This window comes from Escherichia sp. MOD1-EC6021 (assembly GCF_002965245.1).
In the GTDB taxonomy this organism is placed as follows: Bacteria; Pseudomonadota; Gammaproteobacteria; order Enterobacterales; family Enterobacteriaceae; genus Escherichia; species Escherichia coli_F.
Genome location: NZ_PTRU01000023.1, coordinates 1 through 56,077 on the forward strand (window position 1 = coordinate 1; position 56,077 = coordinate 56,077).

Consider the following 56,077-nt stretch of genomic DNA (forward strand, 5'->3'; position numbering starts at 1 on the left):
AAACCAGCACAAATCAGCCTGGAATGTAAACATTATTCGCTGACCAGCGATGCGCCGTCAGGGAAGGAAGGTGCCGCGTTCATGGCGATGATGGCAGAAAAAGCCCGTCTTGCGGCCCTGTTACCGGAGGGATGGTCACGGGACATGACGACGTTCCTGTCACTCAGTCAGGAGGTGCTGTTATCCCTGCTCAGTTTCTGCACCGCGTGCAGCATCCACGGCGTTCAGACCCGCGAGTGTGGTCACACGTCACGCAGCCCGCTGGACACGCTGGAGAGCGCCATCGGTTTTCACATGCGCGACTGGTGGCAGCCGACAAAAGCAAACTTCTTCGGACACCTGAAAAAGCCGCAGATTATCGCAGCCCTGAATGAGGCAGGACTGTCCGGTGCTGCACGGGATGCAGAGAAGATGAAGAAAGGTGATGCGGCTGAACATGCAGAGCACCATATGAAAGACAACCGCTGGGTGCCTGGCTGGATGTGTGCACCACATCCACAGACGGATACCACTGAACGCACCGATAACCTGGCTGATGCCGCCTGATAAACAACCACACCGCCCCGCCGGAGACGGGGCGGCAGCAAGGGAGATACCGTGATGAAAACTGAACTGACCCTGAATGCCCTGCAGTCCATGAACGCACAGGAATATGAAGATATCCGTGCTGCGGGAAGCGATATGCGCCGTAATCTCACTCACGAGGTGATGCGTGAAGTGGACGCACCGGCTAACTGGATGATGAATGGCGAGTATGGCAGTGAGTTCGGGGGCTTTTTCCCCGTCCAGGTCCGTTTCACGCCAGCCCACGAACGTTTCCACCTGGCATTATGTTCGCCGGGAGACGTCTCTCAGCTCTGGATGCTGGTTCTGGTGAATTGTGGTGGACAGCCTTTCGCCGTCGTTCAGGTGCAACATATCTTCACGCCTGTCGCTATCAGTCACACGCTGGCGCTTGCCGCGACACTTGATGCGCAGGGGTACAGTGTTAACGATATCATCCATATCCTGATGGCAGAAGGAGGTCAGGCATGAGCGCACGTTCACGGGCACTGATCCCCCTCAGCGCAGAGCAACAGGCCGCCATGCAGGCTGTGGCTGTCACCGAACAACGTCGTCGTCAGGGACGCACACTTTCAGCATGGCCTTATGCCAGCGCTTTCTTTCGCTGCCTGAATGGCAGTCGCCGGATTTCGCTGACCGATCTCCGCTTTTTTGCTCCTGCGCTGACGAAGGAGGAATTTCATGGCAACCGTCTCCTGTGGCTGGCTGCCGTGGATAAACTGATTGAAAGTTTTGGTGAAGTCTGTGTTCTTCCCCTGCCATCCGATGCGGGGCATCGTCTGTTCCCGTCCGTTCCTTTTCGTGAAGGTGAGCGGCGTCGTCAGAAAACCACGCTGACAGAGCAGAAATACAGCCGCCAGCGGGAACGTGAGGCAGAACGACGGGAACTGGAATACCAGACATGTTTTGCTCAGGCGCAGATTGACCTTGCGTTTCATACTCCCTCCACGGTCGGAAGCTGGTTGTCCCGCTGGTCTGGTGTTGTTGAGGAGCATGATCTGGAAACGATTTTCTGGGGGTGGTGCGGGCGTTTTCCATCACTGTCATCATTTGACCGGTTTTTCTGGCAGGAGGAACCACTCTGGCGGCTGATTTTTGAAGCTGGTGAGGCCGGTCGTGGTGCACCGGTACAGGTACGTGCACTTGAGCAGTGGATGATCCCGAACAAGCTGGAGAACGCAATATGATGAAATCAGACGAACAATATCAGGTTCCCGTGTGGATGCGACCTCTGTTGCCGTTGCTCTGCAATACCGGTGGTAATGATCCGGAGGAACTGCTGAATGATACAGAAACCACCGCCAGTGCGAATATTGTCCGTTATGTACTGATAGTTGCAGTGCGGTCGCAGATTGATCTGCTGCAGCTACTGTACAGGAAAGGACTGTTGCGCACAGAGATACCAGGTGGCTTTTCACCGGAAGAAGCGCAGGAACTCCTGGATAATCTGGTGCGCAGCCATATCAGCAAGGCGCTGTCGGGTGAGCGAATGGCAGCCCGTGACAGAAATGCCGATCTGACCTGGATTCGCCAGCAACTGGTCGATGCCGCCTGGTTTGTCCGTGCCACACTGGAAGCGCATGGGATGGGCGTCGGAAATGAGAGTCCCTCTGCTCCGCCGGAGACAATGCCGGACATACAGACACGGGAACTGGTTATGTTGATCAAGCGACTGGCATCATCGCTGAAAGCGGTGAAACCCGACAGTAGCGTGGTGCGTGAAGCGCAGGACTGGCTGTGCGACAGAAAACTTGTGGATATCACAGATATTCTCCGGTGAACCAGACATGTATATTTTACGCAGGGACACGCCGATCATGATCGTTTCATATCAGGGGTGGTCTGGAGGTCATGCGGCGTGTCCTCTGCACTCGCCGGAATAAGGAAGTCGCCGGCGGCTCCGCTTTTACCCGGCCATGCGGGGCATGGCCTTGTGGGTTTTCAGCTCTGTGGCCTCAGCGTCGTGTGCGGGCTGTGCCGTGCCTCCATCTTAGCCGGGCTGGCAGGGATGCAAGGGTACGCTTCGCCGCTGCGGTCACCCGGTCCCTCCTTCCCGTCTGCCGTGATTTTCCGGTCGTTCACCCGCTCAGATTTCGCTGTCTCACCCTCCAACTCCCGTCAGCCGTGTGCGTCAGGCTGCGGCTTCCCTTGCGCCCTGTGCATCCCCGCCTTATCGCCCGGCTTTTATGGAGGCACGGCACCGCCCGGTGCCGCAGAACATGTGACTATGGAGGATTCGGGAATGTCTGTTGTTGCACCTGCTGTATACGTTGGAACCTGGCACAAATACAACTGTGGAAGCATCGCCGGACGCTGGTTTGACCTGACCACGTTTGATGATGAGCGCGACTTTTTCGCCGCCTGCCGTGCTCTTCACCAGGATGAAGCCGATCCTGAACTGATGTTTCAGGATTATGAGGGATTCCCGGGGAATATGGCCTCTGAATGCCATATCAACTGGGCCTGGGTTGAAGGCTTCCGCCAGGCACGGGATGAAGGCTGCGAAGAGGCTTATCGTCTATGGGTGGAGGATACCGGTGAGACGGATTTTGACACCTTCCGCGATGCCTGGTGGGGCGAGGCTGACAGTGAGGAGGCTTTTGCGGTTGAGTTCGCCAGTGATACCGGCCTGCTGGCTGACGTGCCGGAGACGGTGGCGCTCTATTTTGACTATGAGGCGTATGCGCGGGATTTATTCCTGGACTCCTTCACCTTTATTGACGGTCATGTGTTCCGTCGGTGATTTACTCCCCCGCTCCGGCGGGGGTATGGCCTGCCAGGCCGCCGGAAAACCCTGGCAGGCTTACGCCTGCCTGAAATGCAGGAGGGCCGCGCCTGCGGCGCTGCCCTTCCTGCCCGTCATGGTGTGAGGCATTTTTCTGTTATGTCGTTTCTGTTGTTCTGATTTCCGGAGGCGGGGACACCTTCGGCTCCCGGCTGCCTGGCGGCATCCGGTCGTCAGGCCCGACTCCGACAGGCAGCTGCTGGCGCACCCGCCAGTCTCCGCCGAACCCGCTGGCGCGGTTTCGGGCTGCCGCTACGGTCCGATGTCTGAAAAACCAGGCCTGCAGCGACCGTTCCGGTCGCGCCGCCCCTGTCGCGCCGGAAACGGCGCTCCCTGCACACCTGACGGTGTGTAAGGCCACTGCGCCTGATGGCGCAGTCAACCCTTCCGCCGCCACCCCTGCGGCCTGTTTCCCGCTGTGGACTTTCCGGGGGCTGGAGTAACCACATCCCGTTTCAGCAGTCCAGGGGAAGATATACCGTCCACAAAATTTTTAGCCATAAACCCGGCAAAAAATTTTGCGTCCGCCCCCGGACAGCTGCCCCGTGACGTGGTGACGGACGCCCCATCGGAAAGGTCCACTGCGGGGAGAAACCCCGAAGAAGTGGACGGCAGAAGGGGCTTTCGCCCCTCCGGGGAGCAACCGGTCGGCCCGGCGACCTGATTCAGCAGAAGGAGACGTTTTCATGACTGTCAGCAGCACGATTTCCGTTTTTTGCCGCGACGGGGTGTTCCGTACCGTTTACTGCCACCTGCACGGTGAGCCGACCTGGAACGGTCGCATCCTGCATACCCACTATGCCACCGGTCAGCAGGCCGAAGCCCTGGTTGAACACGGTGATATCCGTTGCCTCGGTCCCCGTTGCGACAAACCCGCCGGGCATACGCTTCAGAACCCGGTGGACGGTGTGACGGCTTATTACGGACGTGACAGTGGTTTCCGGATGGACAGTGAGGCGCGTGAGTACCGTTCTTTCAGGGAGGCTATTGCCACTGAAAGCACTGAAGAGGTGCGCTTCCATTATGTGTTCATCGACGGCTACTGGAAGGTGATGTACCGCACGCCGGAAGGCTGGAAGATGAAAGCGCTCGCGCTGGCACTGCGTCGCTGTCCGAAATGAAAAAAAGGCAGGGCGATAAACCCTGCCTCTCTCCGCCGGCGCTTCCCCGCCAGGAAGTCCGACATCTCAATCACTATCTATGGAGATTATGCCATGAGACCATCAATTATCTTCGCAACCGCCGAGTATGTAAAGCGTCTGCGTGAAGAGTGCCTGCGGGAGAATAAACCCCTGCACCGCCATACCCGCTTCAGACGTCAGGAGCTGGCACAGGATGAGATTAACCCGGACGTCCTGGCGATGAGCGGCCATATCGCCAGACGCTGCAGTGAGCAGAAGCGGGTGCGTATCCCCGCTATGAAAGTCAGCGAATGGGGCCACCTGCTCCGCGCGCTTGAAATTGAGCGGGTCTGCCACTGATTAACCCTTGCCGTCTGCCTGTGCAGGCGGCAGGATACGTTCAGACATCTCACCAGGAGGAACCGTGAGTAAGAAGAAAACCACCACGACGCCCACGCCGCATGATGCCGCGTTCCGGTCGTTCCTGGCGAATCCCGACGTCGCCAGAGATTTTCTGGAACTGCATCTTCCGGCGGAGTACCGGCAGTTGTGCGACCTGTCCACGCTGAAGCTGGAACCCGCCACCTTTGTTGAGCCGGACCTGCATCAGTACGCCAGCGATATCCTCTGGAGTGTGAAAACCACCGGGGGTGAAGATGGCTATGTTTATACGCTCATCGAGCACCAGAGCACCGAAAATCTGTACATGCCTTTCCGCATGTTACGTTACAGTGTGGCGGCGATGCAGAGACATCTGGAGCAGCACAAAACGTTGCCACTGGTCATTCCGGTGCTGTTCTATCACGGTGAGCGCAGCCCGTACCCGTACAGCATGAACTGGCTGGACTGTTTTGAGAATCCGGCGCTTGCGGCTAAAATATACACAAAGCCGTTTCCGCTGGTTGATATCACTGTCGTTGATGACAATGAAATCATGAACCATCGCCGGATGGCCGCACTGACGCTGCTGATGAAGCATATCCGCCATCGTGACATGATGGAGCTGCTGGACAAACTCCCGCAGGTCATGGTGGAAATTTCAGACGAGCAGGTGCGTGTTCTGATTCATTACATCGTTAACGCAGGGGACTCTGTATCACCGGAATTTATGCGGGCGCTGGCTGAGCGTCTGCCGCAGCATGAGGATAAACTGATGACTATCGCAGAACGTCTTGAGCAAAAAGGTCGCCAGGAAGGCAGGATGGAAGGACGCATGGAAGGACGCATGGAAGGAGCGCTTGAAAAAGCCCTGGCTATTGCGTGCCAGCTTCAGAAAATGGGGATGACGCCGGAGCAGATTAAGCAGGCTACCGGACTTTCCGATGACGAACTGAAGAAAATCTCTCACTGAGTAAACATCACAGCCCGGCAAAATGCCGGGCTTTTTTGTCAGCAGGAGCAGAGCAAACAGCATGACGATTGCAGAACGTCTTATTCAAAAAGGCGCACTTGAAGTGGCGCGGGAAATAGCCTGCCGGCTGCGGGATATGGGCTGGACGCCGGAACGGATTCAGGAGGCAACCGGACTTTCCGGTGAAGAACTGAAAAAGCTGTTTCCTGATGAGCAGTAGCCTGGCATTCAGCCAGGCTGTGAATCACGCTCACACATCCTCTGCCGTTTCCCCCAGTTCATTTTCCAGTCGCCTGATGATATCTGCCTTACGCATCCCCTGCATGTGAGGCAGCAGGTCACGGACTGAAAGTGCCTGGGTGGTCCTCCAGACGGTGACGTCCACCTGTTCCGCATTTTCCCAGGCGTGCCATGTTCTCTGCGTCACGCCAAATTCTCTGGCCGCTTTTTCGCGTGACCAGAGCATGCTTTTTCGCCAGATTCGCAGTTCCCAGCCGGTCATAAAACACCTTTGAAAAAGTGAAAAAACTTCACTTTATTTTATCATCACAATTGCCAAATCAGCGCGATAAATAAGTGTAAAAAAGTGAAGAAATTTCACTTTTTTTGCTTGTAAATGTCGTGCGGTTTTCTCTGTTTTCACCTGTGCGGGAGTGGTGTGCCAGTGACCACCACATGCCATTGTTGTGCCGTCGTTTTTCTTCAGTCGCGCCGTATGCGGCGCTCCCTGCACACCTTACGGTGTGTAAGGCCACTGCGCCTGATGGCGCAGCTGTCTCTGCCTGTCTGCCGCCGCACTGCGGCCTGTTCTCCGCAGACGGACTTTCCGGGGGTACATACATGACCACATCCCGTTTCAGTCGTCCAGGGGAGAGATGTACCAGCCACAAAACTTTTTGCCGCAGGCGTCAAAAACTTTTGCGTCTGCCCCCGGACAACTGCCCCGTGACGTGGTGAGCGTCCCCCGTCGGAAAGGTCCACTGCGGGGAAATTCCCGAAGACCCGGACGGCAGAAGGAGCTTCGCTCCTCCGGGAAATGACCTGGCTGACCCGGCAGTCGTGACGATGAGGAGACAATGTGATGAATCAGACTTTACCCACTGCTGACCTGAATACTGCCGGTACGACAGATGTTATTCCGTCTGTGGCTATCGACCGCATCATCGCGCAGCGTAACGAAGGTATTGCACTGTTCATGCAGGCGATGGAATGCCTGGCGACAGCGCGCAAGATTCTGCTCGATGCGTCAGGTGATATTTTTCTTTACGGGTTTGAAGACTGCGTGACTGATTCCGTTCGTCGCATAGATAAACCGGAAGAAGCGAAAAGGAATATCACCCGTCTTGCCGACCGGAAAATCTGGGACCGCCTGATGACAGATACGGGCATGTACACCTTCATGAGTTCATGCCAGCGTGATGAGTGGAACAGCCAGCTGATGAGCGACACCTGTCCTGAAATCACCCTGGACAATGTACTGGCAACATTCCGCCATCTGAATGCCTGCAAGATGCAGACATTTGAACAGGGACTGATTGATGTCTACCGGAAATTGTCATGGGATTACAGAACCAATAATCCCTGCCGTCTGGGTAAGAAAATCATTATTGAAAACCTGCTGTACCGCTGGAGTAACGGGCGTGTGACGCTGGACTGCAGCGGACGGGAGGCACTGGATGACCTGGTACGTCCGTTTTATCTGCTGGAGGGGCGCAACGTTCCTGACTTCAGGAACAGTATCGGGGCGCAGTATGGTGAATTTCTCGGGAACGGCGACAATGTCGGTAAGCTGTTAGAAGGGGAATATTTTACGGTGCGTGGCTACCAGAAAGGGACCGTACACATTGTCTTTAAGCGTTCTGACCTTGTTGAAAAACTGAATGATATTATTGCACGGCATTATCCAGGTGCATTGCCGCCACGAGTCTGATTAAACAGAAAAGCCCTGGTATTTATGCCGGGGCTTTTTTTTCTGTAATCATCATAATCTCAGAACACGATGTGACATTGTCACATCAATTATTGTTCATATCGATGCCATCTTTCCTGCCTGAATCTGTCTTTTTAGGTGCTGTTTTAGAGGAAGAACGGCGGGATGGTTTTTTCGATTCTGCTTCCCGAATAATGTCACGAAGTGCCTTCTCTCCTACTTCATACCCTGCATTTTTGAGCGTGTCACGAACATCTGCCAGTGTATAACCCTTTGTCCTTACCAGGACAATAATGTCATCACGAATGGCATCAAGAAAATCACGCAATGTTTTCCGTTGAGCGGTGAGATCTGGCAATTCCGATAAAGCAGCTTTTGCCAGCTGGATGTCATCATCTGAGTAAAATTTTTTAGAAGCCATTGGCACTTTCTCTCCGTTTCATGTTGAAGTCTGATTTTATCATCAAAAACTGACTCCTGGCAGGGCTGCGCCCTGCCTCTGCCGTCTGCATAAGACTATGATGCACAAAAATAACAGGCTATAATGGCCTGAAAAACGGGACAGGATGTGCAATTGTAATACCGTCACACGCGACGCTATTACAATTGCCATCTGGTCAGGGCTTCGCCCCGACACCCCGTAAGGAGCCTGAAGTGAGTGATAGTGCGGTAAGAAAGAAAAGTGAGGTACGGCAAAAGACAGTTGTCAGGACACTCAGATTCTCTCCTGTTGAGGATGAAACCATCAGGAAAAAAGCTGAAGATTCCGGACTTACTGTATCTGCTTACATCCGAAATGCAGCACTGAATAAGCGAATTAACTCCCGTACAGATGATGCTTTTCTGAAGGAGTTAATGAGACTGGGAAGGATGCAGAAGCATCTGTTTGTTCAGGGAAAAAGAACCGGTGACAAGGAATACGCAGAAGTGCTTGTTGCCATAACCGAACTTACAAATACATTGCGTAAACAGTTAATGGAAGGTTGAGGATTCTCCGGTGAATGCAGTCATTCCGAAAAAGAGAAGGGACGGCAAGTCTTCGTTCGAAGACCTGGTATCCTACGTCTCTGTCCGGGATGACATGACCGATGAGGAACTGGATTTATCTTCTTCTTCGCAGGCTGAACAACCGCACCGAAGCCGTTTCAGTCGCCTTGTTGATTATGCGACACGTCTTCGAAATGAGTCATTCGTGGCGCTGGTTGATGTCATGAAGGACGGCTGCGAATGGGTCAACTTTTATGGTGTCACCTGCTTTCATAACTGTACTTCTCTTGAAACTGCCGCTGCAGATATGGAGTACATTGCCCGGCAGGCACACTATGCAAAAGATGACACTGATCCTGTTTTTCACTACATCCTTTCCTGGCAGTCACATGAAAGCCCGCGTCCGGAACAGATTTATGACAGTGTACGTCATACGCTGAAATCACTCGGCCTTGCCGACCATCAGTATGTCTCTGCCGTGCATACTGATACAGATAATCTGCACGTCCATGTGGCTGTTAACCGGGTACACCCTGAAACGGGTTATCTGAACCGGTTATCCTGGAGTCAGGAAAAACTCAGTCGTGCCTGCCGTGAGCTTGAACTGAAGCATGGTTTTGCTCCGGATAACGGTTGCTGGGTCCATGCACCGGGAAATCGTATCGTTCGCAAAACCGCCGTTGAACGTGATCGCCAGAACGCGTGGACACGCGGGAAAAAACAAACTTTTCGCGAGTATGTCGCGCAGACAGCGGTCGCTGGTTTACGCAGTGAACCTGTAAATGATTGGTTATCCCTGCATCGTCGTCTTGCGGAAGATGGTCTGTACCTGTCTCAGATGGACGGAAAATTTCTGGTGATGGATGGCTGGGATCGCAACAGGGAAGGTGTACAGCTTGACTCGTTTGGTCCCTCCTGGTGTGCAGAAAAACTCATGAAAAAAATGGGTGACTACACGCCAGTACCAAAAGACATTTTCAGCCAGGTGGAAGCACCAGGACGCTATAATCCGGACTTCATTGCCGCTGATGTTCGCCCGGAAAAAATCGCTGAAACAGAAAGTCTGCAGCAGTATGCCTGTCGTCATCTTGGAGAACGTCTGCCGGAAATGGCACGGGAAGGACGGCTGGAAAACTGCCAGGCTATTCACCGCACACTGGCTGAAGCGGGATTATGGATGCGTGTTCAGCATGGTCACCTGGTTATCTGTGACGGTTATGATCATAACCAGACTCCCGTTCGTGCTGACAGCGTATGGTCGCTGCTGACGCTCGACAATGTGAATCAACTCGATGGTGGCTGGCAGCCTGTACCAACAGATATTTTCCGCCAGGTTACGCCAACAGAACGCTTCCGTGGTCGTCGTATGGAGAGCTGTCCTGCGACCGATAAAGAATGGCACCGTATGCGTACAGGCACGGGGCCGCAGGGGGCTATCAAACGCGAACTGTTTTCTGACAAAGAAAGTCTGTGGGGATACAGCATCAGCCATTGTAGCCCTCAAATTGAAGAAATGATCACACAGGGTGAGTTTACCTGGCAGCGTTGTCATGAGCTGTTTGCACAACAGGGACTGATGCTACAGAAACAACATCACGGGCTTGTTGTCGTTGATGCCTTTAATCATGAGCAAACGCCGGTGAAGGCCAGCAGCATTCATCCTGATCTGACACTGGGGCGTGCAGAGCCACAGGCCGGACCTTTTGTGAGTGCCCCAGCAGATTTGTTTGACAGGGTGCAACCTGAAAGTCGCTATAACCCGGAGCTGGCTGTCAGTGACAGGTACGGGGTCAGCAGTAAACGTGCCCCAATGCTGCGCCGGCAGCGACGTGAAGCCAGAGCTGAGGCCCGTGCTGACCTGCGTGCCCGCTATCTGGCATGGCGTGAACAATGGCGTAAACCAGATCTGCGTTATGGGGAACGTTGTCGGGAAATTCATCAGGCATGCCGTCTGCGGAAGTCACACATTCGTGCGCAGTACGATGATCCGGCATTACGTAAGCTGCATTATCACATTGCAGAAGTTCAGCGAATGCAGGCATTGATCAGGCTGAAAGAAGACATCAGGGATGAGCGACAGAAACTTATTGCTGACGGGAAATGGTATCCACCCTCTTACCGTCAGTGGGTCGAAATTCAGGCTGCTCAGGGAGACAGGGCTGCTGTATCGCAGTTGAGAGGCTGGGATTATCGCGATCGCCGTAAAGACAGGTCACGCACAACGACGACAGACCGCTGTGTCGTGCTTTGTGAACCGGGCGGAACGCCGGTATACGGTAATACCGGTGATCTCGAGGCCCGTCTGCAGAAGAACGGGAGTGTTCGTTTCCGTGACCGTCGGACGGGAGAGTTTGTCTGTACGGATTATGGTGACAGGGTTGTTTTCCGTAATCACCATGACCGCAATGCGCTGGCAGATAAACTGGATTTGATTGCACCGGTATTATTCGGGCGTGATCCACGCATGGGTTTTGAACCAGAAGGAAACGACAAACAATTTAACCAGGTCTTTGCTGAAATGGTTGCCTGGCATAATGTGACAGGCCGTACCGGTCACGAAGACTACAGGATTACGCGACCGGACGTGGATCATCACCGTGAAGGAAGTGAACGCTACTACCGCGATTATATCGCGGCGAACAGCAACGATGACGCATCACTGCCTCCGCCGGAGCAGGATAAACGCTGGGAACCGCCTTCTCCAGGTTAAAAAAAAGGCCGCGCCAGAATCCGGCGCGGCCACTGTTCAGTACATTCCGTCCCAGTCCGGACGGTTGTTTTTTTTATGATGAAACCCGTTTACAGGACGCCCTGTCGGGTGGTTATTGTCCTGTGGAAGCGTTAACAGGTTTATACCTGCTCTTTCTGCTCTCACTGATATCTGATTTTCCTCTTTTGTTTCAGGTAGTTCTGGTCTGTTCAGCGTGATATAGCGAATTCGTCGCTCTTCCCGTGTGGTCGTTTTAAGCGTATTCACCGCTGTTTCCCATAAGGCGTTTTCACGTGCGTTGATATCCGTGTCGTACTCTTCCAGCATTGCCATAGCCGCCTGACGTCCTGCAATGCGTTGCTGGAATGTATCCACGATCGTGTGTGGCTCTGTGCGAATTTTTCGTCTTTTTCTGGAGGGTTTTGCAGTCAGGACGCCAATGATGGCACTGACATTTTCCGGTGACGGTATTCGACGTTGAGTAGTACGGGGAACAAGACGGCGGAGACGGTCCAGGCGTGGCGCATCCACGCTGATATACCTGTTTATAACAACGGGATCGCTGCTGCAGCTTTTCTCATCGTCAGGGATGAAGAATGATGCTGATGGTACGGTTTCTCCCCGGAAAATAGAAAAGAACTCGCCAGGATGAAGTTCAATCAACTCCTGAACATTTATCTTGCTTTCCATCAGGATGCTGATTTGTGGGCTGTCAATCCATGATTCACCAAATATGCCGTCCTGACGCTGCAGGTTGTTCATTCTCGCCCTGGCTTCTTCACCGGCGGCGCTTTTCAGCGTTCTGGCCGTACTACCCTCGCTGACAATCCTGCCGGCAAATTTTGTCCCCGTGTTCTGCATCAGTGTTGCAGTATTCGTGGCTGTTGTCTGTCCTTCTATACGCTCCTGGTCCTGTGCCATCAAAACCAGAGCAAAATCCAGTGAACGCACCTGAGTGGCTTCCACAGCAATACGGTCCGTATAGTATGCCCCCACTTCATCAAGGAAACACAGATAAGGGAAACGCCCCTTATATTTTTTGACTTCCAGTGCATCGGAATCAGTTCCTTCGAGGCGGTAGCCCAAATCACGGGCGAGAATCATACTTTTCTGGGTGATAAACATTCGTCCAAGAGCAGACGTTGTATGCGCTGATGTATCCAGAGCGGGGATCATTACCATCAGAATCCTGTCGCTGTGAATGCTGTCACGAATATCGATATCACCGGAATCTTCAGCAAAAATATCCCCGAATGCTTCCGTGAATGTGCTGAAAGTTTCAGAAAACTGCCCGGAGAGATAAGCATGTTGTTTTCTGGGTTCTTCCGTCCAGGCTGATGGTGTCCTGACCAGCGACAGGTCGAAACCGGGAACGTCCTGAAGGTAGTTACGTAACGGTGCGATAGCTTCTTCCGGCCACTGATCATCGAGGCCACGACAGTAAAGTTTGGCCATCCCTTCGAGAGTCATATGTTCACGGAGCATCTGCAGCGACATTGTTTTGCCTTCGCGCACACACCAGAATTTAGTACCAAATACCAGTGCCTTATTCATGGCAATGGCCCGGGACTGCCACTCGCCCCCCTGGACGTTCTGGGGCAGCATTGACTGCATTGTCTCCGCTGTGAATGCCTCGGTGCTGTAACAGAAGGGATTCCAGGTATTTGACTGAGGACGCGTTTTTTCACCACTCAGAATGATTTCACTGCGGGATTTTCCTCCGTTCATGAAGTTAATGACTTCCACATCGTCTTCACGTCCAAAGCGTCTGGCCAGATACCAGATCGTTCTTGCCGTATCATTCTGTGCCTTGCCATCGACAAGGGTGAATCCTCTTGCCCAGCAAAGTGGGTTAATCGCCCAGGCAAAGATGGTTTCCGTTTTACCGCCACCGGTGGTGGCGAAAAACATTATATGGCGGGTCAGATCGTCCATACTCAGCCATAACTCCCTGCCAATATCCCTGACGCGTTGATAACCAACATAGAATATGCCGCTGGCCGGTGATTCCAGAATGACCTCATACTGGAACAGGGTTGGCCAGAAGCTGAAAAGACTTCTTTTAATCATTCTGTCCTGTGACGGGTCAGCACATTCCAGCGTCATGGGCATACGAAGAGGGCAGCGCCATCGCTGCAGACTAAATACCAGCATTGTTATCAGTGTGAACAACAGACATGCCGGTAATGCAAGTGGCCAGATAAAACTGGCCACAAGACTTGCCACCAGGCAAAAGCCATAGATATTGAGACTCTGGAGTGCATTCCAGACAGGATTTCCCCAGGCTGTACGGTGTAAAAGCTCGGGGTTAACGCGATGTTCACTCATGGCCAGACTCGCTGTCGGTGGTTTTCAGGAATAAATTAAGCGTGCCAGTTTCCTGCAGAATTCCTGTAGGCAGATGCCAGCCGGTGTCGGACAGCACCCATGGGGTACCGGCAAATCCGAACTTACGGAAGGCGACATTGTTTACATCAATTGCAGCTCTGGCCGCTTTCAGGCATGTTTCATCTGCAGGCGTTGTTTCTTCTGATGGCGTCATCATTCCGTTATCTGCGGAATACAGTCGGTGCCAGCCGGCAGCACGTTTCTGAGCATCTTTTTCACACAGCAGTGGTGCCACACGGTCGGTGGATTCCTCTCCACCAATAACTGAAACCGGGTAGATAACGACATTGAAGTCGCTGGCCAGGCGTTTTAAGGCTGGCTCCAGAAGTCTGCAGTTAGGACAGGCAGGATCGAGAAATGCGTAAAGGGTTCGTTCATGACCGGATGACAGGTTGACGGTAAACATTCCCCGATCGGCGTTCCGCTTCAGAACAGCAGCCAGATTATGTCGGGCAGCTGCGGCTTCCGGATTTTTGCTTGTGAGTGTTTTCTCCGGTACCTGGACGTCTTTTTTCGGGGGAACCGCGAGTTGAATGCCTTCATTTAATGGCACGGTGTGATTCAGGTGAGGGGGGAGCAGTCGTGGCTCACCTGCCGTCTGTACTGCTTCAGGCGTTGTATCATCCCAGAATACACGATCAACATAGCGGAACAGAAAGACGGCAATCGTTGCCATTACGAACAGTACAACGCTGGCGATTATTGCACGGAACAAAGGTGTTCTGCTGAAGCGGCGTTCCATCAGGTATTCAAGGCGCAGGCAGGAATCAATAGCTGTAAGTATCTGGTCAGCGTTATGCTCCTGTTTATCAATCAGGACGGTTTCTCTGTTACGGGTGCCCATGGCGTCAAAGGCTATATGAATCAGTTGATTATTTCGTGTTACCAGCCCTGACAGGGCATCCTGTGGAAGGACGGCAATAATTTCTGTCTTACCATCCGGCCAGATTGCCTGCACGGAAATATGTTTTGCAATGCGTGTTGCAAAGTACTCGATTGTCATTTTCAGTTCTCCGGATAATCAGAATTCGTTGTCTGTAGCAGGTGTGCGGGGCAGGATGTCGTCGGTGAGGGACCAGTTGGTCAGGATGCGGCGTTTCCGGTCGCGATCTGGTTGTGGTTCATCCCAGATAAGACCGAGACTGAGCATATCCCGCCGTAAGCCTTCCACCGCTTCATCAACACAGGGTTCAGGGCAGGGAAGACCAAAACGCATGGCTTCGGCCTCTGCACGTGCAACGGCCACCACGCCAGCGCCTTCAATAAATCCTTTCGTGGTATTGGCGCGGTGTAATGCATAAAACAGCGTCCTGTCCACGCCTTTCAGCCAAATCCAGTTGGGTGGCGTAAGCCGCAGGTCATGTGCATACAGCCAGACCAGCCCACTGCGGACGTAGCGATGTTGTTTCAGCCATTGCTGTGCTCCGTTGCTTTTAATCACTCTCTGGAAAGCTGATTTGGCCAGTGAATAAACAGGGGTACAGAATTTCCCGCTGTCCCGTTTGCTTTTAATTCTGCATGAGAGGTTCAGTGTATCCATGAGCTTTAATGCTGCCTTACGATCATCCAGGAAATACTGAAGGCCAAATATGGCAAAGAGCGCTTTTTCATGTGGTGCCATGTCTTTCCAGGACGTTAAAGGTTTACCCAACTGGGCCATGAAACATCGTCTTGCAGCTGCAACATCGAGCTGCATATTGGTGATGAGAGTATGCTGTTCGACAAATGCTTCCGGGGTGAGAGCAACCCGCCGTTCAGGTCGTTTGCCACCATGAAAGAGTTTTTCCGGATCACCATCTGCCAGCACAGGGGCGATAGCAGGGGACAACGAAGCAAAGATGTGTGGCAGTCGGGTAATATCTACTGGTCTGCGGGTGAAACGGCTTTGTCCCGGATGTTGATACCACTCCCACAAACACCAGAGTGTCACAGGTAAGAGGTACATCCACAGAATACCTATGGTCTGCTCCATGACGTTAACCCACTGGCTATAGCTTATGTTGGCGGCGTTGTTACCGGTCATGGCAAGCAGGTTGTATCGTGGTGCTGCATAGTTATGAAATGGTCCCCAGTCTACCAGTCCCCATAAGGTATGAAGAATCAGGCAGCTGGCGTAAACCACTTCCGGCAAGAATAACCATATGACGAATAGCAGCAGGATAAGAAGGACACCAACAGCGCCCCATATCTGCATAGGATCTTCTGCGACAGGCTGTCGATTGTAAGACATGACAAAGTCTCCATTTCTGGAATTTAAATCAAACGGAAAGATTAAAAATTTATTTGCAGGCGATAAGAGCTAACCAGAGGAGTTAGCCGTGCGATAAAAGGATTGTTGCAGATACGAAAGTCGTTAGAATAGCTGCGGGCGCTTGAGGCTGTATGCCGAAAGCGTTTTGTGGACGGTATACAGCAGAAAGCCCCTGGAGATTTTTTTATCAATCAACCAAGGGCTCTACTGTAATGCCTCAACAACATTATAGTAGCCCGATAACCGCCGGAAGGCAATGGAGGGGCTATGATGCCACAGCGAACGTTTTTAATGATGTTAATCGTCGTCTGTGTGACGATTCTGTGTTTTGTCTGGATTGTGAGGGATTCGCTTTGCGGACTCCGGCTCCAGCAGGGAAACACAGTGCTTGTGGCAACGTTAGCCTACGAAGTTAAACGTTAACGGGCAACACGGCGGCAGGTTTTCTGCCGCCGCTTTGTTGCGAAGGCTGACCTCATTGCGCCCTTTCTTCTTCAATGAAGCGTATCCGGTATTGTTTCATTTTCCCTGAAGCCGATTAGCTCCAGCCGAATGCCTTTGCCATCGGGGGCCACGTTCTGCATTTCGCAGATACCACGTCGGGTCATGAGTGTGAAGGCTGTCATTGCCAGCATGGCTAACGCATTTTCCTCGCTTCCGCAGCGTTTCTCGAGAGCAGCGGCAATTTCTTCTATGCTCCCCACCTGAAAGCAAGAGTCGAATTCTTTACTCCACTTTTCTGACATCGGATTTTCTCCCTGTATTTATGGGTAGTTATCGAACTGAATGTGCCAGTTTTTTCAGGAGACGGCAAAGTTGAGATGGCTGATTCAGGTTCAGAGCATGAGTTTCCCCGGTGTGACGGGCATGGCGGGGCGGATTTTGCAGATACAAAAGACGTAAAAAAACCGACTGGTGAGGCCGGCTTTTTTACTGTTACGCTACAAAGTTGATGACTCTGACCAGAAAAGAGCTGTCTATAACTGACGCTAAAAATGATAATTTGTTCTACCTGATTAATGCAACATGCCATAAGTTTACGGGAAAGGCTGACCAGCTGATATTGTTGCAAAATACGAAAGTCGTCAAAATCGCGGTGGGGAGCTTGAGGCTGTAAGCTGAAAGCGTTTGTGAAAGCCCCGGGAGATTGTTCTATCAATCAACCAAGGGCTCTACTGTAATGCCTAGACAACATTATAGTAGCCCGCTGACGTCCTCCACGCCAGAGGGAGCTTGCTACGTACAGCTTGTCGTTACTCAGAAGTAATAAATGTAAAAAAACCGACTGATGAGGTCGGTTTTCTTACTGTTCCGTTACAGAGTTGGTGGCCCTGACTGGAGGAAATCTCTTTTCAGCTAACGTTCTTATAATAGTGTTCTGTTCATTTGATAACAACCACCCTTGTAATCCGCAGGTTAGCACTGTCTGGCGACACATCTGTCGTGATGACGGTAACCAGAACATGAGTCTTCCCGGTATAACAGGCATGGTGGGGCGGATTTGCAGAAACAACAGATGTAAAAAAACCGACTGGTGAGGTCGGCTTTTTTACTGTTCCGCTACAGAGTTGGTTGCTCTGGGCGGGAAAAGACAGTCTGTATCTAACATAATCAATTCTATGCTTTGTCCCAAAGCTATGTCAAAAATCCTGCTAATCAAAAAAGAGATCTCACGTTAAAAATTTGTACCCTTCTTTAACTTCCAGTGCCTGCTCATTTGACTCAAACATCAGTCTTGTTTTCCCGGGAACACCCCATGAAATGTATTCGACATCTATCCACCATTTTCCATATTCTTCATATGGCCCGGATATTACTTTTTTGACAAAGGCGTCTACCAGATTCATTGCTTTTTCCTTTTTGTGTTGAAAATAATTAATGCGCTGGCTGTGATAATTGCTATTTTCTCCCATATGATATTTTTCTCATGGGGGGATTCTACGGAGATTATTTCTTCGCATTGGAATATATTGGATATGTTTATTCATGAATAAGAGCAGGTGTGGGATTTCCTGCTCTTTTTGTTGGCGTTATTTTACGTACTTCCAGACAGAAGCCGGTACTTTGTCGTACAATTTGTTCATTGTCAGTTCCGCAAGGCGATGATCAACTGCAGAGTTGAATGCTTCTATTTTATCTGAGGCCAAAGTGCCCTGGTTTTTAGCAATAATTTTCTCAAGTGTCTTTAAGCTGGAACAGCGACGTAACTGATATAACCATTCCTGTTTTGTTTTTGCCATAAATAGGTCCTTGGGTTTATTTAATACGGCATAAGCTATGTGTTGTTGCAAACAAAAGCCGGCTCATTTGAACCGACTTTTATGGGGGGGTTATCTTAAAATACTTCGGCTACAGGCATGCCTGCAATCTGCTCCCACTCCTTACGCTTTTCCTGAATCAGGCGAGGAAAGTCGACAGGGTAATCATATCCTCGACTTGCCATAGCGTGCATGGTGTTTGATGCGGTTTCTGGATGAGTACACCATGATGGAACAGGAACCATTGGCAGGTTGATGTATTTCGTATGAATTTCCAGTGTTTTGTCGTCTGTTACAGTACGAGTGAAATTATGAATGTCAAAACCGATAACATCCATAATGTTGCCTGGATAGATACGGACATACAACATTGTGCCCTTTTTAAGGTCAATTCCGAAATAAGCTCCCTGAGTTAAAGATAATCCTTCATATCCCTTCTCTGGAGAGTAGAAGCCTGACTCTTTTATTGTTTGTACAACTTTTCTTATCTTTTCTCTCCTTGTTTTTGCACGTGAATACATCCATATACCTGGTGCAAGTAATAAGAACCAACTACCAAAAGTGACAACATAATCTTCGACCTTATTTCCGAAATAACGATCAGAACATAGCATTTCGGTAAAGCCTAATGCGCAGAATAGAAAAAAAGGTATTCCAAGATAGAAATAAGCTTTCCTTAATACATAATAAAATAGCCACCAGGTTGGAAATCTGTCTGTTGTCTCTTTTTTAGCTTTCATATAATGCCTCCCCTCGTACTATCTATTATTTTAATGCCGATGGGGAGGTAGTGCAATATTTATATTGTATTATCCTTTTATTCCATCTTTCTCGTCTTTCCCTTTTGTCAAATCTTTAAGGCGTTCATTTTTCATTCCGGGAGCATGCCGGATATTGCGACTTCCTCCAATAAATATTTCTTTAACAGAATTTGCCATGCTGCCAAGCGTGTTGGCTCCATCACGTCCCCCCAGGAAGTTAATAACATGATCCGGTAGGTAAGCCTGAAGGGCAAAAATGGCGGCTACAGTGGTTGTACAAATTCTGGCGTATATCAGCAGGAAACCAGCAAGACTGAAAATACCGGTCAGCGAATTGAACTGTACGTTAACCAGGGCTGCGCCAAATAATGCATTCAGTATTGTGCCTACGGCGATGATGGCTACAGAAGCAAAGAAAAAACCGAAGACCATGATGGGCGGCCTTATCATACTATCAATTAAGTATATATAACCGTAGGCTGCCCGACTTCCTCTGTCTTCAGATGTCCCGAGATGTGTTGCAGCCCACAGAGGCCCGGCGGTACATCCTATTAATACGCTGACTATCCAGTTTCCGATGCCTGTCATCCAGAAAATAAACGGAATAAATGGCAGGTAAATTGATAAGGAAAATCCAGCGCAGAACATCAGGAACAAAAGAAAATAAACAGGTGGTGCAAGTGCTTCAAACAGCGCGGTAAGCATCGAAGCGGCACCTGTTAGTGAGTTAAAGAATTTTACAAGAATTGAATCTTTGCCACCGGCAACGACAACTCTGGCCGTTGTATATATAGTCCAGATTCCTTCTGCACTGACCATTGTTATATCTCCGATATTTTTCATTTTTATCAGAGGATTAATTTGAGTACTGGTTGTGCCTGTGCCACTTGTTTCCGTTGCAATCCTGTTAGTGAGGCTAACAAGGGGACCCATAATTTCAGACAAGGCTGATTTCGGATCTTGTGCATTTGCCATGCGTTGTTCACTGGATGATACTACTGTGCCCAGCGGTGGCGTATATGAGGAATTCTGCAATTGCGTCCTATAGGCACTCATGACTGCACTGAATAAGTCAGTATCACCAACTTCTCCCAGTGATGACATTGAAGTTACAGCTGGAGCTCTGTCAGCCAGCTCTGCCAGACGCTGGTTAGCAGTGGCAAAGGTCTGATACCACGCGCCAAGCGTCACCCATCCATAGGTTGTGAGATAAGACTTGAGAGCTTCTTTCCTGGATTGTTCTCCGTTATCAATAGGTAGCGATTTTTGTACAGCACGTTCATACTCGTCGGCTGCTCTCTGAATCCGTGTCTCGATATCCGGCAATGTTCCGTTGCCAGAATTTCTTTTTTCCAGAAATGTTGTCACAAACTCACTGGCAGCGTTGTCCATGTCGCTAATCATATTATCCATGGCTGCACGTTGTGCTGAGATAACACCGCTGTACTCGTTTTTACTGAAGGGATTAAAGAATTTTCCAATCGTCGATTGATCTGTTGTTCCGTTTCCTTCTACTGACAGGCTGGCTGTACCACAGATACCGCTGCCATTGGATACCGTGACAGTGTAATTACCACTGGCGGTTTTAGCTGATTCTGTCATCAGTGAAGTCGAGGATTTGGCCGTCTGATTAAAATCATTTAGTCCTGCGTTAACCGCATACTTACACAGTTCCATTTCAAAAATGCCACGCGCTGCTGTTCGTGTGGATGCCTGAACTGGCTGTACAGTCATTGAATAACCATTTGCGATATTATCAGCGGCAAGTTGAACCATCACATTGGCGGACCCAACCCCCATTATCGATGCGCCCCATAACATAATGAGCTGAGCGAGACTCCAGCCATTTCCGGTTGGAACGATCATCAGAAAACCTGCAACGACACTCAGTGTGCCGACGACATCGCGTCCGGTGCTGAATACCTGTCCCTGATGCCCCGAACGCACAACATGACGGATACCAATGAACATAAACCAGACAACGGCAAGTACGGCGATGATACTGTTGAACGCCCCGAACATGCTTCCGATTAGGGTGGGGGCGCTGGTTGACAGTGGATTGGTGACCACATCACCGAATATCGTGACCAGCGCCTGACGGGACAGATCGTCAGGATTGGTTGCGGCAGACACAATATCCTGATAGGTCACTGAAGCCATTGCCGGCAGTGAGGATATAGCAAGGCCTGCACAGAGTGCGCGAAGTAAAATTTTCACAGTAACTCCGGAATAGAATTGCGTATGGGCAAAGGCCACACAGGATTTAATTAAGGGGGATGGCGACATGCCAGTGGTACTGGCATCTGGACGTGATCAGTATTGTTTACTGGTTACGGCAATTAACGTGGCATTGCGCCAGCCATTGCGGGTGTTCAGAAAATCACGAAAAGTCCCCTGCTCGGGTTCGCTGACTTTTCGTTCATGCAACTGCCAGAGGCGGTATGTAACAATCAGTGCTCTGGAAGCACAAAGAGCGACGCCTGACAGTATCAGCACAAGAGTGCTGATGGCGCGTACCAGAGTCGTAAGAGGTAATGAAGAGGCGGCAAAGAGCATACCACTGAGAAACAAAGCGATGGCCAGCAGACTCCAGCAACAGAATCGCCATACTGTTCTGCGCCGGCGGAAACGACGATCCAGATCGTCTACTGACATATGGCTGGCCTGCAGAGCTTCTTCCCACGTGAGGTGGAGTTGCGCCTTTTTATTATTTACCTGACGAAATCTGTCCAGCCTGCGTTTTTGTTGTTCCAGCATATGCTGTACAGAATTCGTTATCAGGCGAGTCTCCATCAGAGGAACAAAAATGTTAATAATTCCCCGGGTGGCTATGCGGGTTATGGATAGTGATTTTTTGACGTTTTTCGTCTGGTCTGAATTTTCCGGTAACTTATTCATTTTTTCAGTCCTGTTCTGACGTCAGCTTTCAACGTGCGTTTGCCTGATTGATTGTTTTCTCAAGGCTACCGAGTTGTTTTTCATAATACTGGCGGGCAGTCAGAGCCAGTTGCTGGCCAGAGATAACATTACCTTGGCGGATCTGTTCTTTCAGATCGTTCAGTTGCCAGTTCATTTGCGCAGTGATTCTTACCAGTTCACGGAGCAGGTTATCCCCCTGCATTTCCTGTAAATCCACCAGGTATGCTGTGTTGGCGTAGCGCCGGCCAGCCTCAAAAGCTTCAAACTCACGGGTACTCATATATCCCCGTGCTTTTGCTTCTGGTGAAGCCACCTGGTCGAAGTAAGCGGCCGCTGAGTCTGACTGCAGTGTTTCAGCCAGTGCTTTACGTGTGCTTTCATTAGGCGTGCTGTCAGCAATCAGCGTCAGTTGGGGATTCGACGCAGAATCAATGATGCCGTTGTATTCGTTCTGGAGTCCGACGTAGGTTCGCCCACTCTGGGTATTCACTTCTCCTTTACCCAGAGCACGACCGGCAGAGGGGCGGGAAGTGTTTTTCATGTAAGCAGTCGCTGCATCTATTTGCTTCTGATCCCATGTCAGTGCCGCAGGTGTGTCCGCTGTACCTGCGCCGTGGTAAATCGAGCGTACCTGACTGTCTCCACCTGGTATTTCGCCCACAGAAGGACAAACGGCGGTTCCTCCAAAACGTGCATATTCTGCTTCTGTACAGTAACTGGCGTGTATGGCCGCGCCATCATAAGCTTCCCGCACGGGAGAGTTTGCTGCGCTGGCCAGACGGTCGCGGATGCTACGGTTGCTCACACCGCCACCTTTACTGAGTTTTGAGGCTGCGGATGCTGAGGCACTTTTGCTTTCTGTTGCAATCCCTGATGCGGATTCACTGCAGATGGAGTCTGGCACGGTGAAGCTTTTCCGTGCCTCCTCGAGGCGCTGAGTTTCATTACTGAAAATCATCTGCTGACGTGTCGCCTGTCCGTTCTGGGCAATGACACTTGCCAGCTTTTCAGAGTTCTGATTGATAGCGGTACCCGTGGCTGTCTGGGTACTCAGTATGTTGCCAAGGACATCTTTGATGGCTTCCATTCTGGGGATGACCTGCTCTTCAACAGGCCGGCTGGCGACGACGGTGACTGAATAAGCATGAGCCTGGCATGCCGTTCCACTCAGGGTGGCTATAAGGGCTGCGAGTAATGTTTTTCTTTGCATTTTATTGTCTCCTGCTCGGGATGGAGCACAAGGTCAGGAAGGCTGTCGTATTTTCTGTCTTCAGGTAGTGGGGCCAGTGGGAAACACTGATATCGCCTGGTGATATAACCTTTCCTGTTCCGGTTATCGATGATGCTGAAAGAACGACGTCTGACGCGCCGTAAGGTGGAAGGGTCAGTATCCATAACAGGCCAGTCACCGGCACTCAGTGCCGGCGTTCCGGGAACGGATGGCCATAACCAGGTATCATCGGACATCAGCGAAGCCAGCGGTGAAGGGAGTATCCACTGGATGACATGCTGAACGTCGAATGGTGCTTCATCCGGGACAGAAACCTGCCATATTGCCGTTGTTATCAGCTCATCTGTGCTGGACGGCAACAACAACCGCATGCCTGTAACCTTTCCCTGTGTTCTGGCATCCGAGGCGTATATCACTCTGGGATTGGGGGCCGGATGTAACCTGAAGACACGTGACGGCAGAGTGAATGAGAAACTGTCACCTTTTACCTCAAGTTTTTTAAGAAATACCTGCCCTCTGGCAGGTCTCCGGCAGCGTGGGGTGATATGAATTGTACACATCAGAGATTGTATCCCTGTTTTCGGATGAGCTCCGAGGCCAGTTCTTCAATAACATTGTCACTGTTATGTTGGCCCGCCCGGTGCTCAATTAATGACGTTGCAGAACCTCTGGGGAAGTTTTCGGCCAGAATCTTACGTGCTCGAACTGAACCTAACTTATTTGTCAGTGTTTTACGCAGGGCACTGTCTTTTGGCGATGAGTTCAGCGCCCATAGCTCCAGTGGACCGACGGTAAATTTGAGTATTCTCGCAAGCGTGCCACTTTTTACCCTGAATACTCCCAGAACAGGAACACCACTACCATCTGGTGCCGGGCCTTCCGGCATTTTCAGGAAGCGTTTCAGCATAAATTCAGGAACGTTGAAGTTATCCCTCAGTACGGGGATATCTTCGGGTTTGTAGCGCAGTAACCAGAGAGTATTTGCTGACTTAAGAACGCTTTCCGGGTAGTCCCTCAGATACTGCGTACTCAGAACCGTGCGGATAGCAAACTTGCGTTGCTCACGCTCTTGGGTATCCAGATTTTCCCAGATGAAGTCAATGCCCCGGGCGTTATGCAGTTCATCATAAACTTTTGTCTTAACCTCCTGATCAAGTTGGTTAATACGTTTAAGAGCGATTTCATGGTATTCCCGTGGAAGCTGCTTTAACACTTCATCCCTGTATTGTGGCAGGGTGAAGTCACCACCGGCGATCTGACCTGCAAGCAGGTACATGATGCCGGTTTTAAGCCTGCCTGCAGGCGTTTTGTCACCGGCAACATTATTCAGATCGACAGCGATGACCCGGGTTTCCGGGTTGATCATAAACCGGGTATACCCGGATATCATGGGGTAGTCGTTATGTCCCTGCTCCAGGGCGCGGCGGATGTAGTCCAGCAGAAGCTCGTTTGAACCATCACGCTGAACAGTACCGAAAACATCCCTGAGACTGGTATGGCCCAGCATCGAGGACACTTCGGGAAGCTGGGGCATTGCCTGATAATGTGCCCGCTGAGCCGCCATGATATACCCGGCATTGTGGAGCATATCCCGGACTTCAAACCAGGTTGATCTGGCCCACCAGGCTGCATCATGTTTTTCATACAGTCCCGAGTCCTGCAGTGCTGAATCCACCAGTTCTTCCGTTGAGGCGCGATAAAGTCGCGGATTATTTTCACCGTACTCTTTAAAAGCCAGCTCGATAAGCTGGTTGATAATTTGTCGGGTGTCTCCGGGGTTACAGGGTTGACCGGTACCGGTATCGACACAGAGAGCACACAGCACCGATGACATGAAATTCTTTTCCGGCGTAATAGGCTTTTTAGCGCCGTACATCACGTCAAAAAGGTTACGGGTGTAGTCCGGATCATTGCTCAGAATAATACCGACAGCTTCGTCTTTTCTTTCCTGAGGAAGACTGTCGCGAATAAGCTGAACCAGTCCCTGAGCACTGTATCCCTTATCGATATAGGCAATGAAGGGCAGGTTTTTCTGAGCAGATGATATCTGTATTTCCGACAACGTATTAATCAGAACTGATTTACCCAGTCCCGGATCGCCTGGTGCCAGTTCTGTATGTTTATTTTGTTGGGATGACGCCAGACCAACCTCAAATGCGGAACCGTCTTCTGTATGTAACATCAGATTCCCTTTGCCTCGCCAGACAGAGCCTGCCCTGTTAAGCGGGAAAAGCGAGATGGCATGTGACAACGGGGGATACAGGGGAACCGGGCCGGAGCCTCCGGATGCCGCGAGAATGGTATTCACCCAGGCGCGTCGGGGATCGCCAAATGTTGTCGTGGTGCCACATACGCCCCAGCCTTCAATGGCTGATTTCAGAATGGCCTGGTTTCGTGCGCATATTTCACGTGTTTTTCCCCACGTGGAGGCCATGATGGTCATTATGCAGACAGGTTCTTTTTCATCCGTTGCCGCCAGGGTCATAACGGATTCATACATTGGACGAACGGCAGAAATGAAGCTGCTGTAAGTCAGAAGCGTTTTCTTCAGATTAAGAGCCTTCATCCCGCCGGGCATCAGATCCATTCTGATGCGCCAGGGGACTGCGCGGGGGACGGCACGGACCAGTTCGTTAAACGTCTGCAGATTTTGCGGAGGTAAAGTAATCGATACCATTCCGTGCCAGAGTCCGCCCGCCTGAACCAGGTTGCCCTGTGTGGTCACCTGCGTGTTGAATAACTGCAAATGCAATGAAGGAGCATGTAGTACGGATTCATCGTCAGTCCAGCGATATCCTGCTGGCTGGGCATCTTCAGGCAGGTGGGGTTGCCAGTTACGCGGTGTGCTGTACCGTTCTGTCTGACGACGTATTTCACGCCCGACTTCGTGTATATCCAGAAGCCGGAGAATCAGGCCATCAGATGAATGTCTCAGTGCCTGTTCCACATTATCAAGAAAAGCTTCGTGGCGGATTTTCAGTGCAGATAAGGTCCACTGCCAGGGGGACTGGGCAAAGCGTGCTTTCGGTACCCGTTCAGCCAGTCTTCTGACAAGCTCATCATGGGCAGTGCGATCGCTGTTGCTGATAAGGTCGGGTCCACTCCAGATCGCCAGCCAGCAACGCTCCCGGACCAGCCATGGGGACAGTGTTGTGACTTTCTCATCGACCACATCCTGTAACTGGATACCTGTATTAGCCAGTGAGCGTTTTTGTGGGGCGACCATGTCTTCGATTTCCTCTTTCCCCATTTCAGGGTCACGCTCGAAAACGCAGCTGATTTTATGACCGCTGTTTTTATATGCCGTATTCAGGCTGTCACTCATGCTGGTGATCAGCGATTCCAGTGAACCTGAGCCAGTCTGGTCGGATGCTTCATCCATTTCCCTGAAAGCACCGCTGACTTCAAAGACAGAGAGATATTCTCCACGCTTTGTGGCTGCAATATAGGGCGAATTCAGCCATGGGCGACGTTCACGATCCTGTCTGTCCAGACCAATTACAGTACGTAAATCGCAATACTCAACAAAACTGCTTGCGACAGAGAAACGGGATAGCGTGTTCAGACAGTCTTCGATAGTGAAGATTAAACGGTTTATGTTCATAGGTGAGGGAACTCCGGACTTACAGGAGGGAGGTTTGTGCAGTTTGATTTTTTTAATGCCACCCCGCGCTGGAGTGGCATGAAGAAAAATCAATCAACGTATTCTTTTTTGATGAATGAATCTGGTGTCAGAATCAGGGCAATCCCGTTCATTTTTTCACGCAGGGGCGAACGACCGGAAGGTGGATAGCGACGAAAAACGTCAGCGAAATCGGCTGGGCGGAAACTGCGGAATTTATCCTCAACCGCCAGTCTGTTTTGCATCAGTGCAGAGAGCGCTTCTCGTCCCCGCCGGACCCGGAACTTATCATTACTGAAAACTTCCTGTAATGAACGACGGTTAAGGGCCACGACCGTGGATGGATGAAGGTCGGGTAGCCACACCATAACGCCCTGTGCTGCGGCATAACCATTCAGTGAATGCCAGGCGTGGCAGAAAGCACATAAGCTGTAAGGCGGGCCGTCTTCATGAAACAGTTCCTGCTCTTTCTCTGACAACGGCTCTGTACTGGTGATTTCAGCTTTCTGTACATGGCGGAGTGAAAGACGTCTGGCAGACAGACGGGCCTGCTCAAGCGCCCGTTCAGCGGCTTTTACTGCCGTGTTGTACTTTTCCTTTTCGCCGGTTGCGACTGGTTCACCACGCTTTTTTAACTTATCCAGATGTTCTGTGGCCTTATTAAGACGAACTCGTGTGTCACTGATTGTGTCGGTAAGCTGTCTGAGTGGCCATGAGTCATCCAGTCTGAAACGGTGCCTGACGTTTTGCCGGCAGCAGATACATCGACCGGGCGTTGTTAATTCCGGTTCCGGTAACAGTGGCTCCTGTGTATGAACCACATCAATTTCTGGAAAGGGATACAACCACAAGTCTTTAATGCTGTGTTGCATGAGCAGGCTCCGTACTGGTGTAACGTTTCACGGCTTCCAGAATGATGTTTGCGATTTCATCGGAACAGCATTCTGCAAAAATGAATTCCTGATCGTCCCGACTGTCGTGGGCAATCACATTGCCGTTTTCTGTTCGTCGTAACGTTATGTGCTCCGGGCTCCAGGCAGACATATGTGCCTCCTTGTATTGCCGAACAGGAAGGGCACCGGATAAATGCCAGTGCCCTGGACAAGATTAGCCAATGGAAATTGTGGAAATCCCCAGCTGTTTCTGGCTGCGACTCATCATTTCAGGTCCGGCGACAAGTAGCGCCCCAATGACGATAGATAGAATGCAACCAGCCAGTCCCATCCCCCCTTGTTTCCCAACTTTTTTCAGCCCAATCAGGCCCCCGAGAAACAGAATTACGCCGATGAACTGCGCAATAGTCAGTGATGATGACTGTGCTGTTTTGGCACCTTGTTCGACATTGCGAACCATATCGGCAAGATCTCCATCGGCAAGAACGGCTTTGGGCAGCAACATCATGGGAATGAGCAGCAGGAACTTAGTCAGTTTGCTCCGGCATGACATTACAAACAGTTGTGCGTGGATAAATGCGGCGTACAGACGGGCCGCTACGACACGAATACGTGACATAGTTTCTCCTTAAATGGATATATCAGTGGTTTATATGAAGGTGAAAAAAATCAGAAGACGATTCCAATGCTTGCCAGCAGGGCATTGAGGACACGATCGATAAAGACCAGCAGGACGCCGGCAATAAATTTGACGTTTCCCTTACTGACGGATTCACTGGCACTCAGTGCGGTATGTCCATCGAGTCCGGCCTTGCGCCAGATGGATATCCCGTTCATTACAAATCCAACACCGGCCAGCTTGGCCAGCGACAGAACTGCATTTGCTGCGCCAGCAGCAGCGCCAAACGTCTGAGGTTGTACATATGCAATCGGGCCAAATGAGTCAGCCCTGAATCCCATTTGTACGCCTCCGGCGTTAATCATTGCCGGGAGTGATACGAGCATGCAGCTGGTTAACATCCCCGCAATAAATTTTCCGGGAGACATTTTTACCGGACCGGCTGAACGGGCGCGGGCAAACAGGGTAATCATGCTGATCACCCCGATGAATTCTCCCCAGGTAAACAGGAAATCCATTCCGGCACTGAAAATACTGCTGGCAAAGTTCTCAATGGCGGTCAGGGCATCCATGTTCATCAGCGTAACGTCCCTGCACTGGTGATGATGGTCCGGGTAGTCGGATCAATCCGCTGGATCACCACATTGCCCAGCGTCTGACCTTCTCTGACAGCCCAGGTACTACCCTGCCAGCGAATCCAGGCCATACCAGTTTCCATCGACATGATTTTCATTCCGTTAAGTACAGACGACGTTTTTTTCTTTGCTGGATGCGGTGTGGAAGAGGATTCAGTGACGCTTTTCTGTGTCATTATTCCGTTCAGGCGGCTCCGGATATCATCCAGCTGACGGCGTGTTTCCTGTGCGTATTCTTCATCCTTTTTTATAGCTTCGCCCAGCTTGTTAATGCTGTCGTGAAGCATATTCAGTGTTGCCTGAATTTTTTCATCGCGGTTATCCAGCTCTGTTTTTACATCCCGGGCAAGCTGGCTCATATCTTCTCCTGTCCGGACAGTCATAGTCTCAGTGGACTGAACGGAAGGTGATGATTCTTGTGTGGTTTGCCAGGTCTGTACGCCAGCATCCGCATCATTAAACGGAGGCATGCCTGTTTCCGATGGCGCTCTCAGGAACAGATACCATATGGCTGCGAGCAACACGACTGCACATAGCCCCCATGTTGCTACAGATATCCCCCAGACGGAACGTTTCCAGAAGGGGGCGGGTTTCTCTTCGGGTTCACCGAAGCTGCCGGTTTCATCTATTTCTGTTTCAGGTTTCATTATGGTGTCTCCGGTTGTTCATCATACCGACGTTGCATCACAGCTTTTCTTTGCTCCATGGCTGTCTGCATTCGTGCCTGCGAGCGTTGTTCCGCCTGTGATGTACGATTAACTGAAGGGGAAATGCCACTGGAAAGGGAAGATGACCTGGCGTCGTTTGTCATTACCGGGTCAACAAACAGAATTGATACGACTTCATGCTGATACACTTCTACCTGTTTATAGGGCTCACTTTCTGCCTGGCGGGTTAATATCTGACTTCCTCTTTCCGCCATACCACCGGCAATAACGCCCGCAACAGCTTCACCACTGGGCATTCCCACGCGTCCGGTAACCGTGCCATAGTTACCCTGAATAACCTGCGTGTTGGCATCTTTATAAAGTGTGCCAATACTGCCCACACCTCCTAACACTGACGGCAGAATGATATGTTTAAACCAGCGTGTATTCACATTGCTGGCCACGGATGACATCAGGTTGTCTTCCCGTTGAGCATATGCATTGACCTTAAGGTCCATGCCGTTCCAGCTCATCCGGTCGAAATGGATCTCCACGCCGTTACCCACCAGTTTGACTCCCGGACTGAACAGCGTTGCCCCTGCCCAGGGGCCAGCGGGAATGGTTGCGATAACCTTGGATGACGGGTTATCAGAATCCACTGCAGTATCAATATATGCCGGTATACGGGTCAGGGCAGGTATCAGTTGTATCCCTTTTTCTGCTACAGGCGTGGACAGGCTGGCATTCTGTAATGCGAATTGCTGCGTACCATTCAGCCCTGTTGTTTCTGCCGGAGATTTATTCCACATAGTCGTTGCTATGGTTGGTGTACTACCGGCAGGATGCTGATCTTTTATTCTTACAATCAGCTTTTGCAGCCGTTCCATACGCTTTTCACTGGCTGCTAGCTCCTCCTGTGGTGTGCCGGAAGCCTGGCGATAAGCATAGTTTTCCGGTTTTGCTGCAGGCTGTTGTTGCTTTTCCGGAGTGTCCGGAATATCAAGCCCCTGCGGAAGACTGGCAATGAACGTCTGATTATTGCGGGCTGCCGCCGCAGCCCCTCGTTCATTATCCGCTCTTAACAGTTCACGATAGTGAGGCGTTTCGGTAACGCTGCGCGTACCGCCACTTGCAGCACTGTTTATGTTCACGGCTGACTGCATATCGCTGTTACTCCCTGATAGTTTGGAAAACGCGATATAGCTGCCGCCAAATAAGATGATGCTGCTCAGCCCAAGCAGGGCAGCCAGTTTCTTTCCGGATTTACCGGCATCCTGTTCAGCACTCATGATTACTCCAGTTCTGGTGTCACGTGAACGGACTGGCCATTCACAGAGAAAGTCAGTAGTGGGGTGACGGGAAGCTTCCAGAGATGAGTTCCGTCGGCAGAGGACAAGGTCTGTTCAAATTCATCGCGCAATATCGCCCGGGAACGAACCAGAAGGTCATCGCCGTGTTGCCAGATCGTTGTATCCGGGACATTACCTGTGAATTTCAGCCTCTTAACTGAAGGGTCCCGGGGAGGAATACCATCCAGAAATGCCTGTAATGTTGCGTCATGCAGGGCGATTTTATCCGTCGGGATGGAGACAACCGGGCTGGTTGGTCCCTGCCGTGGTATTCGCAGATCCAGACGACTGTCCATTTCCTGACTGGATGACGGCGTATCTGTTTCGCCACTGGTTACGTTCAGGATGACCGGTACCGACAGACCTTTCAGGTAGACAGAAATGTTTCCGGATGCCCATGGCCGCAATGGTGTGATTGTCACCATGTTCTCGTTGTACTGCACATCAAAGAGTTTTGGTGCCGCGTTATAAGGAGGATCGGATTGTGGCCATGGTGAACCGTTGATATCGGTAAATGTCACTACGCTCAGGTTGTTCATGGCTGTGCGAACAAGAGGAAGGCTGGCACCGGGGGACAGATTAACTGTCAGAGAGCTGATACGGGGTACAACACTGGTGATGGGCGCATTGATGGCCCGCTCGTTATCCGCCATGAGACTGCGTAGTGAGCGAATCTCATCGGCGGAGAGCTCAGAATCAAGTCTTGCCGCATCCTGTACCAGCGGGCTGGCCTGCCCGGGGGCAGGCAGCTCACCTTTTACCAGTGTTGCCGGAACACCTCCGGTGTTTTGGGAGGCGTTCTGAACGTGATCGCTGGCAGAATTTGTCGTTTGTGGTGTGCGTGCGTTCTGCCATCCTGCGTTATCTGCAGACGTGGCGGCGCTGCACACCAGGAGCAGTGTGCTCAGTAAATAACGTGATTGCATATTACTTATCTCAGGAGTTCGGTCCGGCGTTACGGGAGATCATCTGCCGGATTTCCATACCGGATGGTTTCAGTCTGGGGTCAACACGCTGGATGGTGATTTCGAAAACAAAAGACTGTTCTGGCTTGCTGGTTGTCTGGCCGACCAGACGCATACGGACAGGATACTGAAATGTCCAGAACCATACGCCGTCGGACATTTGTCCCTGTCGTACCAGAACGCCAGCGCCTGTCGTGGCGGTCAGATTCATCTTCTCTTTCTTGATCGTCTCCAGAATGTTAGATGCCTGTAATGCATTCACATATCCGGCAAAACCTTCGTCAGAAAAACGCGGAGACAGAGAGGAAATCTGTGAACGATAGTGCACAAAATCCAGGTTGAATGCGGTCGCCAGTGCTTGGCTGCCAAAGGCCATTGCGTCATTCTGACTCCATGCTGGCTGATTTGTTGGTGCCAGCCTGACCAGACGACCATTGTCTGTAGCGAAATATTCGCGCTCCACATTCGTTGAGTGCCAGTACTGAATGGCGTTACCAGTAATACTGATAAGAAGACATGTGCCCGTACATAAAAGCGCTTTTATCAGCGCAGGGACATTATTTGCCCGCTGTTCTGACTGCTTCATAGCCCTGATTGTGCTCTTCAGTATTTCCGGGTCAGGTGCCGGATGTGATGGCGAGGATGGCTCGGTATTTTCGGTCATAGGTTGTAGTCCTTCCAGGGATCAATATTCCCCGGCAGCTTTTCATTCACCTTGTCCACGACCGCGTCGCAGACCTGGTTTTCCAGCTGCGACAGAATGTCGTCAAGGCTGGGGAACTGGGGGAGGTTTATGCTGATTTTTTTGATTCGTGACAGACAGGACTGCAGGGATGAGGAAACATCGTTTTCACGTTGTGACCATGCATCCGCAGCTGCACGTGCTCGCTCATATCCTGTATTACTACCGGCCTGTGCCGCGCTACCCGCACGACAGGTTGCAGCACTTGCCGTGGATGAAATCAGGATAAGGCCGAGCACGGCAACCAGAGACTTATGCATGTTCATATGGCTTCCTTACCGGCTCATCGGCCGGGGCTGTGGGAGAGATCCTGATGCAGAGTTTTTTCCTGCCTGTCCTCCGGCTTTTGGCTGTTGGACCACTGCTGCCATGACTGCTCGAAGCCCAGGTTCCGGTACAACGCATCAGGTTGTTTTTCCGGCGTGTAGACAGCAGCAAAAAGCGGTTCTTCCCGGGTTTTCAGATGAAACTGCATAAGCTCCGGTGCGGGGCGATTCGTGCTGTCAGCATCGTGGTTTACCGCTTCACCATAACCTGCAAAGCGTAAACCTTTGTCGGTCAGCGCATTGATAACCAGCTGACTGTTGTCGGCTGATGGGGTGGCCAGTGCCGGATACAATGTGCCGTTCAGCCGGACCACACCCTGCAGATGTTCATCGGCACTCTGGACAAGTAGCAGGTTGAGTTCACGCGTATCCTTATCCACTGATCCCAGAACAGGTGTCAGCTTGTCAGGGGCTGCGCTGGTTATTTCTGTTACCTGATTTGCGTTCTGTGGCGCGGAGACCGGATGTCGGTCTTCACCGATAAACAGATGTGAGCCGACGTTTTCTGGCATACGTAACGCTTTCATCTCTTCGGGCCACCCCTGGCTGATTTGCGCAGCCACTTTCATAAAGGTTTCGACCGGAATCGCCTGAATACGCTGACCTTTATCCGGATTATCATGTGATACCGAGATCCCGTTGGTAACTGACTCCATGGACCACTTATTCCGGAAACGTGCTTTTTGCTCTCCCGGGAGGATGAATTGTTCGCGGTTCTGAAGTGTCAGTGTCACCACGTCACCTTTCTGATGGTTTTTGACCAGACTTTCCAGTTGCTCCCCCCAGTAGAGTTTGCTGCCACTGCGGTTTTTAAGCTCAACAAAGAAACTCTCTCCTTTGCCGGGTGCATATTCCGCACGACCAAAATTGTGCAGTACGGCAGTCACGCTCTCTCCCGGGCGAAGTTTTCCTGGTGGTTCTTCACCTTGTGCCGCATCTGCCGTTTTGCCAGGTTCAGCCGGTGATGATGCAGGGACGGTGCTGACGGTTGATGCTTCAGGGGCTACTGGGGACGCCGGGGATTGTGTGGCTTCTTTTTCCTGAACAGGGTCTGGGACTGCTGGTTGTTCAGGGGTATTCCGGTTAAGTTCCGGTGTTGGCTTATGGGTGACAACAGTATCCTTACCGACAGCCATTTCCTTGCGTAATTTTTCGAGCGCCGCTCGCTGATCCGGGAATTTCATGCGCACTTTGATGTTGTGCTCGATGATCAACTGCATCGCTTTTTGCTTAAAGGCATCACTGCCCGTCAGCTCAATGACACCACCATAGAAATCAGTGGCCACAGCAAGTGCAGCCAGAACACTGCGATCGTCATTGCTGGCACCGTTGACCATTTCCAGCCGGTTTACCCGGTCAATGAAGGCAGGTTTGCCATCCAGTTTGTACAGGACGGTTCTGTCTGCTCGTTCTTCACCTTCCAGCGATTTAATGATTTCGTCCAGATTGAGCGATATCGGTGCATCAGGGCGTTCCGGGGCGTAGACAATACTGTCAGGTGCCGGTGTGGTCGTTGTGGTTTCCGGTGAGGGCGTGGGATCACTGTTCTCATGTGCCTGTGAATCCGTTTTTTTACGCGTAAAAAAGCCACGCGCTTTGTCGAGAAACGATGAAGTATTATCAGAAGGTGATGTGCTCTGAACAGGTTGCTGTGGAGTGGGTTCATCCCGGACAGCCGGTTCTGCAGTATCTGTTGTGGCCTGAAGTTCTGACTCATCTGCCTGAACGTGGTCTGTGTCCGGTTGCGACGGCATATCACTGTTTTCCTGCAGATGCTCAGGATTTTCATTGTTCATCAGCTCCTGATATGCGCTGTAGTTTTCGTATTCTTCGGGGCCATCTGACTCAGGAAGGAACGGCTCTGGCTGAAGGGGAATGTCTTCAGTTACATGGTTGACCGCCTCTTCCCGGGGAGTATCCGGGGATATTCCGGTGCTTTGTTTGTCATCAGGCTCCGTCATCACGGTCATTTCCTCTTTGACTGCATCAGGGGAAGGTGATGGCTCGGCTGATTCATTCATGGTTTCAGATGAGGGACTGTCTTCAGGGGATGCGGGGGCGGCAGCAGGGGCCGGTATTTCAGGTGAAGTGCCGGATTCCTGTTGTGACTCGTTTTTTTCCGGTTGTGACAGTTCGGCTTCAAATTCACGCCAGTCTTTATCTGTGGCCACCGAGACAACTTTTTCCGGAGGTTCCGCCGGATGAGCGGGTTCATCAGGGGCAGATGCCGTTGTACTTTCCGGGGACGCCGGTGATTCTGCAGGGGAGTCCTGAACTACAGAGCTTTCCGTTTGCGCCTGAACGTTATCAGCGTGCCGCTCATCTTTGCCGTTATTTTCAGTGGCGTGACTGGTAAATGACTGTGTTTCATCAGCAATGTTACTGCTGGAAGCAGCTGGTTGTTCCTGCTGCGTGGCGGACGGCAGAGAAGGTCCCTGGTCATGGCTGTGCCCTGTATCGGGTGATGTTTCAGGATATTCTGTCGGAGTCATGGTTTTTTCCTCAGTGTGGACCGGTGTAAAAACGAGGTTGCCGATCACCAGTGCCTCGCGGATTTCCGGGGTGTTACTGTTGGGGGTGGAAACCCCGATGTGTTCTAACTGGGCGTTGATGACATGCTGAAAAGCGGCCCGTCCCCGGCTTGCGTCCAGGTCATTGAAATCGGTCAGCCCCTGCGCTTTTTCGGCATCGGTGAACGCAGGAAAGATGACCGATCCTCCTGTCAGTTCTGCGGCTTTTGTTGCACTGACGATACCTTTGTTAACCCGGATTGCATGATCGTTGTCGGCACAGAAGATAAAGGGGCTTTGCGTCCACTTTTGCCGGGCATTTTCGGCAACGGCAATCATGTTGCCTCCATCCACCGTCATCAGTACCGGAAGGCCCGTGGCTTCGTGCAGGGAGGCCGCAGTGGCATAGCCCTCGGCAAACAGTACCGGCTGACCGTTGCGCGGTGTGCCCAGCGCAAACCAGTTACCGGTTTTCTCTGAATCTTTCAGGATGCGGGCATCCTTCCCCCCGGTGACCGGAATACGCTGGTAAGAGCGTATCGCGCCGTTACGGTTACTGAAGGGAATAACCAGTTCATTTTTGTTGTTTACCCGCACCCCCGGTGCAGCCTGAATGCCTTTCCGGGTCAGGTATTCATGTGCTGTGGCCTGCGGCCATTTGTTGACATAGCGGCGGGCATACGCGGCCTGTCGGTTGTACTGTGCTTTCAGTTCCCGCTCCGCGTCCTCCCTGCGTTGCATTGAATGCGCTTTCAGGTGGAGTCTTGCGCGGGGATCTGTCTGTTCTCCGCCGGAGAAGGTCCAGGTGATCGGCGAATCATCCGCGCTGCGATAATCCCTGTACCAGCCGGCAGGTCTGCCGTCCAGGAATCCGCGATATGCGCCACTTTTTTGTCCTTTTTTGTCATCGGCGGTCGGGACACGGTGGATTTTCCCGTCCATGACCGGCAGTTCTTTCAGAACCAGTCCGGCATTCTCCAGAACCTGGGCAAACTCGGTGACCGGATCACTGCCGTTCATGGAGACGTCCTGTGGCCGGGGCAGCCAGCGGTCCAGCCTGGACAGGTCCGCCCCCGGGCGGGCGAACCAGAGTTTGTGCTCCTTGTCCCAGATGACGGGCGTGTGCCCGTTCATCGGGGGATGTGCTTTTTTGAGATCTTCTATTTCATCTGCAGGCACGGCAAGCCAGGTGCGGTAGCGGGATACAGACGGCATGAGTGCTTCTCCTGAAAAAAGACGGAAAAAAACCACCGCCGGAAGCCGGGGGTGGCTGGGGGGATAGAAAATCGGGGGAGAAATGTTTGTCAGGGTTTCCAGTCTGTACCCTTATTCCAGCGATCCTGCCAGTGTTCAAGATATTGTGCGGCTACATCCGGCATATTCTTGAGCACAACGACATTCTCTGAATTCTTGCGTGCAGCAGCACGAGAGAAGTTATAGGAGCCAGTTTCAACCGTGTTTCCGTCAACAATGATGACTTTGTCGTGATGGATGGGGAAGGCATCTACAGTCCGGAGAGGAATGTCCAGCAGGTTGATATATTTCATCGCTTCCTGACTTGCCCGGTTCGTATTCCCCTTGTCATCAACAACAATACGGACGTCCACTCCGCGTTTTTTCGCTTTTGCCAGCGCATGCATTACATCCGGGTCGGTGAAGGAATATGCCATCATCCTGATGGAGCTTTCCGCACTGTTGATTGTGTCAAGCACCAGAGCGGATGCGCTTCCTTCAGGAGAAAAGCCGACCTTCACGGATGGCGTGTCGATCATTGCAAACGATGGTGTCGTGAACAGTAACGGGCATGCCAGTAGCGATACCCGGAGCAGAGTAACGATAGTTTTTTTACCTGACATAAAGACTCCAGAATTTAATCGAGGCCAGTCCAGTCTCGTGGTGATTCCGTATGGTGGCGATACCACCATGGACGACCGGAGGCGATGGCCCCTCTCAGAATGCTGAAAATGCGTGTACAGATAGTCCTGACAGTCCAGCCTGAACGGTCGAGAATAACGAAAAATAAAATGATGCCGGTGCAAATCCAGAAGGTTGTTTTGGAGGGAAAGGGGCATATAAACAGATAAATCATGGTGAACGGCAGAGGTACGCCCTGGATGTTGACTGGCGGTGTTGCATATCGCCAGAAACCTTCTCTTTTCATGACCGTAACTCCCCTGGCGGGATAAAAAGAATCGCTTCTCTTCGGTCAACTTCATTCCGGATATACATTTCCAGAATCTGGTCCCGGATACGGCGCTTCTCCTGCCGGATTATGGCATCAATGTGATGCCCCCACTCTGCATGCGGCATTCCGGAAAGATTGTCGCGAAGCTCATCGTTAATGACGATATATTCCCGGACGGCTTTACGACCACCGTCATTTGTTCTGACCAGAACCTGAACCAGAATGAACTGCAACAGTGACAGGACAGCCCAGGCCATCGAATCCCTGATGACAGGGGGAAACAGCCCAAGAAGACGTGCCAGCGTTTCACCAGGAGATTTCGTATGCATGGTGCTCAGGCAGTAATGCCCGGTGTTGCCTGCCTGTACCGCTGCGTCGGCGGTTTCGTTATCCCTGATCTCACCAACACCGATAATTTCGGGATTACGTCGTACAGCAGAACGCAGTCCGGCAGCAAAACTGACCACATCACGCCCGATTTCTGCCTGATGCGGTGGGAGCAGATCGTTTTCATTTCCCAGGATATATTCCACCGGGTCTTCATATGTCACGATTTTGGCGTCGGGGAAATTGTCCATAATGTAACGGTACAGTGCTGAACACAGCGTTGATTTTCCTGACCCGGTTTCACCACATACAAATCCCAGACCGCTTTTGCAGACCATTGCTTCAAGCAGGTCTGGTTCAATGTTCATGGAGAGAATGTCCGGTATTTCTGTCGGGATGACACGCATGGTTATTGAGATTGCTTTCTCCTCCGCACCAGATGTGCCCTGAATGAGGTGAGAGCGTAACCGGATGCGTTCTCCGCGTTTAAGACCATAGCGCCCGGATGCATCCCCGTTAATCTGTATCGTCCTGTCAACCGGATTGCCTGCCAGAACGCGGGGAATGACTTCCCGACCGAACAGTTCATCAATCAGGGAGGACATGAGTGTGGTTGGTAACGTTGCACTGGAACAACGCACCCGTCGGCCAAAGCGACTGACAGATACAGGTGACCCGCCGGTCAGATCCACATCACTGACTTTATGTGCGGCACACCAGACAAAGAAATGCCGTAGTTCATCTGCAGTGAAACGCTGAAACGGAAAAAGACCAAACTCATCAGGAATATTCATCGGGAGCCTCCTTCAGTGCCTATAAGCGGACGCCAGTGAGATTTCTGAAGATTGAATTCCGCATGATTTTTAAGGCGACGAACACGATCTCCAGTGACCAGTTTTTTCCCGTCACCTGTAACGGTTTGCATTTGATCAGAAACATCCGGACGGGTGATCATGCCCTGACGCCAGAGAAGTGAGTACAGCATCATGCCCCGGTAATCACGGGTGAGGGTTTTCTGGTTGGCTTCAAGCGTCAGGTCGGCGTTTTGTCTTCCTTCCTGCCATCCCTGCCGTAATGCGGTTTCCCACACTTTTCGTTGCACGCTGTCTTCTGGAACGACGCTGCCTTCTGTACCCGGAGTGGCTGTTGTTGAAAGCCCCCGGAGAAGCCAGTCACGCCAGCCCGGTGGATTGCTGACAAAGCGTTCAGGGCGAATGATGGTCCAGACCCGGGAAGAGGTCCGGATTTGATCTGGCGTGATATGAGCTACGTCCTGTGCTTCATCAATAACCGGTGGTAGCCAGCCTTCCGGGCTAATCAGTGGCCGGAAATCGTATAAGGCATTAAGTGTGCTTTCCCGGGCGTTGAGCGCCTGAATCAGCTCCCATGAACGCTGAGCCTTGCCACCACGAAATCCAAGCGTTTTACCTGCGTCGGTCAGCATTTTCCAGCGTGTTTCTGACAGACTATCCGGCTTTTCACTTCGTGGTTTAAGCCATGCATTAATGTCAGGTGGTGGCGTATTGACACCACCTGGCGAGATGGTAGGGGAAGAAGAACAACCAGTAAGCAGTATTACTGGCAAAAGGAGAGAGGTGAGTGCTTTCATTTTTTCCGGTTCTCCGGCTGCATGAAGCTGACCTGTAACAAGCCCGGATATTGATGGATTGTTGCTCTCCAGGCTGTCTGGGCTTCAATAAGTCTCAACGTATTGGAAAACGTCATATCCCGGACGTGAAGGTTGACTGGTAACGGCAGGCGGACACCATTGTAGTTAAACTGCATCCCCCTGACTCTGGCCAGTTCGTTCAGTAATTCAATTGCATCACCTTCCCAGTCAAAGGAAAGGCGATCGCTGTTAGCTGTCAGAAGATGAGACCCCGTTGAAACCGGAAGTTGGCCGGAAAATACACCTTTGTCCCATAATGTGTACTGAGTGTGCCGGGTAACCGCCACATCAGAGGCAGCACCGTAGTTACGCGGAACAGGAGTATGCTGAGAAGGGGAGTTGCAGCCAGCCAGAAAAAGGGCGGCAAGACACCCCGCAGGTATAATACGGTTCATAATAATTCCTGAGCAGTTAAATCAGAATGGGATATACCGGTGCTCCGGTACAGACAGGATGATGTTTGTTTCCGGCTATACTTGCGTTACCGGAAATAAATGCCAGTGTGGCCAGGTAAATAGCCTCATAGTTTACTGAAGGTGATTATTCCTGATACTGGCTGGTTGATGTGTCGTCAGACATAAAACGAATATGAGCGTAATCTTTAACGCTCCGCGCCGAATCGATCCATGATGGATGACTCGACGATTTATGAATCGAACGTACCGGCGCTTGTCCCTGAAACAGTTCCCGGCCCTCGTCCGGATAACCTGCAATTCAGACAGGCACATGTGCCCGTACACTCTTGTATCTTACTGAGTATATCAGAATTTATGTAAATTCAAATATCCTCTATGCCTCTTTGTTGTATTTTCCGTCAAGTATGAGCCGGGTACCATCGTAATGCATGATCAGGGCATCAAGGTACGCCGGTTTGAATTTCTTGCCGAGCCTATCTCTGGCCAGAAATGATAAACAATGATTATGTGTCATTATTACTATGTTCCTTTTATGAGATTCTCTTGCGATTGATTCAAGCGTCTTATAAAGATCATTATTGCAGTCTGATAAACTGTCCATAACGACGGGTTCTTTACCGGAGAAGAATTTTGCAGTTTGTATGGTTCTTACCGCATTGCTGGAGTAAATATCATATTCACTGAAGATTGTTGCGAACTTAATACCTTCCTGCTGTGCTTTCTCTGTACCGGTAATAGTGATTCCGCTCTTATCCGAATAACAGGGCATATCTGAACGGTCGCAACGTTCTCCATGGCGGAAAAGGAAAATAACGGTGTTATCAGCATTCATTTCTTTTGCCTGTTCCAGGGTGATATCGGGAAGCGAGCTTTTTGCTTTTGTCACTGCAGCTACCAGGAAAACAGAAAATAAAAGAATGAATGCTGTTTTTGAATAAGAAGAACGTGGTTTCATCATGTTATTTAAACTGAATATAAAAATACCCCCGGGTTTAGTGCCGGGGGCGGGGACAGTAATCAGAAAGTGAACTGAAGTTGTGCCATTGCACCGTAATCGTGGTCAGTTCCTACCAGGCCGGAAACATCGATATGTACGACGTCAAATGGAGAGATACCAACGCCAGCGGTGAAGGCGCTTCCGGAGTTTGATGCCATGTTCTGACGATAACCGGCACGCAATTGCGCCCATTTCCATGCGTTAAATTCAGCACCAACACTTGCAAACTGACGTTTGCTGTCAGAAGTGAAGCCACTGGCAGGAGTCAGATCAATGTCAAGAGCAGTGGTAAACAGGTCATTATGCCAGGATACACCGGCGGTTGCCTGCGGACGAACTTTGAAGGTTTCTTTAAAGCCATTGACGACTTTAGTATCAATACTGCGTGGAATGATGTTCTGGGCAACAAGACCGACAGTCCAGTTGTCATTCAGGTCTGTATAAGCACCAATATCGGCGTTGAATCCGTTTTTCGTGTTGTGGTACTTGTCACCGTCAAAATCGTCTTTGTCGTAATCACGAACCGTTACGTTGTAGTTAAACAGGTCCACACGCTGATATTTTGGTGTGACGCCAAGAGACCATTTTTGTCCGGCCGTTTCCAGTTCTTTGGCAAATGAAATTCCGACGTCGGTAATTACAGCTGCACGCCCGAATGCGCGTGAGGTCAGGGCATTCTTATCGACGTCGGTAATTGTTCCATTGGCAACTTTGTCCAGATAATCCAGGTCTGCATCGTTTACTTTTCCGTTTACGCTGACAGTTCCGTAAGACTTGACCATAAGGGCAAACGGCAGAGTGTCATTTGCCATGGCTGCTACAGCTGATACACCTACCTGAGCATCTGCATTGATATTGCGGAATTCCTGCAGACGATGTTTAAGATTTGCCGCTGCCTGTTGTACGCCATGCTGGTTATCTACAGCACTGTCAAACAAATCCCAGTCATCTTTAACATCATCAGCTTTATTTGATACATCATCAGGATCAGCAACTTGTGCCCCAACAGACGGCAGAAGAAGGCTGAAATCATCATTGCTGTTGTGCTTTGTCAGTAAAGCCGGGTTTGCCAGAGGTGCCACACCATAATGGGAAGATGCTACCCCGGTGCCACCCATTGCATCGTTACGCGCTTCAAAATATGACGTCGCTGCTGCAGCGTTAAAGGAAAATAATACAGCAGATGCAATGATGGTGCGGGTAATATGATTTTTCTTCATCATTTAATTTCCTGTTTATCAGAATTTAGACAAAACAACGCTATGACACGGATGTGCCGTAATTTTTTACTTTGGTACTATCTGGTATTTACCAGGGTAATAAAGACGTATTAAATAAGCTAACAGGTAGTATTTGCCCTGTAATAAGGTTCCCGGCAAGGCCAGGTCTCAACGTGACGCGTCGCAAAGACATTGTTGTATTCTGCCTGGTTGTATATTCAGTTAACCATTTTCTTTTTTCATCGTTCAGAAGTGTTGGTGATAATGATAGTGCCGGATATATTACAGAGCCATTTATTTCTTTTTTCTGTCTCAATATTACCCCGCAATATTCTCTTTTCGTGTTTCCTGCGAAGGGGAAACTATGCCAGAAAATAACTTCAGTGTTGCTGCTATCACTAATAAGCATTCTGAAATTATCAGCAGTATCTGGCCATTCACCGGACAACGCTATCGGATAGTTTTCATGGCCATTCAGCCAGTCCGGATTGAGATTAAAACATTCAGCAAGATGTTCGAGAGCGTCAGCTGAAAGATAGTCTGCAAGTCTGGCCGGGTCCTGTATAACCGTGGAGCGGATATTCCATGGCGACAGCAATGTTGCCAGTAATGGCGCATTTATATCATGCGACAGCATGATGTATTCAATTCTGCTTATTATGTTTCCTGTGGTGTTATCCGCAGGCATAAACATATTATGAAGAGCATCCTCAAGCAGGATTCGGGTTAAATCAGCGGTGGATATGGCTAATTGTTCGCTCATTATCCCCAGAACTTCTCTTACCCCTTGGGGGTAACGGACCTGCAGAGGTGTCGGGTTTATCTGACGACCGTTGATGAGTTTTTCGCCGATTGCTTTTTTGTCCAGCGAGAGCATCATTCGGGCCGCAATACCGGTCGTATTCAGTCTCATTGTTCCTCCGACTGAAAAAGTCTTTTCAGCTCATGTGGTTATTGTATCTTCGGTGTTTTTTCTGGTGAAACGAATAATTTCGATCATGCAGATCGAATGTGTTTGGCGAGTTGTTGCAACTCGCCTTTCTGTATGTGTTTTGAATGATGTTTACAGCGGGGTGCTGCCCGGGTTCAGAGGGCAAATCATAATGTAGTCAGGGTCGTTAACAGGTAACGCTCCGGGAGATGGGACACGTTCGCCTTTCTGTGCTGCAATGGCCAGTGTACGCAACAAAACCTCACTGGCGCGGTGAACTGCTTCCTCTTTCGTTGTGGCAGTGACGTGAAGGTTATCAAAATCACCGATCTCAATACGATGCGCTTTCTGCCCATTTTCTTCATCGATGGTCGTGATATGGGCAGGATACGGCACAAACCATGCTGCCACTTTTTGTGTCTGCCGCCGGCGGGCATCAAGTTTACTGACCAGTTGCCATGCACGAAGATGAGTATACCGTTTCAGCATATTCATGGAACGATGTCCTGATATTGCAGCAATCTCCATTACATTCAGGCTACCCAGTTCGAAGAAGCGGCTTATTGCTTCATGCCGTAGATCGTGAAAATGCAGGTCCTCGATGCGAAGTCGTTGTGTGGCTATTCTCCAGGCATTTTTAAAGCCGGATGCGGTGTAATCAAAAACATTGCCGTGGAGATTAACGGGCATCATCTGAAGAAAGTTACGGGCACGTCTGGACAGAGGAACATCCCGTGAGTGACCGTTTTTGGTTTCAGGTAAATGAGCCACACCGTGGCGCAAATCAATGTGCTCCCAACGTAAGGCCAGTATTTCGCCCTGCCGCATGGCTGTCTCAAGGGCAAGATGGAAAATGACATACAACATCAGATTTTTTTCGCGGAAATAGCGAGAAAGGCGACGTTCTTCTGAAGACGTTAGCCGGCGATCTCGTCCCGAGGATACTTTCGGCTTGCGAACCAGTTCAACCGGGTTAGTACGACAGGTTCCCCATTCAACACGAGCAATATTGAACAGAGATGACAGAAGGGCGAGTTCAAGACGTACAGTATTACCTGTAATGGGTTTACCCGTTCGGGGGTTGATTTCTGCTAAACGAACGTCTCTGTATGTAGCAATATCAACGGTTGTTATTTCGTCCATATTCCGAAGGGCAATGGGATATCGCTTGATAACATTGCTCCGGTAAAACTCCTGTTGATGCCCTTTCTTGTGAACAGAAACTGTTTTCAGGTACTTATCCAGTGCGCGTGACAGGGACATTTTACGGATGCGTGGAGACGGCATGCTAACCTCAAAAGAGGCAAAAAATAATGCCAACAATCATTCTCTGCAAGCGTGCCAATCCGGTACTTGGCGTAAAAGCAATTCTGGTAGTACGGTGATAACTGGTCGTATAGCAAATGGTCAGCAAATACCGCTGCCAACAGGATTTTCTGCCAGTCAGTGCTCATGGAGTGTGAGCAATGCAGAAAACCCTCAAGGTTGGAAGCCGAATTACTTTGCAGGATCAGTTGCAACTTATGATGCAAATCGAATTGTTAAATGTGGTTTTTATGATGAATACAATTTCCATAAAGGGACATTTAGAGCTGATTTAACCGGAAAATGTAGTTATGTCGTCGCGTGTCAGAACTGAGATTAAATTGCTGGCGCTGCTGGCCTACGTGCCAATCCGGTACGTGGAAGACTTCTGGTTCGCTCAATGGTTCTTACACAAACTTAGGTTCACATAGAGGTTCATTCTCAGGGCGGAATTCAGGGGGCAGTACATTGTTTATTTATGCATCTGGAGGTAATGGAGGATCTGCCGGAGGTGCATGTGCAAATACATCCCGACTGCAGGGATATGTTGGTGGGACGCTAATTAGCGTGAATGCCAGCAATAACCCTGCATATGGAAAAACAGCCTTTATCAGCTTTGCTGTACCTGCAGGTACTTCCTATCAGATAACATCCTATCCAACAGAAAATACATCATGTGGTGCCGGGGTATTTTCAGTATTTGGATATCAAACTTAATTGAGCGTTACACACGACGCAATACAACCTGTCTTATGCTCGTATTTGTACCATTTGCGTGAGCCTGCTGGGCTCTCAACTACCTGGCAGTAGTGGGCATCCTCTGCGTTGCCCATTCTGGCAATGGCACAGAAGTCGAATTGCCCCAGATAACCTATGGTGGAAAGCTGAGTAACTTTGAGTTTTCCACCTATTGTCCCCCACGTACCGGATTGGCACGAAAGTATTGCCCCTGTATTATCGCGGCCTACAAGGCCGTTAGGCGAACATGATGCGCCAGCAACGGCAGTTCTTTCCAGTTGTAAGTATTCACCAGTATAAAGGCGACCATCAGCCCGAACAGTACCGCCTTTCACCTGACCGCCGGTATAGATGCCCTTGTTGTTTACACTTCGAACCCATGATCCATCGGACATATAAAATCCGCCACCGTGAGTTTCATTGAGCCAGCCTTTACTATTACGAGTAATTAACCAACCATTATTACTTCTGATATCACCGCCAGCGGTGACATTTACGTCAAAGTTTCCGCTATTGCCTTTTACCTGACCGCTGAAAGTGCCATTTACACCATTCACATTGCCGCTGAAATTACCTGTCTGGGCATTTACTGCCCCAACGTTATTCAGGTTATTTGATCCCATATCAATGGCCGTGTGCATTTTGTTTAAGTCAGGGCGACCATTGACCTGGAATCTGTAAAGACGATCAGTGTCTTCAGCTGCACCACTAAGTTCATCTGTCGATAACAATACGGCAATATGCCCGTTACCGCTTTTGGCACCATAATTACTTAAAGCTACTGACCAGGAACGTAATGCACCTGTGGCTGTTTTGCCGTCCTGGATATATCCACCAAGACCAGTGGTAATATCCTTAGCCATCTGGATAAGTGCTTTCACTGGATAAGGTGTGCCACCACTGGATACAACCATTGCCTGTAGTAATTCCGGGTTTTGGGCGTTTCGAACCACATATGCCTGTAACCGCTGCCCCTCGCTGTTTGTCTCAGTAAACCCGCTGGACAAAAAGCCGGTATTTTTCAGCATGGTTGTCGTGATAACGGCAGGAGTTGTTGTGGTACTACTGCCCTGGAGAGTCGTGTAGTTTTTCCCTATATAAGAGCGGGCCGCACTGGTCCAGTTGCTGACAAGACGTGCTTCAGTTTGCCATCCTTTTGTTTGAATATAGTCCTGCCATATGCCCGCTCCCCAGGCAATCAGGAGCATAACAATCAGTAAAGCCGCGCCAGTTTCCAGCGATGCCCAGCCTCGGTCATATTTTTTCATCAGATTACCCATAGTGGTTGATAAAGATTATCCAGCAGCAAAAGGACATGGCCAAAACATAGCCATGGACCCAGAGGGCCTTCTTTATGCCCTTTTATGCACCATGTTGAATGCCATAAGACAAATCCTCCTGTGCCCAGCAACACACACCATATGGCGTTATATAACCCTGACCATGCGGTAATACCCGCAATAAGCCACAGGTCTCCAGTGCCAATATTAAGACGATGGCGGTTAACTAATTTATGAAGACAGAATAAGACAATTGCAGCAGTGGCAAATTCTGTTGTACGGAACCACCATATATCAGTCGTGATTTGCGATAGCATTCCTGCAATTAAAAAACGCTGTGTGAATGTTCCTGGTAATAAACCTGTCAGTGCATCCGTTACCGCCATTTGCAGTATGAACGAAAGAATAAGGACAGCATGAATACGGTAGAGCAGTGGTGATGATGATAAAATAATTAACGCCACAGCTATACTGTATAGCCATATTCCTGACAGAACAGCAGGGTGTGTCTTATACCAGAGATGTCCCGTATCAGATAAAAAATGACGAACTCTGAATAGCAGAGTTCGTCCAATAATGGAAAATGTGAACATCAATGGCAGTATATAAACAGGGGATAGACTTATGCCTACGATTGTCTGCATTGCCTGCCTCCCTGTCCGGGAAGACATATCCCTTTCATGTCACGATAAATTCTCCATATTTTATTGGCATATTGCTCTCTTGTTTCATGTCTGTCCTTACGGAATCCGGCATTGTATGACCCAAGGCAATTCCAGCTGACGCCACATATCTGAAAATGTCTTGCCAGTATCCAGCTTCCTATATGGATATTAAGGCATGGTTTGGTAATTAAATCCTCAGACTTTTTTATTACGCCCATATTTACCAGCTTTGGAATATGGGTTGAGTTTATTTGCATCAACCCATAATCCGTGCTACTGGCTTTACCTGTTTTTTTGTCCTTATTTATATTAATTGCGCCCGGCCTCAACGAAGATTCCCCGGCAGAAATAGCCTTCAATAATAATGGTTCAATTTGATAGCGCGCGCCGGCAGCGGCAAAGCAATTGTCCCACTTGTTGGTCCAGATCTGTTTGGGAGCTACGTATGAAGCTCGGGCGGGTGGAATAAGAGAAAAAAGCAGGATTAATGAAATAAGTCTGAGGGGTACTGTACCCCCTGACATTAAAACTCCTTAACCATTGATGGTGAAGATAAGTTTGTTTGTACCAGTGCTGCCATTATCTGCCTTGCATTGCGTACTGGCTTCTTCAGTAGTGACTTTTCCATCACTGTGAGCAGTACTGTTCAGGGTAATGCCGTTAGTTAAACCAGTTTTACTGATTCGTGTGGCAATCTGGATACAGGCATCCTGTGGGACTTTATCATAGGTAACGGTAAAACCGTTGTTGAACCCTGATGTTGAAGCCGGGGCAACAGTTACAGCACCGCCCCATGCGTTATAGAGCGTTGCTGTACCAGATGTTTTGTCGCCCTGTACGGTCATCCCAGAGGGAATGACACCCATCTGAATGAGGGCACCTGTCATTTTGGCACTGCTGGTAAATGTATATCCATCGCTACCTTTTAGCAGGCTCTGGGCACTTGTGATAATTGTTTGTATATTTGCGGTTTCAGTTGCCACATTGGCTCTTGTACGCAACGCATACAAACTACCCAGAACAACGACTATAACAAAAAGAACAACGAGCGCTATTGTTCCCTGCTCCAAAATTGCCCATCCTTTATCATGAGGCTCATTCTTCTTATTATTTCCAGTTAAAGTGGTATTAATATTTTCTACTAACATAAATATCCTCGTTTTGTTTAAAAGTTACCCATGCTGTTGTCACTAATAGACTGAATATCCATAATGGCAAAAACCAGTAACATGAGAGACATGACAAGAAATATCAGCATAATTAAACGAATCACGTTTGCCCGTTTCTTTACACGTTGAAGTGTTTGACTAAGCCATCGTTGACCATAATTGCTGATTAGCTCTGTTGCGCCATCTCCCTGTAATAAAGACAGGAAGTTGGCTGCTTCCCTGGATGGGAACTGATAACCGCACTGACGCAAAGCCAGTCCAAGATGATCCCCCTGGCGGACGCGGTAAATAATGCTGTCAAGACGTGTGCTTAACCATGGTGATGCAAACTCCTGAAGAATGTTTAGCGAGTTGAGCGTCGTCATTTTGGCTTTCAGAAGTGCAGCCATATTCAGGAGAAATGTTGCTCCCTGTATATCCTGATAAATACTCCATGGCATTATCTTGTCGGCAAAAGTACGAACACTGTCAGGGCTTTTCCAGTTTGGCAGAGACCATGATATTAAACCTGTGATCACTGCAAAAAGAACTGCACATATAGCGCCGTAATTATCGACAAAAACAGATAATCCATAAAGAAAACCAAGAGCACCACTCCATGAATCGGGGGAGCTTATTTTGCTCAGTTCAGGTATTAGCTCTGTATTCAGAACATATAATGTCCCCGTCATCATGATTAACAATCCCACCGGATAAATAGCCATTTGCCATATAGCCTGATGGATTTGTTCTTTTGCATCTGTAAGAGTGGTGGCGAATTGCAGTGCATCCACAATTGAACCACTTCTTATCCCGGCGCTGATTACTGCGGCCTCTTCCTGAGGAACCCATAAACTAAGAGTATATTCCAGAGAGTTTTCGCCACTGTTTTCACGAAGAGACTCAATGCAGTCTGTGGCCAGTTCAGCAAAGGGATGCCATTTTCGTCCAAAGTCTGTCCAGGCATCCCGCATCTGTTCCAGTGCGGTCTTTAATGGCTGTTTATTTTCCAGCAGAAAACGCAGGGCTTCGTAAAACTGCACCCTGTAGGGGGCGCTGAACGTTTTTCTGACAATGAAACGCCTCAGCCGTTGACTGAAATTCATTTCACGCATGTTGTTCTCCTGTTAGACATCATCGATGCTGAGGCGCTCGTCTTCGTCCAGAGGGATGATTCTGTCGGCTTCAAGAGGGTCTACCAGACCTTCATTGATACGGCGAAGAAGATGCTCTACACGACTGATGCCTTTCATGTTTTCCAGCCAGTATTTACGTGCTGCAACTTTGCCGCGTGTTTTCAGAATCTGAAATAAGCGGTTATCAGGTTCTATCACCTCAGCAATTACAGTCCTGCCGGTGAGGCCTTTACCTATTTCACCGCGCTTTCTGCCGTTAATGATTACGTCGTGATTACATTCAGAGCATCCGTGAGGATTTCGGAACCAGATATTATCTGTACTGCAGAGTGAATCTTTATTGCAGTGCCGCTCAAGGTAATCACGCTCGTCGTCTCTAAGTTCAGGTGCTCGCGTTTCCCATGGAATACGGCAGGAGGGACACAGAGTTGGTACAAGGCGCTGGCTGATCATCCCAATCAGTAATTGCGCATCGCAAATAAGATCGGCATTCATACCCATCGTAATCATTCGCTCCGGTATACCCAGAGCTGAGTTTGTATGTAATGTCGTCAGAACTATGTGCCCGGTCTGTGCCGCGTAGGTGGTTGACATCATCGAGATAAGATCGCGCATTTCCCCTTCCATGATGGCATCAGGGTCAAGTCGCATTGCCGATGAAATAGCCCGACTCCATGCCAGTTTGACGGCATCTTCGTCGGATTTGTCGCAGATAATCGGAGTCTGTGTTGCTCCCAGTATCTGTCCTTCCAGCGGATCTTCGATTGTTAGCAGGTGTCGCCCCTGATTATCGTCAAGATATACACGGCAGGCGCTGCGTAACGTTGTCGATTTACCGGAACCGGTTGGACCTGACAGGACTATTTTTCCTTCCGGGCGGCGCAGCATTATGTTCAGCAACCGGATTTGTTCCGGGATAAAGCCCAGTTGTTTAAACGTGGGAACTTTATCTCCGTCATCGGGTATCAGGCGCATAACTGCAATCAGACCGTCTCCCGTAGGTCTGTGACTGTAGCGTGCACCAAATATTCCTATTTTTCGCATTAATTGTGGGGACAGGCGCGCATCCTGTTCCCTTTGAGGGAAGAAACTGGTTTCAGTGACATCAGCCATTGACAGAATGGCTGTTGCGCAAAGTGAATAGCCCAGTGCTGGTTGATCTTCATCTACAGTCTGCAGTTCACCGAATATTCTCATGCGAACTTTGAAAATAGACTCAGAAATTAAAAAATGAATATCTGAAGCACCAAGTTTTCTGGCCGTTTCAAAATAAGATAGAACTTTCTTCTCACTCTCACTGACATCAGCAAGATCTTTCAGATGAATAATTCGTTCTTTCGGGCCTCTGTTTTTTTCATCCTGACCTGCTTCCTGTAACTCCGACAACGAGACTACTTTTGGGTTGATACCCGGATATAATTTTAGCAGTTCCTGGAGATTACTTTGTACGTCAGGCCTTGTCCGCTGGTTTGTTTCTATAAGAATTTCATGGGTGTCTCCCCGGGATATAAAAAGGAGAGCATCCTTCAGATTATATTTATCCATATCACGTTACTCAGAAAGTAAGGGTAGTGCCATCACTTAACGTGACGCCAGACAATGAGATCGACTTCACCGTGACGGATGTACCTGGAAGCTGGCTGCCAGTGGTGACGCTTGTCTGACGTCCATCAGCCATGCGAAGAACGGCATGAAGACGTTTATCTTTGCCGTTTATTTCCATAATGATGGGCAATTCTTTTCTGTTTTTCGGTGCCGTTTGCTCTGAAACTGATGGCAAGGGGGCGGTCATACCAGAGAAACCTGAAACAGTTTCAGATGATGAAGTAACATCTGATTCTTCAAGTTGTTTCTGTAACTGTGCACCCTGAACTTTTGCCTGTAAAAGAATATTCCGGTTTTGTTGTGCTTCAAGTTCTCCTATTGTGACAAGAGGTTGTGTTGTGGCAAATGAAAAACCAGAGAAGAAAAATATGGAAGGAATAATGAGTAATTTACTTGGACGCATATATATGACCTTCTGAGGAATAACTGAAAGTACCGCCGTTTAATTCAAAATGGATATTGCTCAGACGGACGCCGGTATCCTGAAGTAAAGGGAAAAACTCATCAGGATTTACAGGAGTTGATAAACTGAACTGATATTCTTTCCATTTCTGAACAGGGGCTGGTTCACCATCGTTGCCTGGTAATGGCTCCGGTATGGCTATTTCATTAATGGCCGGTGTTAACTGTTTTTTCTGAAACCACGTGAACACCCGCATCAGTTGTTCTGAGGGGGCCGGGACAGCCTCATCCCTGCCGGGCAGGGACGGCAGTGGACGGGTTACAGAAACCTGGCGTGCACCATCTTTAAGGTTAAAGTCAGGAATAACACCAAAGATTTCTTTACTTCTTGCCAGAAAACCCTCAATGGTTCCTCCAGGCTGTCGTTCGTAAATCAGTGTGAATGTCTCAGGAGTACATGTTCCGCCGGTAAGTATCCAGCCTTCCAGTGCGACCGGTGACGGTTTTCGAAGGTCCGCGCAGGCTTTCAGAAAATCACTGATTACAGGTTGTGATGCCCATGGATGCGGGAGTTCTGGCGGTGGATCGGGCTTTTTAAACTGCAATCTTGCCCGAGCAGCTATCTCCTCGGGCGTCGGTACGACATCCGGCTCTGGCTGAGTCATCCAGAATACAGTGCCTGCGCCGGCTGCTACTAAAAACAGTACGGCAGGCAGTGTGAATTTGCTGCGATTGCCGACAGTAAGTTTGCAACGGCGGAGGTCTGCTGATGATAACCGGGTAATAATACTTTCCCAGTTATCAGGATGTTCCAGAGACGATACAACCTGCCATTTTTCGGGGGGCTCTTCGTTCATCGCCAGAAAAAGGCTGACCTTTTGGGCAACGTCGGCATCATTTCCTGATAAGTCAGCCATAACGGCAGGCTGGCCATTAATGGAAGCAAGGAATAAGAGCTCCTTATCGCTGTACCGGAAGACACCGTATCCATTTCTGACCCATGAGCAGAAAGCCAGTGCCAGGGAAAAATAATGATTGCGTTCTGGCCTGGTCAGTATTCCTGTGCCGGTAAGGCGGCTGATCTTTCCACGGGAATTTCTGCTGCCTACAGTCACTTTCAGGGAGGTAAGCCGTCTGGGTTTTACATGAGACTTGTGTTTATGATGTGAGGGGACGCGCTGTTTTTTTACGACAGGAGTCCATTTAAGACAGGCAGCCCACACGCGATGATTTACTTTAGGATCTTCGAGAAGCACTACCGGGTTGATATCTTCATCAGCCATTATTGCCTCCTGACGGGAAAGTCGGGGTAATGATGATCACAAGCGTGCTGCGTTCATTTTTCCCGGTTTGTGAACCACCAAATAATGGATTTGCTGGCGTAAACGTACCGGCTTTACTTGTCGTCGTATTGTTCTGATCGAAACCAGTAACGACAAGTGATTGCCCTTCTTTCAGATTGACCTTCTGGCTCAGTGAACGCAGTTTGGTATATGGCATTTCGATGTAACTGTTTCCGTCTTTTGACGTAAAGCTACGGATAGTTGGGGGATCAGACAGATTAAAGTTCATCTGCAACTGGAGATTGCCTGTTTTCTGAATTAAAGGCAGTAGGGTCATATTGAATCCAGTGGTGATCATGCCCGGTGTTAATGTTGTTGTTGCTCCTACATCCGTAGTCGTAGTTGTTGCTGACTGGGCGACGTAAACTGTCTGATCTGCCATCTGGATAGGTACCGGCGTCAGGTTTGTGACAGTGCTTTCTTGTGAAGTTACAACGCTGACATCGCCTTGTTCACTCAGTGCTTTAATCAGAAGGCTGGAACCGCTGAATTTGGCGGCATTCCCTGTTGCCGTATCCAGAATTGATACGCCTGCAGATGTAGCGCCTGTAAAATCTCCGCTTGCATTGTTCAACGTTGCTCCGGCGGAATGTAGCGATTTGTAAACAAGGTTCCAGTCCAGACCGAACTGCTCGTTTCTGGTATTGCTGACGCTCAGAACCTGTACGTTCAGGGCTACCTGGCGGTTCATAATACTGTTTTGTTCGTCCACATATCGTGCGACGGCTTCCTGGACAGCAGGAGTATCAGTGACTGTTAGCGTTGAGCTCGATGCAGATAACCAGTAACGGCCTTTTTCTGGTGTCAGCATTGCTTCAATAGTTTTCCGGATGTCTTCATACAGATCGTATTCCTGACCAACGGTTGTGCTCTGAGAGGACGTTGCATCACCGGATGCTGAGTTATCCTGGCCTCCTGTTGCCCCCATTGTGCTTGTTGAGCCAGAGCTGACACTGGAACTGCTGCTGGTTTTGGTGTTCAGCATATGAAGTGGATACGTTCTGGTTTCAGTCAGATAGAATACAATCCGACCATTATCCATGCGCCAGTACAGACCACTCCGGCTGGCCATCAGATCCAGAAGACCATTGATATCTCCCTGCCACATGAGGTTATTCAGCGTTAATGGCTGAGTGGAGGTAGTCATTGTTGTGCTGCCCAGGCTGCTTAACGGTAGACGTCCATTTTCATCTGGTGCTGGTAGTGTTCCTGTCATCTGGCGGGTAGCGCCTCCTTCAAGAGTTGAATTGGCTGCGTCAGGCGTGATGATTACAGGGATGCCGCATACGGCAGTAATACGTTGCCCCAGTTCCTGCAGAGTGATCTCTCCTTTTCTTGCCTGCGTGATGTAGCAGGCCGGAGCTGTTTGTTTTTTCTCTCTTGATACCTGAGCGACCGGAACAGGGTTTATCCATTGATTATCGAGCCAGGTGAGAGCCTGCGATTTACGGGCCGAAAGGGCTGATACCTTTTCCCGTGCATGTGCTGAGTCTTCCTGTGCTTTTTTCTGCATTTTGTTGATTTCGCTGAAAGTACATCCGGAGATGGAAAGAGCGACGGCGATCATGCAGGGGAGCACCGCCAGCTTCATTGAACGCTGGTGTGATTTTTTCATGAATATATCCAGATTAGTTAACGTAGACGACAGAACCAGCAGTAATGCCTGCCGGGGGTGTCAGACCGGTTGCAGTTCCTGATAGCCAGGTGAGTTGCCCGTTTTGGAAGATCCCTATTAGTGCAGAACCACGACTTTTTGAACGCAAAGTTTCAACAAGTCCTGGTTGTTCAGGCATCCATACCCACAGACGCCCCTGTTGTAACTGATGTTTAATTCGGGAGTCCGGAGTGACAGGGAGAGCCAGTTTATCTGAGGAAATTACTCCGTCCTGCTGGCCTGATACGTATCTGATATCATTGATTCTGTTAGCAATCATTAGTATCTGACTTGCCCATACAGACGCACTTGCATATTGCTGGGCGTTTGTGGTTTCAGACATCTTCTGATTCTGGTAGCTACCAGTGATAATCAGAATGGTCAGGCCGACGGCCATGACCAGCCATCCCATTAGCGACCATCCCTTGTATCAGAAACTGTAATGATGCACTGCATGCGAGAAGCCTGTGCGTATAAAGGTTTTTGCGCAGTCCGATATAACTCAAATACCTGCTCCATGGCTGATTCAAATGATCCCCGGAACATTAAAGGCGCATCCAGACGGTAATCGGTTACAGAAAGTGGCCATATGACCATCCAGTGCGTTGATGCCATGCTTTCGCATTTTGTTTCTTCTGCCCACTTAATAATGTTCTCTCTTAATGTGGTGCCTGCCGGCGCACGCCACTCTTTACCCTGAGATACCGGTTTGACAGGCGTCCCGGTCATGAGCGGGATAGACTTGACTGTGGAGCCGGTTGGAGTTGGGGTGGCGGCGGGGGTTGACGAAGATACGCTGTTTCCTCTGAATGGATTTCGTGGTTTGTTCTGGCTATTTGCTGTTGTTGGAGATTCAGGGGAAGTGGATGTGGTTACCATGGCTGCTGGCGAGATAGTGGTTGCCGTGTCCTGTGCCGGTGCAGCAGCTGATGTTGTGACGGTCAACGTTTTATTATCCCAGTCCAGATGGCCCCATAGGTGTTGTTCTTCCAGCAACCGGTTCAGAGAACGGGTCCACTGATCATTGGCAGACCATGAAACCAGTTTGGTATTCAGCTTGGGCGTGGCTGCATTCTCTTGTCTGAATTTCCATCCTTCCGGTAGTAATGTTTTTATCCACTGACTGACGGTCCGGTTACGGGCCGTCGGCGATAGTGTTACAGGGGCGCTACCAGGCTTGCCTGTAATGATTAACCGGGAGAAATTCTGACTTATTGTTGGTGAAGGTAACGGTCGGGATTCGCTGACTGGCTGTGCTGTTTTTACTGTCTCTGGCACGCTGACTCTCGGGGGGGGAGTTATTTTAGGTGGAGAAAGACGTTGTTGCGTAAGTGCCAGAACGCCAGCACTCTCACTGATTTGTCCGTCAACAAAAACCAGAGCAGGCGTATCTGATGGTGCCACGTTATTGCTGCCGGAAATTCCGGCACAGCCGGACAATAATGACGGCAGTATAAGTGTCAGATAGTTTTTTTTCATAACGGAGACTCCG

Annotated in this window: 59 protein-coding genes and 1 pseudogene; 15 read left to right on the forward strand and 45 right to left on the reverse strand. The window is 50.0% G+C overall.

Features of this window, described 5'->3' with window-relative positions:
• The 9 genes and pseudogenes from BEB54_RS20955 to BEB54_RS21010 all read left to right on the forward strand — a co-directional run.
• Positions 1-546 (forward strand): annotated as a pseudogene (locus tag BEB54_RS20955) (ParB/RepB/Spo0J family partition protein); the annotation flags it as partial.
• A 54-nt stretch (positions 547-600) separates the two neighbouring features.
• The gene (psiB, locus tag BEB54_RS20960; protein WP_000845897.1) at positions 601-1,035 is read left to right on the forward strand and encodes a conjugation system SOS inhibitor PsiB; all 435 of its coding nucleotides are present in this window, start codon (positions 601-603) and stop codon (positions 1,033-1,035) included.
• Positions 1,032-1,751: a plasmid SOS inhibition protein A gene (locus BEB54_RS20965; RefSeq protein WP_001276263.1), complete on the forward strand. Its 720-nt coding sequence runs from the start codon at positions 1,032-1,034 to the stop codon at positions 1,749-1,751. The genes psiB and BEB54_RS20965 overlap by 4 nt, the downstream gene beginning before the upstream one ends.
• Positions 1,748-2,344, forward strand: coding sequence for a hypothetical protein (locus BEB54_RS20970; protein ID WP_000978012.1), 597 nt, complete (start codon positions 1,748-1,750; stop codon positions 2,342-2,344). The genes BEB54_RS20965 and BEB54_RS20970 overlap by 4 nt, the downstream gene beginning before the upstream one ends.
• Before the next feature lie 462 nt (positions 2,345-2,806).
• A complete protein-coding gene (locus tag BEB54_RS20980) occupies positions 2,807-3,307 on the forward strand; it encodes an antirestriction protein ArdA (RefSeq protein ID WP_000117622.1) in 501 nt (166 codons plus the stop codon).
• A gap of 728 nt (positions 3,308-4,035) precedes the next feature.
• Positions 4,036-4,470 (forward strand): hypothetical protein, encoded by a 435-nt coding sequence (locus tag BEB54_RS20995; RefSeq protein WP_000218863.1) that lies wholly within the window; start codon positions 4,036-4,038, stop codon positions 4,468-4,470.
• A gap of 93 nt (positions 4,471-4,563) precedes the next feature.
• Positions 4,564-4,830, forward strand: a complete 267-nt coding sequence (locus BEB54_RS21000; protein WP_001247862.1) for a hypothetical protein — start codon at positions 4,564-4,566, stop codon at positions 4,828-4,830.
• Between the two features lie 64 nt (positions 4,831-4,894).
• Positions 4,895-5,821, forward strand: a complete 927-nt coding sequence (locus BEB54_RS21005; protein ID WP_015059305.1) for an Rpn family recombination-promoting nuclease/putative transposase — start codon at positions 4,895-4,897, stop codon at positions 5,819-5,821.
• Positions 5,822-5,843: 22 nt separating this feature from the next.
• Positions 5,844-6,041 (forward strand): hypothetical protein, encoded by a 198-nt coding sequence (locus BEB54_RS21010; RefSeq protein ID WP_001348086.1) that lies wholly within the window; start codon positions 5,844-5,846, stop codon positions 6,039-6,041.
• A gap of 30 nt (positions 6,042-6,071) precedes the next feature.
• Here the strand turns inward: BEB54_RS21010 and BEB54_RS21015 are convergent, their stop codons facing one another.
• On the reverse strand, positions 6,072-6,323 hold the full coding sequence (locus BEB54_RS21015) for a helix-turn-helix transcriptional regulator (protein WP_000148285.1): 252 nt from the start codon (positions 6,321-6,323) through the stop codon (positions 6,072-6,074).
• A 33-nt stretch (positions 6,324-6,356) separates the two neighbouring features.
• The gene (locus BEB54_RS29820; protein ID WP_001161115.1) at positions 6,357-6,554 is read right to left on the reverse strand and encodes a hypothetical protein; all 198 of its coding nucleotides are present in this window, start codon (positions 6,552-6,554) and stop codon (positions 6,357-6,359) included.
• A 348-nt stretch (positions 6,555-6,902) separates the two neighbouring features.
• Between BEB54_RS29820 and BEB54_RS21030 the strand changes: the two genes are divergently transcribed.
• Complete coding sequence (locus tag BEB54_RS21030; protein WP_001077023.1) at positions 6,903-7,751, forward strand: DUF4942 domain-containing protein; 849 nt, start codon at positions 6,903-6,905, stop codon at positions 7,749-7,751.
• An 85-nt stretch (positions 7,752-7,836) separates the two neighbouring features.
• Here the strand turns inward: BEB54_RS21030 and BEB54_RS21035 are convergent, their stop codons facing one another.
• On the reverse strand, positions 7,837-8,172 hold the full coding sequence (locus BEB54_RS21035; RefSeq protein ID WP_000157095.1) for a molybdopterin-guanine dinucleotide biosynthesis protein MobC: 336 nt from the start codon (positions 8,170-8,172) through the stop codon (positions 7,837-7,839).
• Positions 8,173-8,405: 233 nt separating this feature from the next.
• Here BEB54_RS21035 and nikA point away from each other — a divergent pair, with 233 nt between their 5' ends.
• The gene (nikA, locus tag BEB54_RS21040) at positions 8,406-8,738 is read left to right on the forward strand and encodes an IncI1-type relaxosome accessory protein NikA (RefSeq protein WP_001283947.1); all 333 of its coding nucleotides are present in this window, start codon (positions 8,406-8,408) and stop codon (positions 8,736-8,738) included.
• Positions 8,739-8,748: 10 nt separating this feature from the next.
• Positions 8,749-11,448, forward strand: coding sequence for an IncI1-type relaxase NikB (nikB, locus tag BEB54_RS21045; RefSeq protein ID WP_105282260.1), 2,700 nt, complete (start codon positions 8,749-8,751; stop codon positions 11,446-11,448).
• 36 nt (positions 11,449-11,484) lie between these two features.
• On the opposite strand, the gene trbC is transcribed toward nikB, so the two are convergent.
• The 3 genes from trbC to trbA are packed head-to-tail and all read right to left on the reverse strand — an operon-like array spanning position 11,485 to position 16,066.
• Positions 11,485-13,776 (reverse strand): F-type conjugative transfer protein TrbC, encoded by a 2,292-nt coding sequence (gene trbC, locus BEB54_RS21050; protein WP_105282261.1) that lies wholly within the window; start codon positions 13,774-13,776, stop codon positions 11,485-11,487.
• The gene (gene trbB, locus BEB54_RS21055; protein WP_105282262.1) at positions 13,769-14,839 is read right to left on the reverse strand and encodes an IncI1-type conjugal transfer protein TrbB; all 1,071 of its coding nucleotides are present in this window, start codon (positions 14,837-14,839) and stop codon (positions 13,769-13,771) included. The genes trbC and trbB overlap by 8 nt, the downstream gene beginning before the upstream one ends.
• 18 nt (positions 14,840-14,857) lie before the next feature.
• Positions 14,858-16,066 (reverse strand): IncI1-type conjugal transfer protein TrbA, encoded by a 1,209-nt coding sequence (trbA, locus tag BEB54_RS21060; RefSeq protein ID WP_000121273.1) that lies wholly within the window; start codon positions 16,064-16,066, stop codon positions 14,858-14,860.
• Between the two features lie 291 nt (positions 16,067-16,357).
• On the opposite strand from trbA, the gene BEB54_RS21065 reads away from it, so the two are divergent.
• Entirely contained in the window at positions 16,358-16,510 is a 153-nt protein-coding gene (locus BEB54_RS21065) for a Hok/Gef family protein (RefSeq protein WP_024179505.1), read from the forward strand.
• Between the two features lie 71 nt (positions 16,511-16,581).
• On the opposite strand, the gene BEB54_RS21070 is transcribed toward BEB54_RS21065, so the two are convergent.
• The 28 genes from BEB54_RS21070 to BEB54_RS21210 form a co-directional block, all read right to left on the reverse strand.
• On the reverse strand, positions 16,582-16,833 hold the full coding sequence (locus BEB54_RS21070) for a hypothetical protein (protein WP_024171163.1): 252 nt from the start codon (positions 16,831-16,833) through the stop codon (positions 16,582-16,584).
• A gap of 924 nt (positions 16,834-17,757) precedes the next feature.
• Positions 17,758-18,000, reverse strand: coding sequence for a hypothetical protein (locus BEB54_RS28855; RefSeq protein WP_157943801.1), 243 nt, complete (start codon positions 17,998-18,000; stop codon positions 17,758-17,760).
• Between the two features lie 117 nt (positions 18,001-18,117).
• A complete protein-coding gene (gene hha, locus BEB54_RS21085; protein ID WP_001140544.1) occupies positions 18,118-18,327 on the reverse strand; it encodes a hemolysin expression modulator Hha in 210 nt (69 codons plus the stop codon).
• 95 nt (positions 18,328-18,422) lie between these two features.
• Positions 18,423-19,085, reverse strand: a complete 663-nt coding sequence (gene excA, locus BEB54_RS21090; RefSeq protein WP_105282264.1) for a plasmid IncI1-type surface exclusion protein ExcA — start codon at positions 19,083-19,085, stop codon at positions 18,423-18,425.
• A 69-nt stretch (positions 19,086-19,154) separates the two neighbouring features.
• Positions 19,155-21,323, reverse strand: a complete 2,169-nt coding sequence (locus tag BEB54_RS21095) for a DotA/TraY family protein (RefSeq protein ID WP_105282265.1) — start codon at positions 21,321-21,323, stop codon at positions 19,155-19,157.
• Positions 21,324-21,419: 96 nt separating this feature from the next.
• Positions 21,420-22,004 carry an IncI1-type conjugal transfer protein TraX gene (traX, locus tag BEB54_RS21100; protein ID WP_001037983.1) on the reverse strand — a complete coding sequence of 195 codons (585 nt, stop codon included), beginning with the start codon at positions 22,002-22,004 and terminating at the stop codon, positions 21,420-21,422.
• A 28-nt stretch (positions 22,005-22,032) separates the two neighbouring features.
• Positions 22,033-23,235 carry an IncI1-type conjugal transfer protein TraW gene (gene traW / locus BEB54_RS21105; protein ID WP_001189160.1) on the reverse strand — a complete coding sequence of 401 codons (1,203 nt, stop codon included), beginning with the start codon at positions 23,233-23,235 and terminating at the stop codon, positions 22,033-22,035.
• A complete protein-coding gene (gene traV / locus BEB54_RS21110) occupies positions 23,202-23,816 on the reverse strand; it encodes an IncI1-type conjugal transfer protein TraV (protein ID WP_000337399.1) in 615 nt (204 codons plus the stop codon). Before traV ends, traW begins: the two co-directional genes overlap by 34 nt.
• A complete protein-coding gene (gene traU, locus BEB54_RS21115) occupies positions 23,816-26,860 on the reverse strand; it encodes an IncI1-type conjugal transfer protein TraU (RefSeq protein WP_001024789.1) in 3,045 nt (1,014 codons plus the stop codon). The genes traV and traU overlap by 1 nt, the downstream gene beginning before the upstream one ends.
• An 89-nt stretch (positions 26,861-26,949) precedes the next feature.
• Positions 26,950-27,750 carry an IncI1-type conjugal transfer protein TraT gene (gene traT, locus BEB54_RS21120; RefSeq protein ID WP_001493813.1) on the reverse strand — a complete coding sequence of 267 codons (801 nt, stop codon included), beginning with the start codon at positions 27,748-27,750 and terminating at the stop codon, positions 26,950-26,952.
• Entirely contained in the window at positions 27,734-27,922 is a 189-nt protein-coding gene (traS, locus tag BEB54_RS21125) for a putative conjugal transfer protein TraS (RefSeq protein ID WP_001277255.1), read from the reverse strand. The genes traT and traS overlap by 17 nt, the downstream gene beginning before the upstream one ends.
• 63 nt (positions 27,923-27,985) lie before the next feature.
• The gene (traR, locus tag BEB54_RS21130; protein WP_021497835.1) at positions 27,986-28,390 is read right to left on the reverse strand and encodes an IncI1-type conjugal transfer protein TraR; all 405 of its coding nucleotides are present in this window, start codon (positions 28,388-28,390) and stop codon (positions 27,986-27,988) included.
• 50 nt (positions 28,391-28,440) lie between these two features.
• Positions 28,441-28,968 carry a conjugal transfer protein TraQ gene (traQ, locus tag BEB54_RS21135; RefSeq protein WP_001055569.1) on the reverse strand — a complete coding sequence of 176 codons (528 nt, stop codon included), beginning with the start codon at positions 28,966-28,968 and terminating at the stop codon, positions 28,441-28,443.
• Positions 28,968-29,672, reverse strand: a complete 705-nt coding sequence (gene traP, locus BEB54_RS21140) for an IncI1-type conjugal transfer protein TraP (RefSeq protein ID WP_000801920.1) — start codon at positions 29,670-29,672, stop codon at positions 28,968-28,970. The genes traQ and traP overlap by 1 nt, the downstream gene beginning before the upstream one ends.
• On the reverse strand, positions 29,672-30,961 hold the full coding sequence (gene traO / locus BEB54_RS21145) for a conjugal transfer protein TraO (protein WP_096976531.1): 1,290 nt from the start codon (positions 30,959-30,961) through the stop codon (positions 29,672-29,674). Before traO ends, traP begins: the two co-directional genes overlap by 1 nt.
• 2 nt (positions 30,962-30,963) lie before the next feature.
• On the reverse strand, positions 30,964-31,947 hold the full coding sequence (traN, locus tag BEB54_RS21150; protein ID WP_001191877.1) for an IncI1-type conjugal transfer protein TraN: 984 nt from the start codon (positions 31,945-31,947) through the stop codon (positions 30,964-30,966).
• A 10-nt stretch (positions 31,948-31,957) separates the two neighbouring features.
• Positions 31,958-32,650 (reverse strand): DotI/IcmL family type IV secretion protein, encoded by a 693-nt coding sequence (locus BEB54_RS21155; RefSeq protein ID WP_000138550.1) that lies wholly within the window; start codon positions 32,648-32,650, stop codon positions 31,958-31,960.
• Positions 32,647-32,994 (reverse strand): conjugal transfer protein, encoded by a 348-nt coding sequence (locus BEB54_RS21160; RefSeq protein ID WP_001055900.1) that lies wholly within the window; start codon positions 32,992-32,994, stop codon positions 32,647-32,649. Before BEB54_RS21160 ends, BEB54_RS21155 begins: the two co-directional genes overlap by 4 nt.
• Before the next feature lie 17 nt (positions 32,995-33,011).
• On the reverse strand, positions 33,012-36,779 hold the full coding sequence (locus tag BEB54_RS21165) for an LPD7 domain-containing protein (RefSeq protein WP_096976533.1): 3,768 nt from the start codon (positions 36,777-36,779) through the stop codon (positions 33,012-33,014).
• A gap of 89 nt (positions 36,780-36,868) precedes the next feature.
• Positions 36,869-37,420, reverse strand: a complete 552-nt coding sequence (locus tag BEB54_RS21170) for a phospholipase D family nuclease (RefSeq protein ID WP_000014583.1) — start codon at positions 37,418-37,420, stop codon at positions 36,869-36,871.
• A 14-nt stretch (positions 37,421-37,434) separates the two neighbouring features.
• On the reverse strand, positions 37,435-37,725 hold the full coding sequence (locus BEB54_RS21175; RefSeq protein WP_001299214.1) for a hypothetical protein: 291 nt from the start codon (positions 37,723-37,725) through the stop codon (positions 37,435-37,437).
• Positions 37,722-38,870: a plasmid transfer ATPase TraJ gene (gene traJ / locus BEB54_RS21180; RefSeq protein WP_001024972.1), complete on the reverse strand. Its 1,149-nt coding sequence runs from the start codon at positions 38,868-38,870 to the stop codon at positions 37,722-37,724. Before traJ ends, BEB54_RS21175 begins: the two co-directional genes overlap by 4 nt.
• Entirely contained in the window at positions 38,867-39,685 is an 819-nt protein-coding gene (traI, locus tag BEB54_RS21185) for an IncI1-type conjugal transfer lipoprotein TraI (RefSeq protein ID WP_000646098.1), read from the reverse strand. Before traI ends, traJ begins: the two co-directional genes overlap by 4 nt.
• Entirely contained in the window at positions 39,682-40,140 is a 459-nt protein-coding gene (traH, locus tag BEB54_RS21190; protein WP_001079808.1) for an IncI1-type conjugal transfer lipoprotein TraH, read from the reverse strand. The genes traI and traH overlap by 4 nt, the downstream gene beginning before the upstream one ends.
• Positions 40,141-40,534: 394 nt before the next feature.
• Complete coding sequence (locus tag BEB54_RS21195) at positions 40,535-41,119, reverse strand: histidine phosphatase family protein (RefSeq protein ID WP_000977525.1); 585 nt, start codon at positions 41,117-41,119, stop codon at positions 40,535-40,537.
• Between the two features lie 59 nt (positions 41,120-41,178).
• Complete coding sequence (locus tag BEB54_RS21200) at positions 41,179-42,381, reverse strand: conjugal transfer protein TraF (RefSeq protein WP_000976351.1); 1,203 nt, start codon at positions 42,379-42,381, stop codon at positions 41,179-41,181.
• Positions 42,382-42,466: 85 nt separating this feature from the next.
• A complete protein-coding gene (traE, locus tag BEB54_RS21205) occupies positions 42,467-43,291 on the reverse strand; it encodes a conjugal transfer protein TraE (RefSeq protein ID WP_001238939.1) in 825 nt (274 codons plus the stop codon).
• A gap of 150 nt (positions 43,292-43,441) precedes the next feature.
• Positions 43,442-44,596, reverse strand: coding sequence for a tyrosine-type recombinase/integrase (locus BEB54_RS21210; protein WP_001139957.1), 1,155 nt, complete (start codon positions 44,594-44,596; stop codon positions 43,442-43,444).
• On the opposite strand from BEB54_RS21210, the gene BEB54_RS29415 reads away from it, so the two are divergent.
• Both BEB54_RS29415 and BEB54_RS21230 read left to right on the forward strand, forming a co-directional pair.
• Positions 44,595-44,948, forward strand: a complete 354-nt coding sequence (locus tag BEB54_RS29415; RefSeq protein ID WP_001393368.1) for a hypothetical protein — start codon at positions 44,595-44,597, stop codon at positions 44,946-44,948. The two genes, BEB54_RS21210 and BEB54_RS29415, sit on opposite strands and share 2 nt — an antisense overlap.
• 134 nt (positions 44,949-45,082) lie before the next feature.
• The gene (locus BEB54_RS21230; protein WP_001349157.1) at positions 45,083-45,331 is read left to right on the forward strand and encodes a hypothetical protein; all 249 of its coding nucleotides are present in this window, start codon (positions 45,083-45,085) and stop codon (positions 45,329-45,331) included.
• Here BEB54_RS21230 and BEB54_RS21235 read toward each other — a convergent pair.
• From BEB54_RS21235 to pilL, 11 genes are read right to left on the reverse strand one after another with little or no spacing between them, the layout of a single operon-like run.
• The gene (locus BEB54_RS21235) at positions 45,328-46,620 is read right to left on the reverse strand and encodes a shufflon system plasmid conjugative transfer pilus tip adhesin PilV (protein WP_105282269.1); all 1,293 of its coding nucleotides are present in this window, start codon (positions 46,618-46,620) and stop codon (positions 45,328-45,330) included. The two genes, BEB54_RS21230 and BEB54_RS21235, sit on opposite strands and share 4 nt — an antisense overlap.
• A complete protein-coding gene (locus BEB54_RS21240; RefSeq protein WP_001306767.1) occupies positions 46,620-47,276 on the reverse strand; it encodes a prepilin peptidase in 657 nt (218 codons plus the stop codon). The genes BEB54_RS21235 and BEB54_RS21240 overlap by 1 nt, the downstream gene beginning before the upstream one ends.
• Complete coding sequence (locus BEB54_RS21245; RefSeq protein WP_000014117.1) at positions 47,261-47,821, reverse strand: lytic transglycosylase domain-containing protein; 561 nt, start codon at positions 47,819-47,821, stop codon at positions 47,261-47,263. Before BEB54_RS21245 ends, BEB54_RS21240 begins: the two co-directional genes overlap by 16 nt.
• A gap of 9 nt (positions 47,822-47,830) precedes the next feature.
• Positions 47,831-48,445 carry a type 4 pilus major pilin gene (locus tag BEB54_RS21250; protein WP_000959785.1) on the reverse strand — a complete coding sequence of 205 codons (615 nt, stop codon included), beginning with the start codon at positions 48,443-48,445 and terminating at the stop codon, positions 47,831-47,833.
• Between the two features lie 17 nt (positions 48,446-48,462).
• The gene (locus BEB54_RS21255; protein WP_001208805.1) at positions 48,463-49,560 is read right to left on the reverse strand and encodes a type II secretion system F family protein; all 1,098 of its coding nucleotides are present in this window, start codon (positions 49,558-49,560) and stop codon (positions 48,463-48,465) included.
• 12 nt (positions 49,561-49,572) lie between these two features.
• Positions 49,573-51,126, reverse strand: a complete 1,554-nt coding sequence (locus tag BEB54_RS21260) for a GspE/PulE family protein (RefSeq protein WP_001492932.1) — start codon at positions 51,124-51,126, stop codon at positions 49,573-49,575.
• A 10-nt stretch (positions 51,127-51,136) separates the two neighbouring features.
• Positions 51,137-51,589: a type IV pilus biogenesis protein PilP gene (pilP, locus tag BEB54_RS21265; protein WP_105282266.1), complete on the reverse strand. Its 453-nt coding sequence runs from the start codon at positions 51,587-51,589 to the stop codon at positions 51,137-51,139.
• Positions 51,576-52,871 carry a type 4b pilus protein PilO2 gene (pilO2, locus tag BEB54_RS21270; protein WP_105282267.1) on the reverse strand — a complete coding sequence of 432 codons (1,296 nt, stop codon included), beginning with the start codon at positions 52,869-52,871 and terminating at the stop codon, positions 51,576-51,578. Before pilO2 ends, pilP begins: the two co-directional genes overlap by 14 nt.
• Positions 52,864-54,546 (reverse strand): PilN family type IVB pilus formation outer membrane protein, encoded by a 1,683-nt coding sequence (pilN, locus tag BEB54_RS21275; RefSeq protein WP_000748143.1) that lies wholly within the window; start codon positions 54,544-54,546, stop codon positions 52,864-52,866. The genes pilO2 and pilN overlap by 8 nt, the downstream gene beginning before the upstream one ends.
• A 13-nt stretch (positions 54,547-54,559) precedes the next feature.
• Complete coding sequence (gene pilM, locus BEB54_RS21280; protein ID WP_000539807.1) at positions 54,560-54,997, reverse strand: type IV pilus biogenesis protein PilM; 438 nt, start codon at positions 54,995-54,997, stop codon at positions 54,560-54,562.
• The gene (gene pilL / locus BEB54_RS21285) at positions 54,997-56,064 is read right to left on the reverse strand and encodes a type IV pilus biogenesis lipoprotein PilL (protein WP_001492935.1); all 1,068 of its coding nucleotides are present in this window, start codon (positions 56,062-56,064) and stop codon (positions 54,997-54,999) included. Before pilL ends, pilM begins: the two co-directional genes overlap by 1 nt.
• Positions 56,065-56,077: the final 13 nt, after the last annotated feature.

Excerpts from the sequence above, each read along its gene's own strand:
- BEB54_RS28855 (WP_157943801.1), bottom strand. The coding sequence starts at position 18,000 with ATGGGAGAAAATAGCAATTATCACAGCCAGCGCATTAATTATTTTCAA.
- traR (WP_021497835.1), bottom strand. The coding sequence starts at position 28,390 with ATGTCACGTATTCGTGTCGTAGCGGCCCGTCTGTACGCCGCATTTATC.
- traS (WP_001277255.1), bottom strand. The coding sequence starts at position 27,922 with ATGTCTGCCTGGAGCCCGGAGCACATAACGTTACGACGAACAGAAAAC.
- traQ (WP_001055569.1), bottom strand. The coding sequence starts at position 28,968 with ATGAACATGGATGCCCTGACCGCCATTGAGAACTTTGCCAGCAGTATT.
- BEB54_RS21035 (WP_000157095.1), bottom strand. The coding sequence starts at position 8,172 with ATGGCTTCTAAAAAATTTTACTCAGATGATGACATCCAGCTGGCAAAA.
- BEB54_RS21065 (WP_024179505.1), top strand. The coding sequence starts at position 16,358 with ATGCCACAGCGAACGTTTTTAATGATGTTAATCGTCGTCTGTGTGACG.
- hha (WP_001140544.1), bottom strand. The coding sequence starts at position 18,327 with ATGGCAAAAACAAAACAGGAATGGTTATATCAGTTACGTCGCTGTTCC.
- pilN (WP_000748143.1), bottom strand. The coding sequence starts at position 54,546 with ATGAAAAAATCACACCAGCGTTCAATGAAGCTGGCGGTGCTCCCCTGC.
- psiB (WP_000845897.1), top strand. The coding sequence starts at position 601 with ATGAAAACTGAACTGACCCTGAATGCCCTGCAGTCCATGAACGCACAG.
- BEB54_RS21255 (WP_001208805.1), bottom strand. The coding sequence starts at position 49,560 with ATGCGTGAAATGAATTTCAGTCAACGGCTGAGGCGTTTCATTGTCAGA.
- BEB54_RS21235 (WP_105282269.1), bottom strand. The coding sequence starts at position 46,620 with ATGAAAAAATATGACCGAGGCTGGGCATCGCTGGAAACTGGCGCGGCT.
- BEB54_RS20980 (WP_000117622.1), top strand. The coding sequence starts at position 2,807 with ATGTCTGTTGTTGCACCTGCTGTATACGTTGGAACCTGGCACAAATAC.
- traI (WP_000646098.1), bottom strand. The coding sequence starts at position 39,685 with ATGAAAGCACTCACCTCTCTCCTTTTGCCAGTAATACTGCTTACTGGT.
- BEB54_RS29415 (WP_001393368.1), top strand. The coding sequence starts at position 44,595 with ATGCTAACCTCAAAAGAGGCAAAAAATAATGCCAACAATCATTCTCTG.
- traJ (WP_001024972.1), bottom strand. The coding sequence starts at position 38,870 with ATGAATATTCCTGATGAGTTTGGTCTTTTTCCGTTTCAGCGTTTCACT.
- BEB54_RS21170 (WP_000014583.1), bottom strand. The coding sequence starts at position 37,420 with ATGTCAGGTAAAAAAACTATCGTTACTCTGCTCCGGGTATCGCTACTG.
- traN (WP_001191877.1), bottom strand. The coding sequence starts at position 31,947 with ATGCAATCACGTTATTTACTGAGCACACTGCTCCTGGTGTGCAGCGCC.
- BEB54_RS21165 (WP_096976533.1), bottom strand. The coding sequence starts at position 36,779 with ATGCCGTCTGTATCCCGCTACCGCACCTGGCTTGCCGTGCCTGCAGAT.
- BEB54_RS20995 (WP_000218863.1), top strand. The coding sequence starts at position 4,036 with ATGACTGTCAGCAGCACGATTTCCGTTTTTTGCCGCGACGGGGTGTTC.
- BEB54_RS21195 (WP_000977525.1), bottom strand. The coding sequence starts at position 41,119 with ATGATGAAACCACGTTCTTCTTATTCAAAAACAGCATTCATTCTTTTA.
- BEB54_RS20965 (WP_001276263.1), top strand. The coding sequence starts at position 1,032 with ATGAGCGCACGTTCACGGGCACTGATCCCCCTCAGCGCAGAGCAACAG.
- BEB54_RS21015 (WP_000148285.1), bottom strand. The coding sequence starts at position 6,323 with ATGACCGGCTGGGAACTGCGAATCTGGCGAAAAAGCATGCTCTGGTCA.
- traX (WP_001037983.1), bottom strand. The coding sequence starts at position 22,004 with ATGAATAAGTTACCGGAAAATTCAGACCAGACGAAAAACGTCAAAAAA.
- BEB54_RS21175 (WP_001299214.1), bottom strand. The coding sequence starts at position 37,725 with ATGAAAAGAGAAGGTTTCTGGCGATATGCAACACCGCCAGTCAACATC.
- pilM (WP_000539807.1), bottom strand. The coding sequence starts at position 54,997 with ATGGGATGGCTGGTCATGGCCGTCGGCCTGACCATTCTGATTATCACT.
- BEB54_RS21155 (WP_000138550.1), bottom strand. The coding sequence starts at position 32,650 with ATGACCGAAAATACCGAGCCATCCTCGCCATCACATCCGGCACCTGAC.
- BEB54_RS21240 (WP_001306767.1), bottom strand. The coding sequence starts at position 47,276 with ATGCAGACAATCGTAGGCATAAGTCTATCCCCTGTTTATATACTGCCA.
- trbB (WP_105282262.1), bottom strand. The coding sequence starts at position 14,839 with ATGACAATCGAGTACTTTGCAACACGCATTGCAAAACATATTTCCGTG.
- traE (WP_001238939.1), bottom strand. The coding sequence starts at position 43,291 with ATGAGACTGAATACGACCGGTATTGCGGCCCGAATGATGCTCTCGCTG.
- pilP (WP_105282266.1), bottom strand. The coding sequence starts at position 51,589 with ATGCGTCCAAGTAAATTACTCATTATTCCTTCCATATTTTTCTTCTCT.
- trbA (WP_000121273.1), bottom strand. The coding sequence starts at position 16,066 with ATGTCTTACAATCGACAGCCTGTCGCAGAAGATCCTATGCAGATATGG.
- excA (WP_105282264.1), bottom strand. The coding sequence starts at position 19,085 with ATGAAAGCTAAAAAAGAGACAACAGACAGATTTCCAACCTGGTGGCTA.
- BEB54_RS21070 (WP_024171163.1), bottom strand. The coding sequence starts at position 16,833 with ATGTCAGAAAAGTGGAGTAAAGAATTCGACTCTTGCTTTCAGGTGGGG.
- BEB54_RS21245 (WP_000014117.1), bottom strand. The coding sequence starts at position 47,821 with ATGTCAGGGGGTACAGTACCCCTCAGACTTATTTCATTAATCCTGCTT.
- BEB54_RS21210 (WP_001139957.1), bottom strand. The coding sequence starts at position 44,596 with ATGCCGTCTCCACGCATCCGTAAAATGTCCCTGTCACGCGCACTGGAT.
- pilO2 (WP_105282267.1), bottom strand. The coding sequence starts at position 52,871 with ATGGCTGATGAAGATATCAACCCGGTAGTGCTTCTCGAAGATCCTAAA.
- traW (WP_001189160.1), bottom strand. The coding sequence starts at position 23,235 with ATGCAAAGAAAAACATTACTCGCAGCCCTTATAGCCACCCTGAGTGGA.
- BEB54_RS20970 (WP_000978012.1), top strand. The coding sequence starts at position 1,748 with ATGATGAAATCAGACGAACAATATCAGGTTCCCGTGTGGATGCGACCT.
- BEB54_RS21000 (WP_001247862.1), top strand. The coding sequence starts at position 4,564 with ATGAGACCATCAATTATCTTCGCAACCGCCGAGTATGTAAAGCGTCTG.
- traV (WP_000337399.1), bottom strand. The coding sequence starts at position 23,816 with ATGTGTACAATTCATATCACCCCACGCTGCCGGAGACCTGCCAGAGGG.
- traT (WP_001493813.1), bottom strand. The coding sequence starts at position 27,750 with ATGCAACACAGCATTAAAGACTTGTGGTTGTATCCCTTTCCAGAAATT.
- traO (WP_096976531.1), bottom strand. The coding sequence starts at position 30,961 with ATGAGTGCTGAACAGGATGCCGGTAAATCCGGAAAGAAACTGGCTGCC.
- BEB54_RS21010 (WP_001348086.1), top strand. The coding sequence starts at position 5,844 with ATGCCGGGCTTTTTTGTCAGCAGGAGCAGAGCAAACAGCATGACGATT.
- traP (WP_000801920.1), bottom strand. The coding sequence starts at position 29,672 with ATGAAACCTGAAACAGAAATAGATGAAACCGGCAGCTTCGGTGAACCC.
- traU (WP_001024789.1), bottom strand. The coding sequence starts at position 26,860 with ATGAACATAAACCGTTTAATCTTCACTATCGAAGACTGTCTGAACACG.
- traH (WP_001079808.1), bottom strand. The coding sequence starts at position 40,140 with ATGAACCGTATTATACCTGCGGGGTGTCTTGCCGCCCTTTTTCTGGCT.
- pilL (WP_001492935.1), bottom strand. The coding sequence starts at position 56,064 with ATGAAAAAAAACTATCTGACACTTATACTGCCGTCATTATTGTCCGGC.
- BEB54_RS21030 (WP_001077023.1), top strand. The coding sequence starts at position 6,903 with ATGAATCAGACTTTACCCACTGCTGACCTGAATACTGCCGGTACGACA.
- BEB54_RS21160 (WP_001055900.1), bottom strand. The coding sequence starts at position 32,994 with ATGAACATGCATAAGTCTCTGGTTGCCGTGCTCGGCCTTATCCTGATT.
- BEB54_RS21260 (WP_001492932.1), bottom strand. The coding sequence starts at position 51,126 with ATGGATAAATATAATCTGAAGGATGCTCTCCTTTTTATATCCCGGGGA.
- BEB54_RS21200 (WP_000976351.1), bottom strand. The coding sequence starts at position 42,381 with ATGATGAAGAAAAATCATATTACCCGCACCATCATTGCATCTGCTGTA.
- trbC (WP_105282261.1), bottom strand. The coding sequence starts at position 13,776 with ATGAGTGAACATCGCGTTAACCCCGAGCTTTTACACCGTACAGCCTGG.
- BEB54_RS21250 (WP_000959785.1), bottom strand. The coding sequence starts at position 48,445 with ATGTTAGTAGAAAATATTAATACCACTTTAACTGGAAATAATAAGAAG.